This is a genomic window from Agrilactobacillus composti DSM 18527 = JCM 14202, from assembly GCF_001436375.1.
Lineage (GTDB): Bacteria > Bacillota > Bacilli > Lactobacillales > Lactobacillaceae > Agrilactobacillus > Agrilactobacillus composti.
Map to the genome: position 1 here is coordinate 152806 of NZ_AZGA01000088.1, position 57671 is coordinate 210476.

General features: G+C 46.3%; 53 protein-coding genes and 1 riboswitch (2 of these 54 only partly in view). Of the genes, 36 read left to right on the top strand and 17 right to left on the bottom strand.

All coding sequences use genetic code 11. The features are described from left to right. Together FC83_RS15860 and FC83_RS15865 are read left to right on the top strand one after the other, a co-directional pair. Positions 1–1138, top strand: partial view of an RNA-guided endonuclease InsQ/TnpB family protein gene (locus FC83_RS15860; protein ID WP_052004505.1) — the 3' portion only. It extends 65 nt beyond the left edge of the window; 1138 of the gene's 1203 nt are visible here — the last part of the coding sequence; its start codon lies beyond the left edge, outside the window; its stop codon occupies positions 1136–1138. A gap of 173 nt (positions 1139–1311) precedes the next feature. Next, positions 1312–2151, top strand: coding sequence for a putative ABC transporter permease (locus FC83_RS15865; RefSeq protein WP_052004506.1), 840 nt, complete (start codon positions 1312–1314; stop codon positions 2149–2151). A 159-nt stretch (positions 2152–2310) separates the two neighbouring features. Here FC83_RS15865 and FC83_RS15870 read toward each other — a convergent pair whose 3' ends face one another. Further along, positions 2311–3102 (bottom strand): alpha/beta hydrolase fold domain-containing protein, encoded by a 792-nt coding sequence (locus tag FC83_RS15870; RefSeq protein WP_057003005.1) that lies wholly within the window; start codon positions 3100–3102, stop codon positions 2311–2313. A 166-nt stretch (positions 3103–3268) separates the two neighbouring features. Here FC83_RS15870 and dat point away from each other — a divergent pair, with 166 nt between their 5' ends. Both dat and FC83_RS15880 read left to right on the top strand, forming a co-directional pair. After that, entirely contained in the window at positions 3269–4120 is an 852-nt protein-coding gene (gene dat, locus FC83_RS15875) for a D-amino-acid transaminase (protein ID WP_035450729.1), read from the top strand. Positions 4121–4132: 12 nt separating this feature from the next. Further along, positions 4133–4573, top strand: coding sequence for a universal stress protein (locus FC83_RS15880; RefSeq protein WP_035450727.1), 441 nt, complete (start codon positions 4133–4135; stop codon positions 4571–4573). A gap of 36 nt (positions 4574–4609) precedes the next feature. On the opposite strand, the gene FC83_RS15885 is transcribed toward FC83_RS15880, so the two are convergent. After that, positions 4610–4891: a hypothetical protein gene (locus FC83_RS15885; protein ID WP_035450726.1), complete on the bottom strand. Its 282-nt coding sequence runs from the start codon at positions 4889–4891 to the stop codon at positions 4610–4612. A gap of 422 nt (positions 4892–5313) precedes the next feature. Between FC83_RS15885 and FC83_RS15890 the strand changes: the two genes are divergently transcribed. Further along, on the top strand, positions 5314–7101 hold the full coding sequence (locus FC83_RS15890) for a phosphatase PAP2 family protein (protein ID WP_057003006.1): 1788 nt from the start codon (positions 5314–5316) through the stop codon (positions 7099–7101). A gap of 133 nt (positions 7102–7234) precedes the next feature. Here the strand turns inward: FC83_RS15890 and FC83_RS15895 are convergent, their stop codons facing one another. After that, entirely contained in the window at positions 7235–10240 is a 3006-nt protein-coding gene (locus FC83_RS15895) for an MMPL family transporter (protein ID WP_035450724.1), read from the bottom strand. Between the two features lie 171 nt (positions 10241–10411). Here FC83_RS15895 and FC83_RS15900 point away from each other — a divergent pair, with 171 nt between their 5' ends. Beyond that, positions 10412–10981, top strand: coding sequence for a TetR/AcrR family transcriptional regulator (locus FC83_RS15900; RefSeq protein WP_035450723.1), 570 nt, complete (start codon positions 10412–10414; stop codon positions 10979–10981). 1 nt (position 10982) lies between these two features. On the opposite strand, the gene FC83_RS15905 is transcribed toward FC83_RS15900, so the two are convergent. Continuing rightward, a complete protein-coding gene (locus FC83_RS15905) occupies positions 10983–12887 on the bottom strand; it encodes a cation:proton antiporter (protein ID WP_057003007.1) in 1905 nt (634 codons plus the stop codon). A 205-nt stretch (positions 12888–13092) separates the two neighbouring features. Between FC83_RS15905 and FC83_RS15910 the strand changes: the two genes are divergently transcribed. The 6 genes from FC83_RS15910 (at position 13093) to FC83_RS15935 (ending at position 19173) form a co-directional block, all read left to right on the top strand. Further along, positions 13093–14202 carry a glycerol dehydrogenase gene (locus FC83_RS15910; RefSeq protein WP_057003008.1) on the top strand — a complete coding sequence of 370 codons (1110 nt, stop codon included), beginning with the start codon at positions 13093–13095 and terminating at the stop codon, positions 14200–14202. Between the two features lie 174 nt (positions 14203–14376). Continuing rightward, positions 14377–15027: a hypothetical protein gene (locus FC83_RS15915; RefSeq protein ID WP_035450718.1), complete on the top strand. Its 651-nt coding sequence runs from the start codon at positions 14377–14379 to the stop codon at positions 15025–15027. Between the two features lie 83 nt (positions 15028–15110). Then, on the top strand, positions 15111–15686 hold the full coding sequence (gene lepB, locus FC83_RS15920; protein WP_035450717.1) for a signal peptidase I: 576 nt from the start codon (positions 15111–15113) through the stop codon (positions 15684–15686). 124 nt (positions 15687–15810) lie between these two features. Continuing rightward, positions 15811–15855: riboswitch (PreQ1 riboswitch) on the top strand. A 19-nt stretch (positions 15856–15874) separates the two neighbouring features. Then, positions 15875–16858 (top strand): nucleoside hydrolase, encoded by a 984-nt coding sequence (locus FC83_RS15925; protein WP_035450715.1) that lies wholly within the window; start codon positions 15875–15877, stop codon positions 16856–16858. Further along, a complete protein-coding gene (locus tag FC83_RS15930) occupies positions 16855–17403 on the top strand; it encodes an ECF transporter S component (protein ID WP_057003009.1) in 549 nt (182 codons plus the stop codon). Before FC83_RS15925 ends, FC83_RS15930 begins: the two co-directional genes overlap by 4 nt. Positions 17404–17472: 69 nt before the next feature. After that, the gene (locus FC83_RS15935) at positions 17473–19173 is read left to right on the top strand and encodes a glycosyltransferase family protein (protein ID WP_057003010.1); all 1701 of its coding nucleotides are present in this window, start codon (positions 17473–17475) and stop codon (positions 19171–19173) included. Here FC83_RS15935 and FC83_RS15940 read toward each other — a convergent pair. Beyond that, entirely contained in the window at positions 19146–19805 is a 660-nt protein-coding gene (locus FC83_RS15940; protein ID WP_057003011.1) for an HD domain-containing protein, read from the bottom strand. The two genes, FC83_RS15935 and FC83_RS15940, sit on opposite strands and share 28 nt — an antisense overlap. A 232-nt stretch (positions 19806–20037) precedes the next feature. Here FC83_RS15940 and FC83_RS15945 point away from each other — a divergent pair, with 232 nt between their 5' ends. From FC83_RS15945 to FC83_RS15955, 3 genes are all read left to right on the top strand, one after another. Continuing rightward, entirely contained in the window at positions 20038–21099 is a 1062-nt protein-coding gene (locus FC83_RS15945) for an FtsX-like permease family protein (protein ID WP_035450712.1), read from the top strand. A gap of 1 nt (position 21100) precedes the next feature. After that, the gene (locus tag FC83_RS15950; RefSeq protein ID WP_035450711.1) at positions 21101–21772 is read left to right on the top strand and encodes an ABC transporter ATP-binding protein; all 672 of its coding nucleotides are present in this window, start codon (positions 21101–21103) and stop codon (positions 21770–21772) included. A gap of 264 nt (positions 21773–22036) precedes the next feature. Continuing rightward, positions 22037–22663, top strand: a complete 627-nt coding sequence (locus FC83_RS15955; protein ID WP_035450710.1) for a cation diffusion facilitator family transporter — start codon at positions 22037–22039, stop codon at positions 22661–22663. Between the two features lie 175 nt (positions 22664–22838). Here FC83_RS15955 and FC83_RS15960 read toward each other — a convergent pair whose 3' ends face one another. Further along, a complete protein-coding gene (locus FC83_RS15960) occupies positions 22839–23324 on the bottom strand; it encodes a YbaK/EbsC family protein (RefSeq protein ID WP_035450708.1) in 486 nt (161 codons plus the stop codon). Positions 23325–23660: 336 nt separating this feature from the next. Here FC83_RS15960 and FC83_RS15965 point away from each other — a divergent pair, with 336 nt between their 5' ends. The 3 genes from FC83_RS15965 to FC83_RS15975 are packed head-to-tail and all read left to right on the top strand — an operon-like array spanning position 23661 to position 27162. Further along, positions 23661–25772 (top strand): NAD(P)/FAD-dependent oxidoreductase, encoded by a 2112-nt coding sequence (locus tag FC83_RS15965; protein ID WP_035450707.1) that lies wholly within the window; start codon positions 23661–23663, stop codon positions 25770–25772. 17 nt (positions 25773–25789) lie between these two features. Then, entirely contained in the window at positions 25790–26548 is a 759-nt protein-coding gene (locus tag FC83_RS15970) for an SDR family NAD(P)-dependent oxidoreductase (RefSeq protein WP_035450706.1), read from the top strand. Positions 26549–26589: 41 nt separating this feature from the next. After that, the gene (locus FC83_RS15975; protein ID WP_052004427.1) at positions 26590–27162 is read left to right on the top strand and encodes a TetR/AcrR family transcriptional regulator; all 573 of its coding nucleotides are present in this window, start codon (positions 26590–26592) and stop codon (positions 27160–27162) included. 67 nt (positions 27163–27229) lie between these two features. Here the strand turns inward: FC83_RS15975 and FC83_RS15980 are convergent, their stop codons facing one another. Further along, positions 27230–28396, bottom strand: a complete 1167-nt coding sequence (locus FC83_RS15980; protein WP_035450705.1) for a hypothetical protein — start codon at positions 28394–28396, stop codon at positions 27230–27232. Positions 28397–28424: 28 nt separating this feature from the next. Next, positions 28425–29165, bottom strand: coding sequence for a TerC family protein (locus FC83_RS15985; protein WP_035450703.1), 741 nt, complete (start codon positions 29163–29165; stop codon positions 28425–28427). A 237-nt stretch (positions 29166–29402) separates the two neighbouring features. Between FC83_RS15985 and FC83_RS15990 the strand changes: the two genes are divergently transcribed. Next, positions 29403–31481: a DNA topoisomerase 3 gene (locus FC83_RS15990; RefSeq protein WP_035450702.1), complete on the top strand. Its 2079-nt coding sequence runs from the start codon at positions 29403–29405 to the stop codon at positions 31479–31481. Between the two features lie 76 nt (positions 31482–31557). Here the strand turns inward: FC83_RS15990 and FC83_RS15995 are convergent, their stop codons facing one another. Genes FC83_RS15995 through FC83_RS16010 form a run of 4 tightly spaced genes read right to left on the bottom strand, consistent with a single transcriptional unit; the run spans position 31558 to position 34223 of the window. Then, entirely contained in the window at positions 31558–31968 is a 411-nt protein-coding gene (locus FC83_RS15995) for a DUF3021 domain-containing protein (RefSeq protein WP_035450701.1), read from the bottom strand. Between the two features lie 9 nt (positions 31969–31977). Continuing rightward, positions 31978–32430, bottom strand: a complete 453-nt coding sequence (locus FC83_RS16000) for a LytTR family DNA-binding domain-containing protein (RefSeq protein ID WP_035450700.1) — start codon at positions 32428–32430, stop codon at positions 31978–31980. 33 nt (positions 32431–32463) lie between these two features. Beyond that, positions 32464–33330: an ABC transporter permease gene (locus FC83_RS16005; RefSeq protein ID WP_057003012.1), complete on the bottom strand. Its 867-nt coding sequence runs from the start codon at positions 33328–33330 to the stop codon at positions 32464–32466. Further along, positions 33330–34223: an ABC transporter ATP-binding protein gene (locus tag FC83_RS16010; RefSeq protein WP_035450699.1), complete on the bottom strand. Its 894-nt coding sequence runs from the start codon at positions 34221–34223 to the stop codon at positions 33330–33332. The genes FC83_RS16005 and FC83_RS16010 overlap by 1 nt, the downstream gene beginning before the upstream one ends. 192 nt (positions 34224–34415) lie before the next feature. On the opposite strand from FC83_RS16010, the gene FC83_RS16015 reads away from it, so the two are divergent. Continuing rightward, positions 34416–35045, top strand: a complete 630-nt coding sequence (locus tag FC83_RS16015) for a LysE/ArgO family amino acid transporter (RefSeq protein ID WP_057003013.1) — start codon at positions 34416–34418, stop codon at positions 35043–35045. Between the two features lie 16 nt (positions 35046–35061). Continuing rightward, entirely contained in the window at positions 35062–35913 is an 852-nt protein-coding gene (locus tag FC83_RS16020) for a YitT family protein (RefSeq protein ID WP_035450698.1), read from the top strand. A 37-nt stretch (positions 35914–35950) separates the two neighbouring features. Here the strand turns inward: FC83_RS16020 and FC83_RS16025 are convergent, their stop codons facing one another. The 3 genes from FC83_RS16025 to FC83_RS16035 form a co-directional block, all read right to left on the bottom strand. Beyond that, entirely contained in the window at positions 35951–37339 is a 1389-nt protein-coding gene (locus FC83_RS16025) for an amino acid permease (protein WP_420805640.1), read from the bottom strand. 91 nt (positions 37340–37430) lie between these two features. Further along, positions 37431–38558, bottom strand: coding sequence for an alanine dehydrogenase (gene ald / locus FC83_RS16030; RefSeq protein ID WP_057003014.1), 1128 nt, complete (start codon positions 38556–38558; stop codon positions 37431–37433). 204 nt (positions 38559–38762) lie between these two features. Next, positions 38763–39758, bottom strand: coding sequence for an NAD(P)/FAD-dependent oxidoreductase (locus FC83_RS16035; protein ID WP_035450696.1), 996 nt, complete (start codon positions 39756–39758; stop codon positions 38763–38765). A gap of 159 nt (positions 39759–39917) precedes the next feature. On the opposite strand from FC83_RS16035, the gene FC83_RS16040 reads away from it, so the two are divergent. The 13 genes from FC83_RS16040 (at position 39918) to yjeM (ending at position 53992) form a co-directional block, all read left to right on the top strand. After that, positions 39918–40826, top strand: coding sequence for a LysR family transcriptional regulator (locus FC83_RS16040; protein ID WP_035450695.1), 909 nt, complete (start codon positions 39918–39920; stop codon positions 40824–40826). A gap of 430 nt (positions 40827–41256) precedes the next feature. Then, positions 41257–42309, top strand: coding sequence for a sulfate ABC transporter substrate-binding protein (locus FC83_RS16045; RefSeq protein ID WP_081762950.1), 1053 nt, complete (start codon positions 41257–41259; stop codon positions 42307–42309). 24 nt (positions 42310–42333) lie between these two features. Further along, positions 42334–43170 carry a sulfate ABC transporter permease subunit CysT gene (gene cysT / locus FC83_RS16050; protein WP_057003015.1) on the top strand — a complete coding sequence of 279 codons (837 nt, stop codon included), beginning with the start codon at positions 42334–42336 and terminating at the stop codon, positions 43168–43170. Next, complete coding sequence (locus tag FC83_RS16055) at positions 43167–43979, top strand: sulfate ABC transporter permease (protein ID WP_035450694.1); 813 nt, start codon at positions 43167–43169, stop codon at positions 43977–43979. The genes cysT and FC83_RS16055 overlap by 4 nt, the downstream gene beginning before the upstream one ends. Positions 43980–43996: 17 nt before the next feature. Further along, positions 43997–45049: an ABC transporter ATP-binding protein gene (locus FC83_RS16060; RefSeq protein ID WP_035450693.1), complete on the top strand. Its 1053-nt coding sequence runs from the start codon at positions 43997–43999 to the stop codon at positions 45047–45049. 61 nt (positions 45050–45110) lie between these two features. Beyond that, on the top strand, positions 45111–46793 hold the full coding sequence (locus tag FC83_RS16065; protein WP_035450692.1) for an adenylyl-sulfate reductase subunit alpha: 1683 nt from the start codon (positions 45111–45113) through the stop codon (positions 46791–46793). Next, positions 46777–47100, top strand: a complete 324-nt coding sequence (locus tag FC83_RS16070; RefSeq protein WP_035450691.1) for a 4Fe-4S dicluster domain-containing protein — start codon at positions 46777–46779, stop codon at positions 47098–47100. The genes FC83_RS16065 and FC83_RS16070 overlap by 17 nt, the downstream gene beginning before the upstream one ends. A gap of 16 nt (positions 47101–47116) precedes the next feature. Further along, complete coding sequence (gene cysD / locus FC83_RS16075; RefSeq protein ID WP_057003016.1) at positions 47117–47917, top strand: sulfate adenylyltransferase subunit CysD; 801 nt, start codon at positions 47117–47119, stop codon at positions 47915–47917. 16 nt (positions 47918–47933) lie between these two features. Then, complete coding sequence (locus tag FC83_RS16080) at positions 47934–49622, top strand: sulfate adenylyltransferase subunit 1 (protein ID WP_035450690.1); 1689 nt, start codon at positions 47934–47936, stop codon at positions 49620–49622. A 10-nt stretch (positions 49623–49632) separates the two neighbouring features. Continuing rightward, entirely contained in the window at positions 49633–51264 is a 1632-nt protein-coding gene (locus FC83_RS16085) for a nitrite/sulfite reductase (RefSeq protein WP_057003017.1), read from the top strand. Next, positions 51265–51726: a flavodoxin domain-containing protein gene (locus tag FC83_RS16090; protein ID WP_035450689.1), complete on the top strand. Its 462-nt coding sequence runs from the start codon at positions 51265–51267 to the stop codon at positions 51724–51726. Between the two features lie 9 nt (positions 51727–51735). After that, complete coding sequence (locus tag FC83_RS16095) at positions 51736–52422, top strand: sirohydrochlorin chelatase (RefSeq protein WP_035450688.1); 687 nt, start codon at positions 51736–51738, stop codon at positions 52420–52422. Positions 52423–52501: 79 nt separating this feature from the next. Further along, positions 52502–53992 (top strand): glutamate/gamma-aminobutyrate family transporter YjeM, encoded by a 1491-nt coding sequence (gene yjeM, locus FC83_RS16100; RefSeq protein ID WP_057003018.1) that lies wholly within the window; start codon positions 52502–52504, stop codon positions 53990–53992. Between the two features lies 1 nt (position 53993). On the opposite strand, the gene FC83_RS16105 is transcribed toward yjeM, so the two are convergent. Both FC83_RS16105 and FC83_RS16110 read right to left on the bottom strand, forming a co-directional pair. Then, positions 53994–54872 carry an AEC family transporter gene (locus tag FC83_RS16105; protein ID WP_057003019.1) on the bottom strand — a complete coding sequence of 293 codons (879 nt, stop codon included), beginning with the start codon at positions 54870–54872 and terminating at the stop codon, positions 53994–53996. 102 nt (positions 54873–54974) lie between these two features. Next, positions 54975–55199 (bottom strand): hypothetical protein, encoded by a 225-nt coding sequence (locus FC83_RS16110; protein WP_035450687.1) that lies wholly within the window; start codon positions 55197–55199, stop codon positions 54975–54977. Between the two features lie 341 nt (positions 55200–55540). Here FC83_RS16110 and FC83_RS16115 point away from each other — a divergent pair, with 341 nt between their 5' ends. Further along, positions 55541–57202 (top strand): hypothetical protein, encoded by a 1662-nt coding sequence (locus FC83_RS16115; protein ID WP_057003020.1) that lies wholly within the window; start codon positions 55541–55543, stop codon positions 57200–57202. Between the two features lie 102 nt (positions 57203–57304). Beyond that, positions 57305–57671, top strand: the 5' end (the start) of a protein-coding gene (locus FC83_RS16120; protein WP_057003021.1) for a C69 family dipeptidase. 1076 nt of this gene lie beyond the right edge of the window; only the first 367 of its 1443 coding nucleotides appear in the window; the start codon lies at positions 57305–57307; its stop codon lies beyond the right edge, outside the window.

Below are 57671 nucleotides of genomic sequence, written 5' to 3' on the forward strand. Positions count from 1 at the left end.
GCTGATGGACTACAACCGTTTCTGTTGGAACCAGGGCTTAACAACATGGAATGACATGTATGAAGCGTCTCTTATTATGGACGATAAGAAACTGCGGCCCAGTGAGCGTAAAGTGCGCAATGAGCTAGTATTAGATAAAGCTGACTGGCAATATCAGCGCTCACCTCGTGTGCTCCAAACCGCTATCCATCGTTTGCATCAGGCCTGGCGGAATTTCTTTAATCCCAACATGCCAGATGCCCACAAGCCTAAGTTTCACAGTAAGCGGGATCCGAAGCAAAGCTTTACAACGGATCGGGCAACTGTTCGTGGTAAGTTTCTGAGACTGGACCGACCCCGTGAAAGCAAGCATCACTTCACCGACATCAAACTGGCTGAGGGTTTACGTTTTTCTGGCGCCATCAAAACCGTGACGATAATCAAGCACGGTAACAAGTTCTACGCCAGTATCAACGTTTCAGTTGCAGATACACCACGGCCGGCTTTTTATGAAAGTTGGGATATCGGCGGTATTGATCTCAATGTGGGCCATATTAGCTGGAATGGTGGCGAAGTAAGTACCTTCACGCCACAGATGGCTTTTTTACATCAGCGGGTCAAGGTCTATCAAAAACGTCTGGCGCGAAAACGGCGAGAGAATCCCAAGCATTTCCGGTCCAAGAACTATCAACAAACACAGACTAAGCTGAGCCAGACTTATCAAAAGATTAATGCTTTACAGAATGACCTGATCCACAAGTTCAGCCACCGAATTACCAAAGTCTTTGCCGTTCTCTGTTTAGAGGGCCTCGACGTTCGTGGTATGCAAATGGCCAAGAACAAGGTCAAAAACCTACAGCGCAGTCTCTTTCGCCGCTTACGCACGGCGATTGAGTACAAAGCTGCTTGGCAGCATCAGCACGTGGTGATCGCGGACCGTTTCTTTCCGTCCACCCAACGCTGTTCAAACTGTGGCTTCATCAAAACCGCCGACAGTTATGGCGGTAAGATGACGCTTCGAGGCGACAGCATCTATCATCAGCATGACGTGTACCGCTGTTATGAATGTGGTTTGGTCATGAATCGTGATGAGAATGCGGTTCAAAATTTAATTGCGTATGCGGCGGGGCTTCCGCCGGAATGGGAAATCGTTCATTGATGATTCTCCAGTCGGTCACTGTCCCAACTGACTTATTCAGACGGGGGAATATCGGCGTTTACGAAATCAACTAAAAACGTAGCTTAATGGTCTAAAATATGAAGTAATACCATAGACCGGATGTAATCACACTTGATCACATTTGTATACGTTTTAGAGAGCAGGCATCATTTATGACACATGCACAGCAGTTGCTTCAAGCGGAGCAATACTTCAGTAACTGGGTCTTATTCTTTTTTGCATATGGTTTCTTGGGTTGGCTTTGGGAGAGTGCTTATGTTTCCGTGACCCAAAAGCGCTGGATCAACTCCGGCTTTCTCTTGGGCCCGGTGATTCCGGTTTATGGGTTCAGCATGACCGCCGTCTTAGCGATTGTTGAACCTTTTGAGCATAATATTGTAGTCCTCTACATAGCCAGTGCCCTATTGATCACCATCATTGAGTTTTTTACCAGTTGGCTTATGGAAAAATTGTTCCACGCCCGTTGGTGGGATTACAGCAAGATACCTTTGAATTTAAATGGGCGGGTGGCCTTACCTATTTCAGCATTTTGGGGGTTAGGTGTGGTAGCTATTATTAAACTGATCCATCCCTTGGTTGTCCAGTGGGTGGCCCATATCTCTATTCGCTATGGCACCTTTGCCGCCATTATTTTGATCGCATTGATCATGTTTGACTTTGGGTACACCTTAGCCAATCTCCCCGCCTTTCAACAAACTACCCAAAAAATTGGGGCCGACATCGATGCCCGCAAGCAAAAACTTCATGCTGATCTGGCCCAAGCCAGTGCGGATTTAGCGCAACAGCGTGCTTTGTTGGACGCTTATCGCCATGATGAAACAGCCAAAAATCTCTTTCCAAAAACTAGTTATGTTCAACGCCGCTTACTGCGAAGTTTTCCGACATTGCGCTTAAACAATACGAAAACTAAACCCCAAGATATTAGTCAAGTCATCGATATTTTGCGGGATAAACAAAAGCAATCTAAACGGCAAGATAAAACAAATCAATAATTTAACAGCGGCTCGATCAGCGATAATGACAACGTTATCTCTGATTGAGTTTTTTTGGGGGTTGATGGGTTTTGTTTTTGCTGATATATTGAATGCTACAATTTGAGAAAGGTTATCCAAAAAAAACAACCTGCTATCTAGCAGGTCGTCAGTTGTTAATTAAATATGTTGTGCCAAAAAATTCATGGTGTCGTCCAAAACATCCCCCAAATAGCCCTTGGCATGGCGACTACCCGTTAACATGCGCGCCGTAAAGGGGATATTATGAGCAGTTAGCGTTTGGGCCAGTTGTAAAACGCCACTGGTTGGTACAAATTCATTCAAAGAATTGGCCAAATACATGGGCCCCGTTTGATCGGTCACCCGGTGATAGGGGGTAGCAGCTTCATATTGATCGGTACGACCATTAAAATAATTGGTGACAAACCATTTATAAAAAGCATCATTGGCCCCATCTTGATTGATCTCAGCACTGGCTTTGCTGTTAAAGTCCGCCGTTTGACCTTCAGCAGCCACCACATCTTGGTGGGTGGCTAACCACTGATCAATATCTAAAATACCGGATAAAGATACAATGGGAATACCATATTTAATGGCCAGTTCCACGGTCATATTCCCCCCGGCCGAAGAGCCAACCGCTGCAATATGGGCATGATCAAAGTCATAGTCACTGGCTTTTAGCCACTGGTATAAGGTATCCATATCGGCCAAAGGCGCGGGATAATAAGCTTGGGGGGTAAACCGATAGTTGGGCACCACCACAAAATAACCTTGGCCCACCAAGGCTTCAGCCCAGTCACTGTCTTTAGCTTTGTCGCCTCTAAACCAGCCACCACCATGAATATCAATGATACCACCTTTGGCAGTCCCAGTTTCTGGATAATAAATATCCGTCTTTAAATCTAATGTTTTATCATAAACAACATCTTTTTTTGTCTGTACAGCACTCACGACAATACCTCCTGTAATTATGATCCTGATTAATTACCTCTAAAGTACCTTTAAAGCCCGTCCAGTGCAAATTATCTGTCCGATAAACTGAATTTTGCGCGAAATAAATTGTAACCACCGGCAAAATTTGGTACCGTATACATATATACGAAGGACGGTGGCAAACGTGAAAGTTTTATGGAATGATCAAATTGTGGCACGAGAAGCAGTAAAATTGGATATTGAAGATCGGGGCTATCAATTTGGCGATGGTCTCTACGAAGCAGTGCGGGTTTATAAGGGCGATATGTTTATGTTTGATGAACATTTTGACCGTTTAGAACGGTGTGCCAAAAAAATCCGGCTCACGCTCCCCTTCACCCGAATTGAACTGCAAACCCAGTTGTATCGCCTGATATCTGCAGAACAAATTTCAAATGGTGCAGTCTATTTCCAAGTGACCCGGGGCATTGATTCCCCTAGAGATCATCGTATTCCCGACTTTAGCGCTGTTAAGCCAGTGGTCACAGGTAATGTCAGTGCTTATGAACGGCCGCAAGCCATGCAACAAGACGGCCTGAGCGCAACAGTGATCCCGGATGAACGCTGGTTGCATTGTGATATCAAATCCCTTAGTCTTTTGGGCAATGTCTTATCCCTAGATGCGGCTATGCAAAAGGGTTATGGAGATGCCCTCTTGGTGCGGGACGGCTATTTTACCGAAGCTTCTGCTTCTAATTTATGGTTTGTTTTTGGAGATACTTATTACACCCATCCCGATGGCAATCTGGTTTTACCCGGTGTCACCAAGTTACATCTATTAAACTTAATGCGCCAAAATGGCCTGAAGATTAAAGAAGAAGCAGTCCCAGCCGAAAAACTGGCGACAGCGGATGAAATTTTTATTTCCAACTCTATTTGGGAAGTCGTCCCTATTGTCAACGTCGACGGCAACCCAGTGGGCGCTGGTAAAATTGGTCCATTGACCAAGCTGATCCAAGACAAATATATTGCATCAACTAAGTCAAAACTCGGTTAAGGAGGTGCATTTATGGCAATTAAGGCACCCTATCAAAATATTCTTGTGGCAACAGATGGCTCTAAAGAAGCGGTTGCCGCTTTTGATCATGCTGTTGCCTTAGCGCAGTTTTGTCAAGCTAAACTTTATGTGGCTTCTGTAGTCATCCCCCCTTATTTCACCTCCCGCAGCGAAACTGGTGGGGCGGTGTTACGGGATATGATCACCCAATCCAAGGCCCATTTAGCTGTTTTAAAGACCCGGGCCCAAGCCGCCGGGTTTACCAATTTAGAACTAATTCAAGAACAAGGCAGTCCCAGAGACATCATCTCAAAAACCTTACCCGAACGCTTTAACATTGACTTAATCGTTTTGGGAGCCACGGGCCAAACTCGGACCGAGCGACTATTCTTAGGTTCTGTCTCAGAATATGTGACCCGCCATGCTGAAACCAAAGTCCTCATTGTTCGCTAAAAAAGTCACTGTCAATTTTTGGCAGTGACTTTTTTATTAGTCTTTGATCAACGTAATACAAACCTCAGCGTCTTGAAGCGCCTTACCGTTAATATAATGCTCCCCAGCAAAACCTAAGACACTACCGGCGTGGAGATGATGCACTTCGTCATCATCTAAAAAAATGTCAATTTGGCCCTGGGTACAAATAAAGACAACTTGGTTGCCGGGATGATGATGTTTGGGGATGGTATCCCCAGTTGCAACGGCTTTTTTAATCGTTTGAAAACGGTCGTTATTTAAAACGACCCCTAATTGATCACTTTCAGTTCCAATCATCTAAACATCTACTTTCTTTAAGATACTTCTATTATATCCCATTAAAAAAACGCTTCATAGGTAAAAATATAATCATTTTTTGATAAAAAGACACGAACTTTTATAAAAAAGTCTTAAGCACTGCTGATATTGTGGACGCACAAGCCCAGTATGTTAGTATAATTATAATATGCTTAATATTGATACCAGACCAGGGCGAGTTGCGTACGGACGAACCTTGGAATATAAGCATATGGAATAAGTCCTTCGGGGCTTATTTCTTTTGGCCTCATATACGCAGCTTGCGGCATGCCTGCAAAGGCCGCTTAAAAATGTTTGACCTTTTACCATAATTTTACACGTTGTTGGCGGGCTATTTACAAATTTCCGTTACCCTAGAGCTTGTATATTAGTTTTTCAAGTTCATGGGAGGGATTTTATAAATGAAGACCAAGCAGCATACTTTATTTAAAGTTGTTTTAAAATGTTCATTAGCGCTGACCATTGCCAGTACAACACTAGGGGGTACCTTTGCCAATACCCTAGTACCTGCCAGTGCTGCCACGACCACCAGTGTCTTGGCGCCCAGCCACAATGATACTTTAACCCCAGTACCAGCCTCATATGGCTACTTCATTGAACATTATAAAGATAATATTAAGACCAATACATCCCCGCAAACCAATCCAGCCATCGCTATCTTTAACAATACCTTCTTAAGTTATTGGTCCGCACCCGACAGCCTGGCTAAAAATAGCGGCGTATTACAAGAAAATTTGAATAAAGCTATTGCCATCACTAATTCCGCCAATCAAACAGAAATCGACCGCTCTTATCTCACTGACCGGCGAGATTTGCGGTATAACTTGATCAGTGGCTTAGGGCCTTATGCCCCAGCCTTCATTAAGGCTGCCAATGCCAAAACAGACTTTAACAATGTTCCCAAAGCGGCCTTACCAGCCGATGCCCCCTACAGTTCTATGAAGTGGGCGGATGAAGATGCCAAACTGGGGTCCGTGGTGCAATTGGTGGACTTAACAGAGGGTTCGGCTTGGTCAGGGACCGGCACACCTAAGGCTTACATTAAATTCACTCGACCTTATCGGCAAAGTGATCAAGTCAAAGTCAATCCTTACTTAACCAACGTCATGGCCGCTGCCCCACAAAATGACTATGACTTTCCTAGTGGCCATACCACGGCAGCCTTTGAAACCGGGGAAACTTTAGCCTATGTCTTCCCACAACGTTTCCAAGAATTGATCACCCGTTCGTCAGAAGTAGGCTATGATCGGGTCTTGGCCGGCCGGCATTCACCTTTGGCCGTCATGGGGGGTCGAGTTTTGGGGACAGCCATGACCGCAGCCACCTTAAATGACCCTGCTAATCAGGCACTAATCACTTCAGCTTATCAAAATGCGCAAAACACCTTGAGTCAAGCCAGTGATGCCAGTGCCCCAGATACCTTCGCCGATTATCAACAAAACCTCAAAGACTACACAGATCGTTTGACCTATGGCTTTGCACCCATTGGCGTCACCACCAATCCCATGGTGGTCCCTAAGGGTGCTGAAGTCTTATTGAAGACCAGACAACCGTACCTATCCGATGACCAACGCCGGGCCGTCCTGGCTAGTACGGGCTTACCTTCTGGCTACCCTATGTTAGATGACGCCGAAGGCTGGGGTCGCTTGAACCTCTTTGCGGCCGCCAACGGTTATGGCAGTTTCACCGATGCCACTGAAGTGACCATGGATGCTGCCAAAGGTGGTTTTAACGCCAATGATACTTGGAAAAATAATATTTCTGGGACCGGTAGCTTTACCAAAGCCGGCACTGGTGCTTTGACCCTGCTAGGGGCTAACAGTTACACGGGCGGGACCGCCTTGAATGGTGGGACGCTGACAGCTGCCAATCAAACGGCTTTAGGGACCGGCAACGTCACAACCACCAATGGGACCCTGGCTGTGAACACCGATACCTTGAATGTAAACGGCGACTATACTCAAAAGGCCAGCAGCACGTTGCAACTGGATAACAACAGTGCCCTCAATATTAACGGTACGGCCAACTTAGGGGGAACGTTAGTGGTCAATGGTACCAAAGGTGCGCAAAAGACCACGATTTTGACTTACAAACAGCATAGTGGTGAATTCACCAATGTAGTGCTCAAAGGCTTCAGTCAAAACGCCCGGGTGGTTTATAACGCCAACAATGTCCAAATTGAACAATAAACCAGCTGTTGTTTCAAAAATAAGTCCTGCGGGGCTTATTTTTTTTGGCACAAGAAAAGCCCCAGTGAATTCAACGCCGGGGGCAGCGTTATCGAACAACTCACTGGGACTTCATGAAAGGTTTTAAATCAACCTATTTTTTGGTTTTTGCTTGTGGTTTAATGGCCGCATTTTTAACATCTTGAACCTTTTGATACATCTTATCTTTAACATAAGGATAGGTCCATTTGACCATGGCTGACATGACAATTGGTAAGGCAAATACTAGAATCAATAAGCCCACCATCACCACCATGGCGACTTGAATCAAGGTGATCACCCCAGATGGAATCAACGCAGCGAAAGTCCCGCCTAAAATGATGGCGGCGGAGATCACCACCGCACCGATCACGGTAGCTGCACTTAAAATCCGTTGCCGCACATCTGGAATGGCACTGGCATCCCCCCGATATCGCGTCATAAGGAAGATACTGTAATCCACCCCTAGGGCGACTAACATGATAAACCCGAAGAATGGCGTGTTCCAAGTCAACATATCCCGACCTAAGATCAAGCTAGATAACCACCGGGTAATATTTAAAGCACTGACATAAGTCACGATCAACGTCCCAATAATGGTCAAATCTTGAATCACGGAGCGGGTCACGAAGAGTAACGCCACACTGATCCCAATCAACATGATGGCCGCTGTCCGAACAAAATCCCCGTTAGACAAATCTTGCAAATCTGCCGTTTGTGAGGTTTGCCCTCCCATGGCGACTTTGGCGTCTTGTAAGCTGGTATTCTTCAGCTTCGCTTTAATATCCCGCTTAATGGTCCGCATTTGATCAGCAGAAGCCGTGGTGCTGGGATCGCCTTTTAAGACCACCATAATATTGGCAATTTTACGGTCCTTAGACATATAAGTATCTAAAGCTGGTTTAAAGGTCTTACTTTGAATATTGTCTTTAGGGATATAGAAGGTATCCCCCATATAAGAGCCACCCATGCCTTGCAGGTACTGTTTGATAGTCCCAGTCCCATTGTCGATTTGACCCAGGGCGTTGGTGGCATTGGTCAAGCCACTTTGTAATTGGGTCACTTGGGTCCCTAAAGCCTGCATCTTGGTATTCATGGCCTGCACGCCACTATTGACTTGGGCACTGCCATTGGCAACTTGACTGCCACCGCTGACTAGGTTGCTACTGTTATTGTTTAGTTGTTGGGCACCAGAATTTAATTGGGCCACGCCACTGTTTAAACCAGGTAATTGTCCTTGCAGTTGGCCGATGCCGCTACTTAAGGCGTTGGTGCCACTGGCCAATTGATTAATACCCCCACCAAGGGCGGTCAAACCGCTGGCGGCACTGCTCATTTGCGCCGCTTGTAACTGTTGGGCTAAAGCGGACAAGCTGCTAGCCTGTTGTTGCAATTGGGCCATCCCGCTGGCCAGTTGTTGACTGCTGGCGTTTAATTGATTCACGCCGCTGGTCAATGCTGGTGTGCTGGCACTCAACTGATTGGTACCACTGGCTAACTGAGAGACACCAGCTGTATAGGTATTGATCCCTTGGCTAAGATTTTGAGCGCCACTTTGTAAAGTGCTGGTGCCACTGGCTAATTGTTGCACTTGGGCGGTACTGCCAGCAACATTAGCCGCGCTGAGTTGACTATTAGCCTGATTCAACCCGGTTTGCACTTGTTTTAAGCCCGTGCTAGCTTGATTCAAACCAGCCACCAATGTATTTAACTGGCTCTTCAAATACAATTGCTTAATTTCTGTTCCCCCAGGTTGGGTCGCTGAGGAAACTGTCTTAACACCCTTTTCTTGTTTCAAATAATTGGTTAAATCGTCAATTGCTGCTAAATCCTTTTGTGTATTTAAAGCATGTTTGCTTTGAATATAAAGCGTTGATGGTCCAGACATCCCTGCTGGGAAATGTTCTTGAATCACTTCATAACCCTTTTTAGATTGCACGCTGCTGGGCAGCTCATCGGCATCGTTAAAGTTCAAGTTATGTTGAGGTATCAGTAAAATTGGAATGGCCAAAACGGCAATAATCCCAATCATGACGTAGGTATGTTTCAAAGTTGTCTTGGATAACCAGTGCCAAAGCTTGCTAGAACTGCTACCGTCCATGTTGGTACTGGGCCAAAACATATTGGGCCCTAAAGTACTCATGAAGAACATGTTCAAGGTCAATAAAACCAAGAGCAAGACGGCTACACCTACGGCGACGCCCACCCCAGAACGGTACAAGGAGAACTTCGCCAAAGCTAAGACGGTAAAGCCGATCAACACGGAAGTGCCACTGTATAATATCGTCCGGCCGGCGGAGCGTCTCGCCGCTTTTGCCGCCACGGAAGTCTCGGCACCGCTGGATAACTCTTCTTTGAAACGATCATAGAGCAATATATTGTAATCTGTCCCAATCCCAAAGAGCACCACCACTAAAAAGACTTGGGTGAAGTTAGAAATTGGGAAGTTCATGGTCTCCGCTAAATTCATGACAATATTCAAGGAGATCAAGAAGGCCACGGCCACTGTACTGATGGAAATCAAGGGCACAATTGGCGAGCGGAAAACTACGATCAACACGAAGAAAATGAAGATAGCCGCAATCACTTCGGTTTTCTTCAAACCTTCTTGGGTCACGGTGGAAAAGTCATCATTTAAAATATCATTCCCCGTAACGTAAGTCCTCAGGCCGGGGGTTTTAATGGCCTTTAAAATGGTGTCGGTTTGTTTACGGACCGACCCTTGACTCTTCAAGGTGATCATCGCCATCTTAGTGGTACCATCTTTAGAAGTTAATTTCTTCTTAGTGGTGGCATTATCCCCTGGTGCCGTAATGCTTTGGATCTGTATATTTTTATCTTGGCGCAAGTCCTTGATACGATCGTTGATTTGTTCGGTGTCAACACTAGAAATCTTGCCGTCCTTATTGTTGAACACGGCAATCAGTGAGCGAACCTTTTTACCATCGGCAGCTTTCTTTTCAATGGTTTGAGCCACCTGGCTTTGCACGTCTTTAGGCAGTGTGATGCCACTATGGGCCCGGGTAACTGCCGAGACATCTGGTAAGGTAAAAATGGCGATGAGGATCAATACGATCCAAACGATCAAAGGCAAAATATGCTTCTGTCTGAATTTTTCCATTGGGATTCCCCTTTAATAAATTTTTGGTATAATGTGTACAGTTGAATAAAATTGGACACTTGTATATAACATCTATAAATGTTAATCTTTTTCTGAAAACATGCAACCCTGTAATATTTTAAATATGTCCAAATTTAGACATATCCCAAAAATTGTAAAGGACAGTGAATCATGAAATACGATTTGAACCAAAAAATCACCCGGGGCGCCCAACGAACGCTGAGTGCATTTACCCAAAGTATGTTTACCTTATTAGCTAAGGAATCCTTTGAAAAAATCAAAGTCAATGAGCTTTGTGAACTCAGTAACTTTCCCAGAGCAACCTTTTACAATTATTTTCAAGACAAATATGATTTGTTAAATTATTGCTGGCATGTCTTAGCCGACCAAATTGACGTGGCTGAATTGACCAGTCTAAACCATGAAGAAATCCCCATCCAGTTTTTTGACCGTGCCTATGATTTGCTTTCAGAAAACAAAGTTATTTTCGACCAAATCATGGCCCATAATGATGTGGATGGTACCCTGATCAACAGCTTTTCCAGCTACATGAAAACCGTCACCAGAGACTACCTCACCCAATACTTCAAACAAACAGCCTCTAATCTTCCCATTGAATTACTTGTGAATCATTTTAGCAATACCATTTTAATGCTGATCGAATGGATCTTTTTGACCAATCACCCAGTCACAAAAGAACAGGGCCACCAATATTTACGGGCCCTGTTGGGTAATTTATAGATTATTGACCTTGGACGTAGACCATTTCATCATAGGAAATTTGTTCCCGCAATTGTTGCGCCACTGCGCTAGACATCTTTTTAGCTTCAACTTCACTCTTCACATATTGGTATTCTAACTGGAATACGGTGATGTATAGATCTTGCAGGGCATCTTCAGACGTTTCATTGCGATTTAGGCGATCATAGCGCTGTTGGTAACGTAACTGCACTTGGGTCACTTCTGTAGATGGTGCCTGTTGGGCCAACCAGGCCATGACAGCTTTGTGAACAATTTCTTCAGCCTTTTGCAGGGCCAAGCGCCCATCTTCAAATTTCTGTTGATCAATGCGATTAGCGGCCATTAACTGTTGGGCCTGACGCCGTTTGCGGCGGCCAATAATTGAAATAACGATTTTTAAATAAATCGCTTTAAAAATATTACGGTGTTCATTGGCCTGGCGCCGTTGAATGAAATTTAAATAGCGGGTGGCCATCAAAGGTGATAATTCACCGCTTTGCCCAGCTTGGGTAATGGCTTCTTGCTCCTGGGCTTCAGCACCAGCTTGAATAGCTTTATACTTCACCATGTCAAAGCTGTCCCGCGTGACATGTTGGTTACGCAAATCGTTTAAGACTTTCAGCTTTTCTGGAGAATTGGGAACTTGCCGTTCAAAATTTGCAATGACTTCTTGCAGCATCTGACTGCGGGCCTTTTGAAAATCTGGACCTTGGGGCTCCGGTTCCGGCGGGAGAATAAAGGGCCCTAAAACCGTCGGGACGATCAAACTCATTAAGATCACTAAAGCCGCTAGTTCGATCACCGTAGCTCGTCTGGGAAAGGTGATGGGTAGCGCTAAGGCCAAGGCTAAGGTGACAGCACCATGACTGCCAAAAACCGTCATCAGCGTCGCTTCTCGGCTTCTGGGTAAATGCAGCGGCAAGTCCACTAAGAACCGGATAAATAACCAGCGGACCCCAGTCATGGCGAGATACAAAACCACGGCCCCAAATAAATAAGGTCCTAGATTATCAGTGTCCCGGACCACCCCGGGTAAAACTAACCCCAGCATGACAAAGACTTCCCCGTTTAACAGATCAGCCACTACGCGCCAAACGGTACTGGTGACTACCTGTAAGCGACTGGAAGTTAGCCGCAGGCGATCCTTTTCAAGGCCATGGATCATGCCAGCGGCGACCACGGCTAAAATCCCAGAAACACCCAGGGCTTCCCCAGCTAAATACACCACAAAGGGCGTGGCCAATTGAATGGGCACCATGATACTACTTTGGTCCATCCCCACCCGTTGTAAACTGATCCGGGCCACCACAAAGAGATAGCCTAAACCCACCCCTAACAAAATACCGCCAAAGAACTCCAGTAAAAATTCGCCCACCCCTTGGCTGATAGGGAGCTTGCCAAAAGTCAAACTGGCAATCCCAAAGTTAAATAAGACGATCCCGGTGGCATCGTTAAATAAGGATTCCCCTTCTAACATGTGCATCAAGCCACTGGGAATCTTCATTTTTTCTGTCAATCCAGAAACTGCCGTGGCATCGGTGGGACTCATTAAAGCCACCAGGACGAAGACTGGCCAGAACCCATAAATCGGCCGCCACCAATTGACCCCAAAGGCCACTAAAATTGCCGTGGCGGTCACTAACACCACTGAAAGCATTAGAATACTCATCAAGTTATGGCCTAAAGCCCGACGATTAGTATTTTGACCATCATTAAACATTAACGGCGCGATGATACCCATGAGAAAAATTTCCGGATTAAATTCAAACTTCGCCGCTGTAGGCAGCAAAGCTAAAATCACCCCCAGTCCAATTTCCAATAAAGGCACTGGTACCTGTGGTATAAAATGATTGATCACCTGGGCAACCACCACCGCTGCCACCATTGCTAAAATAAATATTGCCATAATTGACCCACCCCATCATTTAAACTCTGGTCTATATTTTAACGCTAATTAACTACCAAAGGATTCAAACCTTAGCAGTATCTTAACCGAAATCAGATTTAACGCCAAAAATGTTGGCTTGCGTATTTATTCTCAAGCTAAATCGTTGACTTACAATTTGTAAGCGCATACACTGACGGTAAAATCTAGGTTAGGAGTGATTTTCATGACTACTGCGTTTGCCAGTCCTTCTACTTATGTTCAAGGCAAAAATTTATTGGATCATGCCGCTGAGTATATCAAACCTTACGGCGACCACGGTCTTTTATTAACTGATAATAATGTTTGGAACTTATTAGGGGAAAAATTTTATAATACCTTGAACCAAGATGGCCTAAAGATAGAACATGTTGAATTCAACGGGGAAAGTTCGCCGGAAGAAATTGCCCGGATCCAAACCATTGGTGAACAAAGCGATGCCAAATTCATCATTGCCTTAGGTGGCGGTAAAACCAATGACACCACCAAAGCTGTGGGCGATCAATTAAAAATTCCGGTGGTCATTGCGCCCACCCTGGCTTCCAATGATTCCCCTTGTACCCGCTTGAGCGTGATTTATTCTGAAAATGGGGAATTTTTAAAATATATGTTTTATGATAAGAATCCCGATTTGGTCTTAGTGGATACCAGCGTCATTGCCGGTGCCCCAGTCCGCTTTTTGATCGACGGGATTGCTGATGCCCTTTCCACCAATGTGGAAGCCCAAACCATTGCCCGGGCCCGGACCACTACCTTATTGCCGTTAAAGACACAACAAACCCAAGCCGGCTTAGCCCTGGCAGAAAAATGTGAAGCCCTCCTCTTTCAATATACCGACGCAGCTGTGGCCACGGCCAAGGCCCGGATGGTTACCCCGGCATTAGATCACATTATCGAGGCCAACATCCTCCTCAGTGGCGTTGGCGCTGAATCCTCTGGTTTAGCAGCGGCCCATAGTTTCCAAAATGGCTTGACCGCCCTCACTGGGGATGTGCACAAGTTGACCCATGGCCAAAAAGTTGCCTTTGGGACCCTGGTGAATTTGGTATTAGAAGGGGCTTCTGATGAACGATTGACCAAGTACTTGAAATTTGAAGTGGATCTGGGCTTACCCACAACTTTACGGGACCTCCACCTGGAAAACGCCAGCAATGCTGATTTGATGAAAGTGGCGGAATTAACCACCCAAACCGGTGAGACCATCCATAACATGGGCTTTGCCGTCACTGCCGATGATGTCTTCCAAGCCATTAAAGCCGTAGATGCCTTTTCTAGAACTTACCAAGGTTTAGCTTAACACCTATCACAAGCGCATAATTTGGCCAATCAGCTATTGATAGCCATCGATTGTGTGCTTTTTGTTTTTCACCGATCTAGGCGTTATCAATCAGTCAATTCTCAGCTAATTCTGAGATAATTATCAAAAATTCCCAAGACTCGGTATAATTAGGGTATGAAGGGAGTTTTGAAAATGAAATTGAAACAGAAAGTTTTATTATTCGTTGGCCTTTTAGGAGGATTGGTTTTAGCTTTAGGGACACTTCAAGCTAAGCCGGTCCAAGCCGCAGAACAAGTGGCCGTTCCCACCCAAGATGTGAACTTATTGACCATCAACAACTATGACAGCACCTTGACCAGTATTTCCGGCAATGGCTTAAATGCCACCGCCCAAACCGTACCTGGCTTATCCGTTTGGCAGATCACCAAAGTCATGCCCGTGATGCCCACCATGTTATTTGGGGCACCCTATTATAAATATGCCCATAATGGCTACCAAGTGGGCACTAATCTTTGGCTAGATGATATCAAAACCATGGTCTTACCCGTGGGCACTGCTGCCAAAATGCCCGTTAATGCTGGCGATGTGAATGGCTTTAACCAACCGCTAGTGGCCACCGTGGCCAATGCCAAGGTCGTGGGGATCTGGCGGGATCACGCCTTCAAGACTGCGGTTCAAACCGTGGCTGCCGGGGACAAATACGCCATCACCGGTTACTACTATGATTCAAGCAATGGCTTATGGTTTGATTTAGGCGACAATCAATGGATCCCTAGTTACTATGTCAGCACCAGTTTACAAACCCAAAAGGCCTATACGGACTGGCTGGCCACTCAAAAATAAATCAAAATCAGCATGATTAATAGCCACAATTTGATTTCTAGCTTATAATGATTTATCTGAATAAATTGCCGTGAGGTGCAACTGTGGCTAACAATAATCACACGAAAGATTCTGAAGTATCACTAAAAAGGTTCTTTTTTGAATGTTTACTGGTTTTTTTAGTGGTCTTCGGAACAGGTCTATTTTTGAATCGGCATGTCTTTGCTTTAGAACAAGTCGCCGGTCCTTCCATGCAGCCCGCTTTTGAAACCGGGGACCGGGTAGTAGCTGTGCGCAACGCCCAGATTCATCGGGGCGATATCGTCATCTTAGATGCCCCTGATCAGCCTGGTGCCCTATACATCAAAAGGGTCATCGGCTTGCCAGGTAATACCGTATCTTCCAATAACGATATCACGTATATCAATGGTAAATCCCTGAAGGAGACTTATCTCACCCAATTCAAGCGGCGCTTACCAAATGGGGACCAATATACCCAAGATTTCACCTTATCTTCCCTAAGCTTAGCGGCCAAAGTCCCCAAGAATAGTTACTTTGTCATGGGTGATCATCGTGACGTGTCCAGTGACAGTCGCCGCTTTGGTTATGTGAAAAAGAGTGCCATCGTTGGCGTGGTGAAAATGAAGTTTTGGCCCGTCAGCGCTTTCAAATTTTATTAATTTCAAATAAATCACGGTATCCTGAGTTATTGGGCGACCGTGATTTTTTTTAGGAAAATCTTTTTACTTATGCATTTTTTTCAGTTAAAATAAGTTTTGCATTAGAAGCGAAGCCGTAGCGTGCTTCGGACTGGTTCGCAAACTTCCCAGGATAAAAAACCAAGTACTTCAGAAAGAGGTTGGAAATAGTGCAAAAAGTTATTATTGATTGTGACCCGGAGATCGACGATGTGCTGGCTTTAATGCTGGCTGTCCAAACTCCCAACCTAGACGTGGTGGCCATCACCGTGGTCAGCGGCAATGTGCCGGCAGACCTGGGTGTGCAAAATGTCATCAAGTGTTTAGAATTTTGTGATCGGTTGGACATCCCTATTTATAAAGGGGCTAATGGGCCCTTAAAGCGAGCTTACGTCTCCGCCCAAGATACCCACGGCCAAGATGGGTTAGGCGAATCCCATATTAAGGTGACCAGCAATAAGCAAGCTGAGCGTTTGGATGCGGCCACTTTTTTGGCCCAGACCTTTCAGACGCCTCAGTCCATTGGCGTGATTGCCTTAGGACCTTTGACAAATATTGCCCAGGCCCTCATAGCTAACCAAAATATTGGCCAAAATCTCAACCGCTTCGTGTCCATGGGCGGCACCTATCAAGCGGCTGGCAATTGTTCGCCAGTGGCTGAATACAACTACTGGTGTGACCCGGATGCGGCCCAATATGTCTACGCCCACCTAGACCACCGTATTGAAATGATTGGTCTAGATGTCACCCGGCAAATCGTCTTATCACCGGATATCTTGACTTACTGTCAGTATATGAATGCCCAGGTGGGACAGTTCATCGGCGCCATCACCCATTTTTACTTTGACTTTCACTGGCAACAAGAACGCATCTTAGGTTGTGTCATCAATGATCCCTTAGCCGTGGCCTATTTCAGCGATCCTACGCTTTGCAGCGGCTTTAGTACTTATGTGGACGTGGCCACCACCGGTATTGCTCTGGGGCAGACCCTGGTAGATGTAAATAACTTCTATCAACGCGACGCTAATGCCCGGGTATTGACCCAGGTCAATGCCCCCGCCTTCTTTGAACAATTCTTGACCACCGTCTTGCACTTGGAACCAGCTCAAGTCAGCAGCGATGTGCAACGGTTTGCCATGGGGGCTTCAAAATGAAAAAAACAACAACGAAAGTTATCAGTATCGTTGCCCTTTGTGTCGCTTTAAACTATGTCGGGGGCAACTTGGCTTTGCTATTAAAATTACCCATTTATCTGGATAGCATTGGCACTATTTTTTCAGCCGCTTTATTGGGCCCTTGGGTGGGGATGTTAACCGGGACTTTAAGTGGGCTCTTAAGTGGGGTCACCACGGATTTGTTTTCCCTGTACTACATCCCGGTACAAATCTTGACCGGGTTAATGGCCGGGTTGATTTTACACCGGGCTAATAAATTGCGCTGGCTGCCCCTACAAAGCTTGGCGATTTCTTTGCCAGGCACCGTGGTATCTTCAGCCATCACCGCATACTTATTTCATGGCATCACTTCTTCCGGTTCGAGCTTGTTAGTCCAAGTCCTGGCCGGATTAGGATTGTCCAAATTCGCCAGCGTGTTGATCATCCAAGTGGTGACCGATTATGCTGACCGCCTAATTTCTGTGGGTTTGGTGGCAGCAGTCATCACTGTTTTAATAAAACGTAAAGTTGTAACTTTTAAATAATTTAAGTCATTATAGTTGGGAGGACTGTGCCTATTTGGTACGGCCCTCTTTTTGCAAAGGAGCAGTCCTATGAATTACCTTAAGTTGCATGCCAAATCCTTCACTTGGTTCACGTTGATTATCGCTGTTGCCTTAAGTCCGTTATTCATGAATCATTTATATGGCAGCTTTGACCTCACCTTCCACATGGCTCGGATCAGCACCTTAGCCCAAAATCTGCAGGCTGGTCACTTCCCCAACGGCATCCATAATGGTTACATGAGCGGCTTGGGTTATGGCATTGGTTTCTTTTATGGTGATTTTTTCTTGTATCCCCTGGCCATTCTGGTGATCTTGGGACTACCCGTCTATACTGTCATTCGACTATTCTTGGCCCTCATTATTATCGGGGCTATTTTGTCCATGAGCTACGTGACCCAACAAATCTGCCAGAATACCCGGGCCAGCTTGCTGGCGGCTGGACTTTATGGCCTGACCAACTATGTGCTATTTGCCGTCTACGCCAGAGGTGCTCTGGGTGAAAGTCTGGCATTGATTTGGGTACCCTGGATCTTATTGGGCCTTTATGACATCTTTTTTCAAGACAAAACTAAATGGTGGCTACTGGCTTTTGGTTTTAGTGCCTTATTAGTCAGCCATATTATTAGCTTTGTGTTGATGCTGGGCTTGGCCCTAGTCTTAACCATATTGAATCTCAAGCGCTTGACCCAAACAAAGCGTTGGCTGGCCTTGCTCAAAGCCGCTGGTTTAGCATTAGGTTTGACCGCCGCTTTTTGGGGCCCCTTTGTCCAACAATATGCGGCCCAAGCTTTTACCGATACCGCCTATAATCCTAAAACCGGTTGGCCTTTGATCATCACCACCGGCTTACAGGCCCTTGGAGAACTCAATCCTTGGGGCGTCAACTCCTTTGGCTATGTGGGTCCCTTATTGATCCTGATACCATTGGTGAGTTTGGGCTATCACTTACTTTTCAACCGGCGCCACTTAACGGGTAATCCTTTTTTAACACAATTATTCTGGTTAGCTGCCCTGGCCGCACTGATAGTGGTGAGTCAAAGTGCGTTAAACCTCACTTTAAAACTTCTGCCCGGGCTGCGGGTGATCCAGGTCATTTGGCGGTTTAACATCTTCATTGTCCCTATTTTAGTGCTTATTTCGGCCAATAGTCTGGCCCAGTTGCTGGCCCGCTTTCAAGCGCCAAAACTTAGCCAGCGCCTCATGGGGGTCATTTTGATCCTCTTGGTGGCTAATGCGGCCATTCTCCTACAACAAACCCACGCTTTTTTGCGGGATCAAAGTAAACATCTGACCCAAAGCCAAGCCACCAATTGGTATACGGTAAGTCAGGGCGAATATCTGCCCGTTAATTTCAAAAAATATTACGATCCTAATACTGTGAATCAATGGACTTTAAGTAGCCGGCAAGCTGGTGTGCGTCTAATTTCTAATAACCCTAATCAAACCACGTTGACCACCACCGCCGCTGCCGCAGGCCGGCCCATTACCATCCCCAAAACTTATTATCTCGGCTATCGATACAAGCTGTATCAAAAAAACCAGCTCATCAAAGCTGGTTCCGTAACTTTAAACTATGATGGTTTGGGCAAAGTGACCCTGCCGCCAAACTTCAGGGGTCGTATCCAAATCACTTACCACATCACGACCCTGGCTAAAATCGCCGGGGGCATCAGTCTATTAACTTGGCTGGGTCTATTGGTCGTTAGCCTTAAACGCTGGCATCAGCGCAGGCCGGCCCATTCGGCGTGAAATTCGGCTAGAAAATCTTGCATATATTGGGTCCGTGCCCGGGCCAACCGCTTTCCGGCGGTGGTATTCATGGTTTTTTCCAGGTTCAGCAGCTTTTCATAAAAATGATTCACACTGGTGGTGGGGTGCTGGCGGTATTGGTCATGGCTTTTCAGCGTCACCACCGGAATGTCTGGGTCATAGATGGCATGTCCGGCATGGCCACCATAAGCAAATGTCCGGGCGATGCCAATGGCTCCCAGGGCGTCCAGGCGATCGGCATCTTGCACATATTGCCCCACCGCCGACAAAACATAATGGTGTTGCAGGTTTTTGGAATAGGACATATGTTGCATCGTGTCTAAAATATCCGCCTGTTCTGTGGCCGTAAAACCAACGCTGGTTAGCAACGCGTTAATTTGAGCCAAAGTCACGGGAATATGATCGTTTAGTTTCTCGTCAATGGTGTCATGGAGCCAACATGCCGCTAAAACGGCCGCCAGCTGGCGGTTATTTCCGGTGGCATCTGGCTGGTCTAACTTAAATAAACGTTGTCCTAAGGCAGCTACCCGGGCCACATGCCAATAGTCGTGGCCGCTGGTATCCTTTGCAAGTTGTGCCTGGGCAAAGTGCTCGATTGAAGTTAAATCCATTGTTATATTCTCCTCTACATGATGTGCTAAAAATAACGGTTGTTTACTGATTGGCAATGGGTCAATCAATAACAGCCGTTTTCCTATTTTTGACTGGTTAAAAATCTGCTGTTTAAGCTTATCATGCCCGCCCCACCAGTACAAATTCGCAAAATACGCTATTTTTCTGTGCTTTATTTGCACCCCTTTTCCTTGAACGTGGTATTCTAAGCGTTGAAGGAGGGTATGGCTTATGTTTCTAGCAACGAAAGAAATTTGGCATAACAAAATGCGCTATGGCCTCATTATTGTGACTATTTTTTTAACCGCTTATTTGATTTTCTTCCTGACGGGTTTAGCTGTTGGCCTAGGTCGTAATAACCGTACCGCCATTGATCAATGGCCTGCCCAACAAATCGTCTTGTCCAATTACGCCAATCAAAGTTTAGTGGCCTCTACCATTACGCCCCAACAAGTACAAGCCGCTGGACTGACTCAAAAAGGGACGCCCATGGGGCAGACGTCGGTGGTGGTGAAAGCTCAAGGTAAATCTGCCAAAATCGATGGCACTTTATTTGGTATTCGCTGGAACAGCTTTATTGCCCCCAAGCTCACTGCTGGCCGCTTACCCCGCCAGACCAATGAAGTGGTGGTAGACGATGGTCTGCTAGCCGCAGAAATCAGCCGTGGGGATAAAATCACCTTAAATGGCAGTAAGACCCTTTATAAAATCGTGGGCGTGACCCACGACAATCGTTTTTATACCGTGCCGGTTATTTTTACAAATCTGTCGACGTTTAGACAGCAGCGCTATGGTAGCGACAATGTCAATAATATCAGTGCTATTGTCTTGCGCCATAAGACAACGCTCAAAGGCGATGACTTGGTTCAAGTTTCTAAAGCCGCTTTAATCAATCATATCCCTGGCTATACCGCCCAAGTCGCCACCTTTGGTTTGATGATCGGCGCCATGATTTTGATCATCTTCTTAACCATTGGCATCTTTATGTATATCCTAACCATTCAAAAAATCAGTCTATATGGTATCATGCGTGCCCAAGGCATTGGCAACCGTACCATTGTGGGCGCCCTCTTCAGCCAAATCCTACTGGTCAGCTTATTAGGGGTTGTCCTGGCCGTTTTAGCCCTAGGGCTCACCCACGCGGTGATGCCCGCCAAAGTGCCTTTTTATAGTAATTGGTGGCTCACCTTAATCCTAGGGGCATTAAATGTCTTAATTGCCCTTTTGGGGGGCGCCATTTCCCTACCTAAGATTTTGAAAGTGGATCCCTTAGCGGCTATTGGAGGTGATTAAGATGGCTTTGATTGAATTGCACCAAGTTACCAAAACGTATGGGCAAGGGCACAAGGCCGTACAAGCCTTAAAACCCACTAATTTCAAATTAATGCCCTCGGAATTTTTAGCCATCACTGGACCTTCCGGGTCGGGTAAAACCACTTTGTTAACCATCATTGGCCACTTACAGCAAGCCAGCAGCGGTAGTATTCAAGTTAATGGCCAAGATACCAGTACCTATTCGACAAAACAGCTGACAAAGTTACGTTTTAACGAATTTGGCTTTATCCTGCAAGCTTCTAATTTGATCCCTTTTTTAACCGTCAGTGACCAATTCAAATTAGTGGACCGCTTGACCACTAAAGGTAAGCTATCCCAAACACCGACGGCCTTGTTAGACCTGTTAGGCATTGGGGATTTAAAGGATAAATTCCCCAATCAACTCTCCGGCGGTGAACGCCAGCGGGTGGCCATCGCTAGGGCGTTATATAATGATCCCGATATTATTTTAGCCGATGAACCCACAGCCAGCCTAGACACCAGCCGGGCTTTACAAACCGTGGGGATCCTCGCCCAAGTGGCCCACGACTTACATCGCGGTGTGATTATGATCACCCATGACACCAAGCTCCTGGGTGATACCGATGGGGTCTATGACATGCGTGATGGGCAATTGACCCAAATAAAATAAAAATCCTGGCACCAAATTTAGCCCTAATTTCAGCATTGATTGGGCTAAGTTTGGTGCTTTTTTCATGTGCAGTTTCTAATATTTTGGGCCAAACCACTTGGGTAAGCGCTTAACTAAAAAATAAAAGCTTAATATGTTGACATCAACATATGTTGGTAATATCATATAGCTGTTCGATGGGATTCAGTAATGATGGCTTGGTCATTACCCCACCTTGGTACGCTGGTTTTAGCAATGGCTCAAAGAACAGATGGGAGACTTTTGATGAAAAGTAATACTGCATCAGCACGATTAGTCACAAATAGTTTACACACGGAATATTTTTCCACGGGTTGGATGGCTTTTGAATTTTTAGTTGGCTTATATTCTGGCTTAAAAGCTGGTTCCATCCTGCTAATTGCCTTTGGGTTGGATAGTTTTTTAGAAATTATTTCTGGTAGTACCTTAATTTGGCGCTTGCGCAAGGAAGCTAACGGTGCGCCTAGTGCTGAAATCAAGCGCTCGGAACAACGCTCTTCTTTGATCGTCGGGACGATCTTATTATTATTGGCCGTTTATGTGGTCTTCGTTTCCGTTACTAATTTAGTAACCCATCAAGCTGCCGATGCCAGCACCTCCGGGATTGCCATCGCCATTGCCTCAGTGATCTTGATGCCAATCTTAATGTTGCGTAAACGCGCATTGGGCAAAGCCCTGCACTCCCCGGCGCTGATCGAGGATGGCATGTGTAACATCACCTGTGCCTACATGGCCGGCACCGTCTTAGTGGGGGCCTTATTGACCGCCCTATTCGGCTGGTGGTGGGCTGATTCCATAGCTGCCTTGGTGTTGGTTTACTTCATTGCCAGTGAAGGCTGGGAAGCTTTTCAAACCGGTCGTGGCAAGGATTAATGGTTCACTAATATAAAAATCAATAACCTTATAATTGAAAAATCACACAAAAGCACCAATTTCAAAACTAGCTGGTCATCTAAATTAGGATAACTAGCTCGCTGAAATTGGTGCTTTTATTAACTTAATAGTTGACCGCGCAAATATGGCACAACGCCAGGCGTGTTTTAATCTACTAGTCATCGGCCACTGGTTGCCAGCCTTTGCCCACATTTACCCAATCCAGGAAATGGGTATATTTAGCTAACTCAGGAATAGATAGCCCAATGGTGCTGTTGGTGCTGCCACCAGCAGTGTAGACGGTTTCAAATCGTTTTAAGGAGTCATCCAAGTAAATTGCCACGTCGTCTTTCACCGCAAAAGGGCAAACTGCACCAGGTTCATGACCAATGATAGCGGCCACTTCATCTCCCGGAATCATTTTAGCCTTTGTGGCAAAGGCTTGTTTATATTTTTTATTATCCACCTTGGCATCCCCGGCCATCACGATCAAGACAGGTTGGTCGTGGACCAAAAACGTCATTGATTTGGCAATCTCAGCGGGTTGACAATGCAATAATTGAGCAGCATGGGCCACGGTATCGCCAATCGCTGCATGTTCCACGACCCGACCTGGGAGATGCAATTGTTTAAAGTAAGCTTTCACATTTTCAACAGACATTCAATCCGACCTTTCGTAAATTAGATTGTTAAATTAGTATACGATGAGAATTATGAAATGTGAAGCCTTATTTTATTATTTTTCAAATTATGTTTTCATTTATCGGGAAATCTCCTCCTGAATCTTTGCTGATTTATGGCGGTTTCATTGGGTATAAACAGTTTTCGAATAATACTTTTTGAGATAAATATGACAATATCACCAATCTGTGCCATTTTTGACAGTTGCCACATTTCTGTCTCTTGTTTTAGACCAGCCTTAAAGTTTATGATAAAGCTAGATTATGACACTTGTCCATAATTTGACAGGTGTTCTTAGATTGAACGGAGGTTAGTCATGGATTATCCAAAACTATTAGCACCAGGCAAAATTAATCACCTAGAACTTAAAAACCGGGTCGTGATGACCGCCATGGGGGTCGGCTTAGCCAACCATGACGGTACCGCCAGTGCGAAAACCCTACAATATTTCAAGGAACGGGCCGAGGGCGGCGTTGGTTTAATCATTACTGAATATACGCGGATCAACGAAAAAGATGCCATTGTGTCCGGCGAACAATTGGCCATGTCCCAGCCCAAACATGTGCAAGCTTTTCAAAAGGTGGTGAAAGCTGTTCATCAAGCCGGTGCCAAAATTTTTGTGCAGCTCCATCATCCTGGTCGGGAGAATGTCCCCTTGTTTCCAGCAGTCTGGCCCACCAGTAACCGGTTAGCTAAAATCATCCCCGGCTATTGGCGCTTTTTTGGCAAAGTCATGGGCAATAATGATCGCAGTTCTTTAACGGATCCCCGTTATTACCAGTTTATGAATCGCTTTATGAAACCATTACGAGCCCCCAGCGATGTACCAGCAGGCTTAGGCTTTTCCCCTTTTGGTAATTTCAAAATAAAACCTTTGACCATTGCCGAGATTCACGACATCGAGACTCAATTTGTTGCCGCCGCCAAACGGGTCCAGGCATCTGGCGCCGATGGCGTGGAACTTCATGCCGGGCATGGTTATTTATTAAATCAGTTTTTAAGCCCCTATACTAATATTCGAACGGATGATTATGGGGGCAACACTGAAAATCGGGCCCGTATCGTCAAAGAAATCATCGCCGGTATTCGCCAGCATTTGGGTCCAAACTTTCCAATTTCAGTACGCTTAACAGTTAACGAATTTTACGACAAAATTGGCTACCCGGGCCAAGGTATCACCCTTGCTGAAGGGGTCAAACTGGCTAAATTGATAGAAGCATATGGTGCGGATGCGTTAAATGTTACCATTGCCAATTCCGATACCCAAGTGCTCATCAGCGAACCGGTCAGCTATCCCTTAGGCTGGCGGCAACCCTTGGTCAAGGCCATCAAGGCTGCGGTTAAGATTCCGGTCATTGCGGTGGGGGTCATTCGCACACCCCAGCAGGCCGAAGAAATTTTGAAATCGGGTAATCAAGATTTCATTGGTTTAGCGCGGCCCTTACTAGCCGATCCCTTGTGGGTAAAAAAGGCTGAAGCCAACACGCCCCAGTTAATTAACCGCTGTATCGGCTGTTTAGTTTGTCAGGAAAGTTACGAAGCCGGCATGTTAAGCGGTGAGCCGGCAATTTGTACTGTCAATCCCCGAGCAGGGCACGAAACTGAGATCCCCATCAACGCCGTTAAAGATGGTCAAAAGCGGCCGGTGGTCATCATTGGTGCCGGGCCGGCGGGTTTAACCGCCGCCAGAGAACTGGCCCTACGCGACTTTGAGGTAACCATATTAGAACAATCTGCTAGTACTGGCGGTCAGGTCAAATTAGCGGAACGGCCACCCCACAAAGAAAAAATTGCCTGGTCGTATCTTGATTTAGAAGCCCAAGCTAGACAAGCTGGTGTCAAGATTCGGTTGAATACTGCTGCCTCTTCTGAATTGTTGAAAAGCTATCATCCCTACGCTGTACTGATTGCCACTGGGGGATCTGCTTTTAAGCCTAATATTCCCGGCGCTACCCAAGATTTTGTGTATACTACCACCCCAATTTTACAAGGTAAGGTGACCTTTCATAATCAAAAAATCGTCGTTGTGGGTTCTGGGATGACTGGCTTAGAAACTTCAGAACTATTAGTTCAACAACATAATCAGGTAACCATTGTGGAAATGGCTGACCAAATTGCCCCTGGTGTTTTTGCCCCTAACGTTTGGGATGTCACCGAGCGCTTGAAGGCCGGCAATGTTCGCTACCTAACTGGTCGCAAATTGGTTGCTATTAACGACCATACTGTGACCTTGATCCAGCAAAATCATGTTCGTGAGCTTTTACAAGCAGATGCGGTGGTCCTGTCCTTAGGTGTCCGCCATAATGTGCCCTTGGCAAAAAGTTGGGCCGGCTTAGTCAGTAAATTGGTGGTCATTGGCGACGCCAATCGGATCGGGCGAATCAAAGATGCCATCCACGCTGGCTTTAAAGCTGCCCGCAATTTATAAGAAAGCAGGTTTTATATATGACAGTAGCTGTTATTAGTGGCACCACTTCAGGTTTAGGTCGGCAATACGTTGACGCCATCATGACCGAATGTCCCGAAGTTGATGAAATTTGGATGATTGCGCGGCGGGAAACTCGCCTCAAACAAATCGCCGCGACCTATCCCACCATGCACTTTAAATTAATTACCATGGACTTAGCCGTTCCAGAAAATTATGTCACCTTACAGGCATTCTTTCAGACCCACCAGCCAACTATTTCGGCATTGATCAGTAATGCCGGTGTGGCGTTTAACGGGGATGTCATTGACACACCTTTGAGCCAATTGTTAACCATGATCAATTTGAATGTGGCTGGTTCTACAGCTTTGACCAAAATTGCTCTGCCATACGTGCAAAGTGGCGGCTTCATTTTACAAGTGGCTTCCGTATCATCCTTTGTCCCTAATCCCCATCAGGCGGTCTACAGCTCTACCAAAGCCTACATTGCCAGTTTTGCTTTGAGTTTACGTCAGGAATTAAAAGGCCGAAATATCAATGTTTGTGCGGCAATGCCCGGTCGGATGAAAACTGAAATGGATGACATGCTAAACAAAACTGGCCGTGAAGGTGTTTTTGAACTCGTCCCCAGTTTAAATATCCCTAAATTTGCCCACCGGACTATTCAAGCCGCTAAACGGGGGCAAAGTAGTTACACCATGAATTGGTTCTATAAAACTTTCCGCGTCGTAGCAAAACTAGTGCCCCATTCATTTTTAGTTCGCTTTACCGGCGTGTGAAGTATACTAGGTGTTAAGGTCCAAGCTTAAGGGGGTATCCCATGAAAATTGATCTAGATAAGCCACTTACCCGGGGGGCAACCCGCACTCTCAAAGCTTTTCAAAGTGGGTTCTTTTTAGAGCTATCCAAACAATCCTTTGAAAAGCTCACCGTCAATGCTGTTTGTGTGGCCAGCGACTATCCCCGGGGAACGTTTTACAATTACTTTGATGATAAATTCGATCTTTGTCGCTATTGCTGGTGGACAATTTATCAAATTATTCGGCAAGATCTACCCGACGATATCGCCAGTGCGCAACGGCCGATATATTTATTTAAGCGCTTATTCAGCTTTTTTAAAGCCAATCATACATTGGTCAGCGCCATCCTAGCTAAAAATGAACGGGGTGGTCAGCTTTGGCAAAGTGCTGCCACTTATATGCGGGAAGAAGCAAATGCCATCGTGTTAGCCTATTGTCAGCCAATTGCTGCTGATGGCGTACCCCCGCAACTCACAGCGCGCTTTTATAGTGATCTGATCATCGCTGTCCTGGAATGGTGTTTATTTGCAGAACCGGACATCGCTGAATCAACAGCAGTGCAGTACTTTAAAACGCTGCTACAATCAAGTTAATAGCGCCATAAATACAAAAATCCTGCTGACAAAGATTGATTTCTTTGTCAGCAGGATATTTTTTGACTTATGCTTTTGTTGGCGGGGTCAATTGACTTAACTTTTCAAAAGCCCGATAAAATGCCTTTTCCACATAACGAGAGCCCCCGATTTTACCTAATTCTCCCGGCGCCATCCCCCGACCAAAACGAAAATCACTACCTTCATTTTCCACCTGTTGCACTTGGGGATATTGGCTGCCAGCCCCAAAAATTGGCTGTCCTAACAGATATGGCATGTGGAAATCAAAATTAGTCGCAGTGGTGCCCACCTTGACATGAAAAAGACTGTAGTAGTCCTTTTGGTGGACCACTTCACATTTAGGACAGCTGGTAATCAGTTGTTGGTGGTCCTCATAATAATCAACCACCCGCTGATCAAAATAATACCGAGCTGCACGGAATTCTTCCAGGTGGTGGCCGCATAGTTGAATCCATAATTTATCCGGATTGTCTGGCCGATAAAATTGAACAATCACCAGCGGATTTTTAGTCTGGTGGAACAGCTTAAGGGCCTTGGCTTTTTCCTCGTAATAATCCGGGGCATCTGGGCGCTGGGGTTTAGTTTTGGCCAAATGATTCAGTTGAACGGTCCAAAAAGCTAAATCGATGATCGCCCGCTCCAGGGGGTCGGCAAAACTAGCCACCAACTGCTGATAGTCGGTTCGAAATTGTTGCTGTTCTGTTTTTTTAGCTTGTTTTTTGGCAATTTCTGCTGGGGTTTGCCGCTGCAAACTCCGGAGATACTTTAGTAAAGCTGGAAACTGGGCTTGATGGGCCACAAGGTTAAAATAATCAAAATAATTATAAACTGGCACATCTAAAGAGCGCCCATAACAATCGAATTTGTAGTAATAAGCCACCCGCAGATAGCCATGCTGGGTCAATAAACGGCGCTGACGATAATTAAGCTTGGGGAAAACTAATTTCAAGTCGTTAGTTGAGGCCCCAATTTGGCTATTGTCCAAATAGGTCAAAATTAGTTGATAGCGAGCGGGGGAATTAATTTGGGCAATTAAAAAATCAAATAAGACATCCCGATGAATCTTCGGCTTGGCCTGGGGTAATTCTAAAGCTAATAGGTCACAAATATACAGCAACTTCTTTTTGGTACTGTGGGCCAGTAATGTGGCTTTATGCTGGGCAATCATGTCCAGACAAGTGGTCGTTGTTGGTTTCGCAAATGGTGCTCCCATTTGTGGCTCACCTCATATTATCAATGTATCATTTCGTTTTCTTAAGTTGACCTTCCCGATAAAAATGAATGCCTAAGGTGATCAATATCAAAGCAATGACCACGATTACAAAGACCCCTGAGGGAATTTCGATATCGATTTGGGGGATGGTCAAGAACAGTTTCACGGCGATAAAGGCAATCAAGCAATAAGCCATAGGTTCTAGCTCGGGAATGCGCGCCATCAAATTCACGATGATTTCAGCCACGCCCCGCATCACCAAAATACCCACCAAGCCCCCAATCAACACAATGATCGGGTTCACGGAAACGGCCAAGGCTGCCAGAATGGAGTCCACCGAAAAAATGGCGTCCATGAAGACCATTTGCACCACCACTGACCAAAATGTGCCCTGTTTCGTCTTTTTTTTAGCCTGGGTGGTATCCGGATGATGGTACTTCCGGAAAAAATCCACCACTAAGTACATTAAATACATAGCCCCCAGCAATTTGACTTCCCACATATGGATCATGAAAGTCCCCAGGCCTATCATGATAAAGCGCAGAATATATGACCCCCAAAGACCCCATAAAAGTGCGCCTTCTTGTTGGCGTTTGGTGGGTAGGGTTTGGGTTTGCGCCGCTAGGACCACGGCATTATCTACCGACAATAAACACTCCAGGATAATGATGGACAAAATAATTGACCAATCTTCAGCTGAATCAAGTACGTTCACCCAATTTTGTAAGCTAAAAAACGGTCCATATAGTTCTTGAACGAACTGGATCACGAATCAAGTGCCCCCTTCAAAAGTTTTCTCACAGGTAAGTATACCTTACTTGCCCCAACTATTGGAAAGACGATTGAAAATTTCATGGAAATATCAACTTGGTTGAAAACGAAATAACCAATTTTAAATTACGCCAAAGTGTCCGCAAGTTGTGTGATCGGCAATATTTTTATTTTTCCAAAAACTCTGATAGAATGAATGCCAGACACAATCCCGGTCACCTATAAAGGAGCACACATGAGTAAAACATTAGTATTAGCTGAAAAACCTAGTGTCGCCAAGGATATCGCTAAAATCATTGGCGCCAATGACAAACATAAAACTTATTTCGAAGGCCCTAAATATATCGTCACTTGGGCCTTTGGACACTTATTGACCTTAAAAATGCCTGAAGACATTAAACCAGACTGGCAGCAATGGCAAATGGCCACCCTGCCCATGATGCCCCAAGACATCGGTATCAAACCCCTGCCAAAAACCCGGGGACAATTAAAAGCCATTGGGCAATTGGCCAAACGCCCCGATGTCAGCCAAGGGGTCATTGCCACGGACTCTGGCCGGGCTGGGGAATTATTAGCCCGCTGGATTTTTCAGTGGATCCGGTTTAATAAACCCTTAAAACGATTATGGATCTCGTCCCAAACCGTGAAATCCGTCAAAGACGGCTTCAATAATTTAGCCCCGGCTAAAAAATATGACCTGTTGTATGAATCCGAATTAGCTCGCACGAAGGCGGACTGGTTGATCGGCTTAAATGTTACCCGGGCCCTCACGGTGAAATATTCAGATAATTTAAATGCCGGGCGGGTGCAAACCCCAACGTTGAACTTGGTCCTACAAGCCCAACAAAAAGCTGAAACTTTTGTCCCCACCACTTACTATTCAATTGACCTCAACTATCAAAATGAATCTGGTAGTTTGGTGACCAAGCACCCTATGCAATTTACCGATCACCAAAAAGCCGAAGCCTTCATTCAACAACTTAATGGCCAAAGCGGCAGTGTCATCAGTGTGACTACCAAAGAAAAAGCCACACCGGCCCCCCTGCCCTATGATTTAACTGACATTCAACTGGTGGCCAGCAATCGCTATCACTTCTCTGCCAAAAAGACCCTGTCTTTGATTCAAGGTCTCTATGAAGTCCATAAAGTCGTCAGCTACCCCCGGACCGATTCCAAATATTTGCCCCAAGATGTGGCCAGCACCATGAAGGACCGCCTGCAAGCCGTCGCTAAGTTTGACAAACGGGCCCAAGCCTATATCCAAACCGGCGCTAAGATCACCAAACCCGGTGTCTTTAATGATGCCAAGGTGACCGATCACTACGCGTTGATTCCCACGGAAGAATGGCCTAATTTTGACCGCATGGATAGCGATGAAGTTAAAATTTATGATTTGATCGTGGACCGTTTCTTAGGCCTCTTTGCCCAAAAACATGTGACCCAAACCACCACGGCCACCGTGGCCTTTGGTCAGACTCAGTTTAATTTTAAACAAACCACCGTCAAGCAAGCCGGCTGGCAAGCTGAAGGTGACACCAACAAAGCTGGGGTAGATTGGTCACACATTAAACAAGTGAAGGGCAATTTCCAGATCAAAAAGCAATTGACCAGTGCCCCCAGCTTGTTAAATGATGGGACTTTATTGGCCCAGATGGAGAAAAGTAACTTAGGGACGCCCGCCACCCGGGCTGAAATCATTGAAAAACTCATTAAATCTGAGTTAATGGAACGCCGGGGCCATGTGTTGGCCGTTACCCCTAAAGGCAAACAATTGCTGGAACTGGTGAATCCGTCGCTACGGACCCCAGAATTAACCGCCAACTGGGAACAACAATTAGAAGCCATTGCCAAGGGCCAACAGCAACCCCAAATATTCCTGAAGGGTATCGCCAAGGACACTCGACGTTTGGTCAATGAAATCAAGGATTCCAAAGCCGAATATAAAGATTTCTCGATCACCACGAAGATTTGTCCTGAATGTGGCTCTAAACTGCGGGAACGCAATACCCGGGACGGTAAGATCTATGTCTGCAGTAATCCGGAATGCAGCTACCGCCGTCGCAAGGATCCCAAAGTTTCCAACCACCGTTGCCCGCAATGTCATCGCAAAATGGAAATTATCGATGGCAAGAACGGCTCTTACTTCCGGTGTAAGTATGATGGTACCACTGAAAAAATGATGGATAGAAAAGAACGGCATAAAAAAGTTTCCAAACAAGAAGCCCGTCGCTTGATGCAAAAGGTCAATCAAGATGACGAACCTATGGAAAGTCCCTTGGCGGCAGCATTAAAAGCCGCAATGAAAAATCAATAAAAATAAGGTCAGCACGATCCCCCAGGGTAATTCCCCCAGGATCGCGTTGACCTTTTTTTTGACAATTAGCGAACTATTATTTGTTTGACTTATTACGTTTCCGAATCTTCACATTCAGCGCCTGGACGGTCATCAGGCTATACAAACGCCAACCGATCCAAATCACCGCATAAATCAGGATAAAAATCAGCCAAAAGCGGCCAGTGCTACCAGCTAAGAATTCCCAATCAAACAGATAACTAGCCCCCAGGACAATTAAAACCGTCAAGATACAATGGATCCCAAAAAGAGTGGTAAAAGAAAACTGCTCGATCTCAAATAACTGACTCAACAGGCCAATCAAGCCAGCAGTGACCAGTAAAGCAGCGGCGTTTTTAGCCGTGGCTGGAAAAAGTTTAAAGTGCAAAGCCAGCGCGCCAAAGTAGACCGTGGCCCCCACCATGATGCCAAAGAGAACATCGTGAATCACGTGTTTCAAATGTGTCATAGAACCACCTCACATTCCTAAACGCTGTTTTAAATCGCCTAAATATTTGCGACTCACTGTCAATTTCAAGCCGTTTTGCATTCGCGCCGTCATATTGCCCGAAAATTCAGCTTCCAGGGCGGTAATTTTATCCAGATTCAAAATACTATTGCGGCTGATTTGAATAAAATTGTTATTATCCAGCTTCTCTATCATCGTCTTTAATTGTCCCCGCACGGTGTAATCTTTAGTTTGGCTATGAATGGTGAGTTGATCTCCAAACACTTCGACGGCCACAATGTCATCAAAGGCCAATAAAACCACTGTGTCATCCACGGTAACGGGTAAGGTCTGCCGCCGATTCTCCAGCTGACCTAAAGTTGTCAATAAAGTCGTGACATCAGAAGATAGCTGAGCTGCTCGGACCAAGACTTCAATTTCATTGGGTTTTAGCGTCGCGTCTTGTTCAAAGGAAATCTTCACGGTCACAACCTCTTTTCCTAAATAATACATTAATTATACTCGGGAGATAGCAGCCAGTCGACTATGTTTGCTAAAGATCAGGGCAAAAATCACAAATACCACTAAAAATCCCATCATCACACCCACCACTTGCCAGCTGGCTAAGTCCTGATTAAGGGAAATGGTCACCCCTAAATGCTGGGCCAACGTTGCCCGGGCTTGGCTCAAGTGACCTGAAAATTTCTGATCCAACACTGGATCCATTAATAGCTGACGAAATAAGGCCGAATTGTAAGGTGCTGGGGTGAATTTACTAATCGTCTGGGCAAAAGCTGGCATACTGCCAATGGGAATATAGACCCCTGCAAAAAAACCGGCGGCAGTACCTACAATGGTACTCAGTTGACTGGCCGTGGTGGTCTTTTCCACAAAACTGAAAACCAATAGATTAAAAGCTGTCCACACGCCACTGCTCAATAAAGCTGTTAATAACACTTGCGGCAACAGTGTCCAAGGTAAAATAATACCGTCTGCCAGGACAAAATAACCATACATGATGAAAAATACTAGAATTTGCATCAAGAAACTGATCAAAATGGCCCCCATAAGATAAGCCCCTTGGATTTGCCAGTAGGGTGTCCCCGTCATGACAAAATCGGCTAACCGGCCTTGTTGGCGGTCCATAATCATTTGACTTAAGGCGATTTGACTGGTAGTAATGGCCACGATGGTCAGCGTGCCACCAACGATCCAAGGATCTAAGACCGCGCTGATATTGTTAATAGGGATGCTATTGATCACCGTATTGCGTAAAAATACCAAGTAAAGGATAAAGGCGATCAACGCCCCTAAAATTGAGAAGAAGACCGTGGCCCGATTACCAAAATATAGGGTTAAATTGCGTTTCGTAAATGCTAACATTAGTGGACCGCCTTTCCTGTTAAAGCAATAAAGATATCATTCATATCCCCGGGCCGACACTCAAAGTCCGTCAACAAGGACTGGCAGTTGTTTAAAACTGCCAAAGCTGCTTGAGCTGTTGGAACCGCCACTGAAATTGTCTGATGATCTGACTTAGCTTTTAGTCCTTGGGCTTGTAGTTGCTGCAACAACTTGGGAGCATCTACAGGGGTTAGTTTCAGTTGATAAGCGGCATAGTCCCGGGTTAGGTTAGCCACGGTATCGGCAGCGATAATGGTGCCCTGATCGATGATATAGACAAAGTCAGCGGATTGGGCTTCTTCCAGATAATGGGTGGTTAAAATAACGGTTAGCCCCGTATCCCGGCGCAATTCCGCCAGTGTTTCCCAAATAATCCGCCGGGTTTGAATGTCTAAACCCGTTGATGGTTCATCTAGAATTAAGATCGCCGGTTGGTGTAACAAAGCCCGGACAATATCCACCCGCCGCCGTTGTCCGCCGGAAAGCGTGCCGTATTTTTGAGTCACGAAGGCCGTTAACCCGAAATGGGCAATCAATTGTTGCTGCCAGGCGGGATCAATGTGAGCATACATTTGCGCCCGCAGTTTTAAATTAGCTGCCACTGATAAATCCCGATCCAACACACTATCTTGAAAAACAACGCCTAATTTGGCCCGATAGCTGGTGGCATCAATGGCCAAGTTTCCTAAGCTGATTTGGCCGCTGGTGGGGGCAACTAAACCACAGACCATCCCCACCGTGGTGGACTTGCCAGCACCATTAGGCCCTAGAAAAGCCACAAAACTCCCCGCTTTAATAGTCATACTTATATGATTCACCGCAATTTTAGCACCATAGGTTTTCGTTAAGTTTTGAATTTTTAAATCTGCCATATTGCCAGCTCCTTTTAAATGATACCCCTAGTTTAGCCATAAAAGCCCCGGCTGTCTTAGGTTTTGCCATGAGTCGTTCAAAAATGGGGATGAGTGGTTCAATAAAACGGATAAAACGCTTCAAACCCTCAGAGATTTCAAGTATAATGAAATGTATTGCATTTTTATCAATTTCTTGAAACGGGTGAACTTATGTTAGCAGTTTTTCTTCGCGGATTTATTCTCTGCATCGCCTCAGTTTCGTCAATTGGGATGCAAAATTTATTCGTATTTAACAATGCCTTAAGCAATCGGTTAAAGCGGGCTTTGGGATACGCCACTTTTGTTTGGGTAGCGGATACATCCCTGGTATTGGTGGCTTTCTTTGGGATGGGCGCAATTTTAGCCAAAAGTGATCTGTTGCGTTTAGCGGTTATGTTGGCCGGGGGCTTAGTGGTTTTACTCATGGGCTGGCAGACGATCCGTGCTGCCCACGCCACGCAGCTGAATCCCACCACCAGTGGGTCCCAAACAACTAAAAAAGTTTTCTTAAGTGCTTGGATGGTGACTTGGGGCAACCCCCAGGCCTTAATTGACACTAGTTTGATGTTTGGCGCTTTACGGGCAACACTGCAAAACAACGAAGTCTGGTTTTTCATCGCCGGTATTTTACTGGCATCGGCCACTTGGTTTTATGGCATCTCTGCGGTCTTAAGTGTGGTCCGACAGCGTCTTCCCCGTAAATTCATGTTATGGGTCAACATCATTTCTGGGGGTATCATCATGGTTTACGGCGCTTATTTATTACTGGCGGCCAGTCGGCTATTATTCAAACTCATTTAACTTGGGAGGTAAGCACATGCATCTAAACAAGCAACACCAAACGATCCTGAAAAATGGCTTATTGATCGTCTTAGGGGCCATCTTTTATGCGTTGGCCATCAATTACTTTTTAATTCCCCATAAAATCGGCGAAGGGGGCGTCACCGGGATCATGAACGTCTTGTACTATACCCTGGGTATTTCGCCAGCGCTGACCAACTTGGTTTTAAACGGCTTATTGTTGATCGTGGGCTTTCGTTACCTAGGTTCTAAAACCATTTGGTACACCGTCTGGGCAGTTTTATGTATTTCTTTTTTCCTGAGATTGCCGGTGTTATACCACTATCACACCAACCAAACCATTATTCCCGCCTTAGTGGGCGGGGTGTTGATGGGGATCTCCATGGGCATCATTTTTAGAGCCGATGGCACCGTCGCCGGCAGTACCATTTTAGCTAAAATTTTAAATCGCTATTTTGGGTTATCCAACGGCACCGGTACGTTAATTTTCGATTTGGCTGTGGCCATTCCTTCGGTAGTCGTCATTGGCTTTGAAAACACCATTTTGACCGTCATTGAGCTCTATACTTCAGCCGTGGTAGTCAATCGCTTCTTAGACCGTTTTGGCGCTAAAAAATCCGTCACGATTATCACTGAAGAAACCAGTGCCGTGACGGAAAAAATATCCAATACGTTAAAACAAGGTATCACTGTGGTTCAGGCTCGGGGCTATTACAGCAAAACCGAGCGTTTAATGCTTTATCTGGTTTGTTCCCAAAAACAACTGGCTCAACTCGTTCCCCTAGTGTCAGAAGTGGACCCCAACGCCTTAGTTATTGTGGAACAAGTCCGCAGTGTGAAAGGTCATATGTTAGAAAAAATTCTATAGCACCACCTCAGCCTTGGCCATGTGCGCAAGGCTTTTTTTAATCGGTTTCTAACCTATTTTCCCGTTTTAATTTTTGCGTGTGCCGCATTCCCAGTAAAAACATTAACCCGAGCCACATAAAGGTGGCAATTGTGGCAGGAATAGTTTCAACATTTGAAACTAAAACAATCAAAACCATTAATAAAAAGGCCAATACCAAATAGTCTGAAATTGGATAAAGCGGGGCCTTAAATTTACTTTGAAGTGCCAATTGGGTGTGTTTGTAACGCAAATGGGTCACAATAATGCTGCCCCAAATGAACAAAAAACTAGTGGTGGCAATACTGGTGATCAATACAAAAACAGAATCCGGGATAAAGATATTTAACAACACGGCCAGTGCAATCACTAAGGCAGAAAAATTCAAAGCCGCCCCGGGTACATGATGTTTCGTCAATTTACTCAATGGGGCTAATAAATTAGATTGGGTATCGTGCATTAATGAGTAAAGCATGCGACCGGTACTAAAAATCGAACTGTTACAAGCTGAAGCTGCAGCGGTAATGACCACTAGATTGATGATATCAGCGGCGGCACGAATCCCAACATTTTCAAAAACCATCACAAAAGGACTGCGATCCGGCAAAACCCGGTTCCATGGAAAAATGGCAATGATCACAAAAAGTGCGCCCACGTAAAACAAAATAATTCGAATAGGGATATTGTTGATAGCTTCAGGTAAAACCTTATCAGGATCTTTGGTTTCCGAAGCCATGATCCCTACCAATTCAATCCCTACAAAACTGAAAACAACCATCTGAAAAGAATAGAAAAAACCTTGAGCGCCCTTTGGAAAGATACCGCCATAATTGATTAAGTTTCCAAAGCTAGCATGCCCCGCACTGGTTTTAAAATTGGAAATGACCATATATAACCCGACGACAATAAGTAATACAATGGCCACAATTTTGATTAATGCAAACCAAAACTCAGCTTCACCAAAGGCTTCAACGGTAATCAGATTCATGACCAGCAATAAACCTAATAAGAACAACCCTGGAATCCATTGGGGAATATTTGGAAACCAAAACTTGATATATAACCCCACTGCGGTGACTTCGGACATGGCGATTACCACCCAGCAAAACCAATAGGTCCACCCGGCCACAAAACCCCAAGTTTCACCCAGGTAATGGCGAATAAATTCCACGTAAGAGCGATAATTTAAATTTGAAAGTAATAATTCTCCTAAAGCCCGCATCAAGAAAAAGATCACTAAGCCGGTGATCAAATAAGCCAGGATAATAGATGGCCCGGCATAACTGATGGACTTGCCGGCCCCTAGAAATAACCCGGTGCCAATGGTGCCGCCAATGGCGATCAACTGCACATGGCGATTCTTCAGACTTCGCTGTAAGGTTTGATCACTGCCTGAATCAGCCATCATAGCAACTCCTTTCATCAAAAACAAAAGCCCCCCATTGCAAATTTTTAGTCGGCAATAGCAGGCTTATTTATTATTTTCACGCGATGTCAGTTTAGGCGTTGTGTTGTAAGGCACTATCTAGATCGTGAAAGGGTACATAAGTTAATCCTTCACTGGTGGCCACCGCTTCATTAGTCACTTGACCAGCATAGGTGTTGATGCCGGTTAGAATGGTGGGATTATTAGCAGCAGCTTGAATACCTTGGGTAGCAATTTGGCTGGCATAGGGGATGGTTACACTGGTCAAGGCATCTGTAGCCGTTTGCGGCACCGCCCCTGGAATATTAGCCACAGCATAATGCAAGACCCCATGTTTCACATAAACGGGATCATCAAAGGTGCTGGCATGGTCCGTGGTTTCAAAAATACCCCCTTGATCAATGGGAATATCAATGATCACTGACCCCGGATCCATGCTGGCGATCATGTCTTCAGTCACCAGCGTAGGTGCCGTGGCGCCGGGGATCAAAACCGCTCCCACCACCACATCAGCATTTTGAACTTGAGCCGCAATATTGCCATGGTTGGAGAATAAAGTCTTGATGCGCCCGTCAAATAAGTTGTCAATATTGGCTAAAACTTTAGGATTAATATCTAAAATGGTCACATCTGCGCCCATCCCTAGCGCCGTTTTGGCCGAATTAAACCCAACCGTTCCCCCGCCAATTACCGTCACCTTGGCGGAGCGCACGCCGGGTACCCCGGGTAATAACAGGCCCTTGCCACCATATTGTTCCTGTAAAAATTGCGAACCGATGATCATGGACATTCGCCCAGCCACTTCACTCATGGGGGCTAACGCCGGTAGGCCACCATCAGGCCCCACCATGGTTTCATAGCCAACGGCCGTGACATGGGCAGCCAATAAAGCTTGGGTCAATTCTGGATTAGGTGCCAAATGCAAGTAGGTATAGATAATCAACCCTGGTCTGAAGTAGTGGTACTCTGAAGCCAGTGGTTCTTTGACTTTGATCACCAGCTCAGCTGCCCAAGCTTGGTCGGCAGACACTAATTGCGCCCCCGCATCCAGATAGGCTTGGTCCAAGTATCCGGCCTTGGTGCCGGCATCTTTTTCCACCAGGACAGTTTGCCCCACCTTGACGAGATTCATCACACCAGTTGGGGTAATACCCACCCGGTTCTCATTATTTTTGATTTCTTTAGGAATACCAATTTTCATAATCATTATCCTCCTTTGATAATTCTTAGAAAATAGCGCTCATAAAGCTAGTGGTTAACCGCCTTCATTATAAGGTAGCGCTTACAATACAATCAATTATTTCGTCTCATTCCTCATGATTATTTTGGCGGGCCCCAAAAAATTAGCCTGTTTGATGGCAAAAAAATAGACCTTAACCGGTGTCGTTAAAGTCTAAATAGTTGCTTAAGCGCTGATGGAAGTGCTGTGTAATGGTTGTTTCCGCTCAGGATAAAGTTCCGTGGCCAAATGATTGATGGCACTAGGGGCTTCACCAAAACCAGCGGCAATCAACTTCACCTTGCCCGGATAGGTCACCGCATCCCCGATGCCATAAATACCTGGAATCTCGGTCTCCATATTGGCATCCACAATTAAGGCCCGACGTTCTAAAGGTAAGCCCCAAGCTTTGAGCAAAGAGTTGTCGGAGACAAACCCATAATTCACTAGGAGCGTATCCACGGCTAATTGACGTTGGTCTTCGCCTTTAGCCACCTGTAAATCGATGCGTAACCCACTATCATGGGCAGCGACTCTGGTGATATTATAAGGTGTTTCTAAAACCACTGAAGAAGCTTGCAATTGGGCCACGCTGGACTCTAAGCCCCGGAATTGTTGACGGCGATGAATCAAATGAACTTCAGCCGCCACGGGTTCTAAGGCCAAGGCCCAATCCACCGCGGAATCCCCGCCGCCAGCAATGGCCACAGTCTTACCGGCAAAGTCTTGGAGATCTTTGACAAAATAACGGATTTGCTGTCCTTCTAAGGCCTTGTCATAATCCACTGCCAAGGGTCGGGGGGCAAAGGCACCGCCGCCAATGGCCACCACAATACTGCGGGTATGAGTTTGGCGTTTGGTGGTGGTCAACATAAAGGTGCCATCATCCAGCCGTTTTAAGCCAGTGACCGCTTCGCCACAAGCCAGGTACAGACCATCCGAAAACTGGTCCAGTTGACTTTGCAGATTGGCGATCAAAGCCGCTCCAGTGACGGCGCCCGTACCGGCTACATCGTTGATAATCTTTTCCGGGTACAAGGCCGCCACTTGCCCGCCTAATTCCGGCAGGCTTTCAATAATCTGAACATCTAAATTGCGCATCCGCGCATAAAAGGCGGCAAACATGCCGGTGGGACCCCCACCGATTACTGTTAAGTCGTATAAATGAGTTTCTTGTTGCATATTCAGCCCCCTAATCTTTTAAAATGAGTTGTGATTAAAAATATCATCATCATTTTCTAATGTCAAGTCAAACAACTTTTTTAGTAAACTTGACACGCAACGGAAAATTCCCCTATGCTAGCTAAAATGACAAATTAAAAACATACGAGGTCAATGCCCATGAACCTACAACAAATGCGTTATGTCCTAGCCGTGGTGGATAATCAAAGCTTTCGGGCCGCAGCTAAAAAGTTATATATCACCCAACCCACCCTCTCCCACAGCATCTCAGAGTTGGAGAAGGAATTAAACACCGAATTATTTAAGCGCACCACCCAGGGTAACTTTTTGACCCCCGCCGGCACGGAGTTTGTCCAGCAGGCCCGGCGCATCCTCCAGGCCGTCAGCGGCCTCAGTAATACCTTTACCAACAAAGCCGAGCAGGACCGCCATTTCTCTATTGCCGGCCAACACTACGACTTTATTGCCGCGGCTTTGACCCGAATTTTACCAAAATATCCCGATTACCAGTACCTGCGGGTCTTTGAAAGCACCACCTTAAATGCCATTCGGGACGTGGCCCAATATCGTAGTGAAATTGGTATTTTATTCATCAATGACGGTAATCAGTCCCGCTTATTGATGTTATTTGATCAAAATAAATTGATTTTTGAAGAACTGGGGACCTTTGAGACCCATATCTTCCTCAGCACCCACCATCCCCTGGCGGAAAAAGAAGCCCTGACTTTGGAAGACTTAGCTCCCTATCCCCAGGTCCGCTTTACCCAAGATACGGCTTATTCAGAAATTGCTGAAGATCCCTTGGATCCTCCCACCACCGGGGCGGTGATTGCCACCAGTGATCGGGCCACTTTAAGTAAAATCGTCAGTCAAACCGATGCCTACGGTTCCGGTTCTGGTATTTTAACGGATCCGGAAAAACAAGGCTTGACCCTGCGACCCCTGATACCCGCCACCAAAAATCGCATGATTTTACTGAAACATCCCGACCAAGGCTTATCTCCCATCGCCACAGACTTCGTGACGGCCTTAAAAACCTTCTTTCCTAAGTCACCTGATAGAAAATAACTATCTGCCCCAAATCCTTTAAGACCAGTACTTTTAAACCTTGCTTTTTGATGATAAAACAATGAGAAACACCTCTCATGATAAAAAATAACTATTGGTTTTACCTTGTATCTCAGTCTAATACCCGTTAGTATGCATATTAAATTACATACTTAATTTGACATTGAAAAGATGAGTAGCGTTTTAAAACTGGCTAGAGAACCTCGGGAAGCTGAAAAGAGGCACAGTGGTAAATGTGAAGATGGTCTTTAGAGTCATTTGACTGTGAGCCTTTGTTAAACAGTCAACGTACACGCGTTACTGTGATCATAAGGAATCGGTTCGCACTTGAATCGATTCAAATTAAGGTGGTACCGTGCACAAGCGCCCTTTCGAATATGAAAGGGCGCTTTTTTCGCACATTTTTCAAATCTAAAAAGGAGGTGGCCCCATGGCCCAGCCCAAAAAGCGCCCACTGAAAAAAATTCTCGGCATTACAATCACGGTGATCCTTGTCTGTAGTTACTGGCTCTTTTACCGGCATCAAGAACGCCAGGCCCAGGCCACCAGCAACACCGTGACCATCACCAATGTGTCCTATGATCCCACCCGGGAGTTCTACTTGCAATTTGACCAAGCCTTTCAAAAATACTGGCAGGCTAAAACTGGGCAAAAAGTCAACGTGGATCTGTCCAATGGCGGCAGCGGTAAACAAGCCAATTCCGTCATCGAGGGCAACCAAGCCGACGTGGTGACTTTGGCCTTAGACCCAGATATCACCAGTATTCAAAATGCCGGCTTGATTCAAGCCGGGTGGCAAAAGAAATTCCCGGATAACGCCGCGCCTTACACCTCCACCATCGTCTTACTGGTGCGCAAGGACAATCCTAAAAACATCAAAGACTGGGACGATTTAGTCCGCCCCGGCATGCAAGTCATTTCCCCCAATCCAAAAACCTCTGGGGGCGCCCGCTGGAATTACCTAGCAGCTTGGGCTTATGCCGATAAAAAATTTAATCATGATACCACGCAAATTAAACAATTTATGAAACAGCTTTATCAAAATGTCACCGTATTAGATTCTGGCACCCGCGATGCCACCACCACTTTTGTGCAAAATAAACAAGGCGATGTGTTAGTTGCCTGGGAAAATGAAGCCCTATTAACTTTGAAACAACATCCCGGCCAGTACCAAATCGTTACCCCTAGCATCAGTATGAAAGCTGAACCATCCGTGGCGGTGGTGGATAAAACCGTGGACCAGCGGGGAACCCGCAAAGTCGCCACCGGCTACATCAATTACCTCTACACCAAAACCGGGCAACGCTTGGCCGCTGAGAACTTTTATCGCCCTACGGATCCGGCCATCGCTAAAGATTTCCAAAAACAATTCCCTAAATTAAATTTGATCACCATCAACGATCCCTTATTTGGGGGTTGGGCCAAAACCACGGCTAAACACTTTGCCGATGGCGGGACCTTTGATCAAATTTATCACAAATAACCGACAACATAAGGAGGTCAACCCATGGAACAACGTGCTGTGAATCGCTTGATTCCAGGCTATCGTTTAGGTTTAAGTATTACCCTTACCGGGCTCAGTTTAATCGTCGTGATCCCATTTTGTTCGTTGTTAATCAGCGGTATCCAAATGGGTTGGCAGCCCTTTATCCACACCATCACCGACAGCCGGGTGGTGGCCAGCTACTTAGTCAGTCTTAAAGGGGCCTTTTCAGCGGCCTTGATCAACGTGATCTTAGGATTGGTCTTAGCCTGGGTCTTGACCTTCTACGAGTTTCCCGGCAAAAAGCTCTTAGATGCCCTGTTGGATCTACCCTTTGCCCTACCCACGGCCGTGGCGGGAATTGCCTTGGCGTTTTTATTCTCCACCAAAGGCTGGTTAGGCCAATTCGCCGCCCAATTCAACCTGAAAATCGCCTATACCTTCAGCGGCATCGTCATTGCCATGGTCTTTGTGACCATCCCCTTCGTGGTCCGCGAAGTCCAGCCCGTATTAGCTCAGCTGGATGAAACTTACCAAGAAGCGGCTTTGACCCTAGGGGCCAAACCCAATTTGATTTTCCGCAAGGTTATTTTCCCGGAAATCCTACCTGCCTTGATCGCCGGGTTCGGCCTGGCCTTTGCCCGCAGTATCGGCGAATACGGCAGTATCATCTTCATCGCCGGCAACCAACCCTTTAAAACTGAAATCACGCCTTTGACCATCATGTTTAAACTGGAAGCCCATGACTACAACGGGGCCACCGCCATTGCCTGTGTGATGTTACTATTCTCCTTTGTCTTTATTTACGTCATCCACAGCTTGCAACGTCATTTTGAAAACAAAAGGTTGGGTAAAAAATGAAACAATTCCAAAGTAAACGTATTAAACTACCCCTGATCATTATCGCCTGGGGCTTCATGGCCTTATTACTGATCCTCCCCATTATCCTGGTGATCAGCCAAGCGGCCAGTCATGGTCTAGGGCATTACCTGCAATTGCTGGCCAACTTAAACACGCTGCGGGCGTTCAATTTAACCGTGGCCGCCACCGTAATTTCCGTGGGGGTCAACTTGATCCTGGGCCTCAGTGCCGCTTGGATCATCGCCTTTCATGATTTCCCCGGCAAACGCTTATTGAACACCTTGATCGACTTACCCTTGTCGGTTTCCCCGGTCATTGTGGGTCTAATCTTCGTGTTGACCTTTGGCCGCACCGGCTGGTTGGCCCCGCTGGTGGCCCACTTCAACCTGCAAATCATCTTCGCCCCACCGGCCATCTTCCTGGTAACGATTTTTGTAACTTTCCCCTTTGTCACCCGGGAATTGGTTCCGGTATTGATTGCCCGCGGCCGGGAAGAAGAACAGACCGCCGCCTTTTTAGGAGCGAACTTCTGGCAGATTTTCACCCAGATCACTTTGCCGGCCATCAAAACCCCCCTGGCCGGGGGCTTGGTTTTAGCCAGCGCCCGGGCCATGGGGGAATTTGGGGCCGTGGCCGTGGTTTCTGGCAACATCGTGGGCAAGACCTTGACCCTGCCGTTATTGGTCCAATCCCTATACAACCAATTTAAATTTGAAGATGCCTTTGGGGTGGCGACGATTTTATTAGCCAGTACCTTTGCCATCATTTATCTGAAACGTATCCTGTTAAAAAACAGTCCCACATTCTAGAAAGGAGTGCTTAGCTTATGTATATTGATATTCGTCATATTTCCAAAGCCTTCAACGGCCAAAGTGCCTTAAATGATATTAATTTTGGGGTTCAAGAAGGTAAACTCACCGCCTTATTGGGTCCCAGCGGCTGCGGCAAGACCACTTTATTGCGGGTCTTGGCCGGTTTAGAAACCGCCGGGTCTGGTCAGGTGGCCATCGCCGGGCGCATTGTGGACGACATTAAGCCCCAGGAGCGGGGGATTGGCTTTGTCTTTCAAAACTATGCCCTCTTCCGGTATCTGAACGTTTATGACAACGTGGCCTTTGGCTTAAAAACGAAGCACTGGCCGGCTGCTAAAATCAAGACCCGAGTCCAAGAACTCCTGGACCTCACTGGCCTGACCGATTTGGCCCAACGTTATCCGGACCAATTATCCGGAGGCCAAAAACAGCGGGTGGCCTTCGTCCGGGCCATTGCCCCCAATCCCAAAGTCTTATTTTTAGATGAACCCTTTGCGGCTTTAGACAGCCAAATTCGCCAGGAACTGCGGATCTGGTTGAAGAACTTGATCCACCAAGTGGGCATCACCAGTATTTTCGTCACCCATGACCATGAGGAAGCCATTGAAACCGCCGATGAGATCGTGGTGATGAATCAAGGCCAAATCCAACAGGTAGGCACCCCCTTAGAAATTTATTACCAACCACAAAACGAATTCGTCGCCAACTTTATCGGCCACTCCAGCCTGTTAAAAAATCCCGATTTAAACGGGTACGACTTACCAAGTACGGCTTGCCAAGTGCAGATTCGCCCGGAGCATGTCCATATCCATAAACTCAGTAAGAAAGTCACCAGTTTTGGCCAAAGTGCCACGGTCACGGCCGTGCAATTCAAAGGCTTGACCACCAACGTGGCTTTAGACGTCCAAGGTCAAAAACTGTTAGCGTATTGGGATGCTGGCGCCACGCCGTTAGGCATTGGGGAACAAGTCCAAATTACCATTGAGCGTTTAGTGGTTTTCCAAAATAACCAGAGCCAAATCTTGAAGGCCCAAAGTACGGCCCAACGACAAATTCAAGTCCTATAAGACTTTCTAAAAACATCAACTTAAACTTTTTAAAACTAACTATACGAGGAGGCCGTTTCAATTGGAAACCAAGATTATCACCGCCGACTTATTGATCATTGGCGGTGGGGCGGCTGGCTGTTACGCCGCCAAACAAGCCGCCTTACGAAATCCCCAGTTAAAGATCGTCATCGCTGAAAAAGCCGACGTCCGCCGCAGTGGCTGTCTAGCCGCTGGGGTCAATGCCTTAAACGCCTATATCACCAAGGGCAAAACCCCCGACTTCTATGTGGACTATGCCAAAAACGATGCCAATGGCATTGTCCGAGAAGACCTGCTGTTGACTTTGAGCCAACGGTTGAATCAGGTCACCGCCGATTTGGAAAAAATGGGCCTGGTGATTTTAAAGGATGAAAACGGCGACTATGTCCCCCGGGGCAATCGCAATATTAAAATTAACGGGGAAAACATCAAAGAAATTCTCGCCAAGGGCGCTCGCAGACAGCGCCATGTGAAAATTGTCAATCACGTGAACATCACCGATTTCTTAGTCCAAGACCAGCAAATTTATGGGGCCGTGGGCTTTAGCCCCAAAGACCAAGTGGCCTACACCTTTTACGCCAAGGCGGTCCTAGTGGCCACCGGTGGGGCGTCGGGGCTTTATCGGCCCAACAATCCCGGCTTTTCCAAACACAAAATGTGGTATCCCCCCTTTAATACCGGGGCCGGTTATGCCATGGGCATCCGCGCTGGGGCGGAAATGACCACCTTTGAAATGCGTTTTATCGCCCTGCGTTGTAAAGACACCATTGCCCCCACTGGCACCATTGCCCAAGGCGTTGGGGCCAAGCAAATTAATCAGCTCGGTGAGGTTTATGAAACCAAATATGGCCTGAAAACCTCCGAACGGGTTTATGGCACCGTCCAAGAAAATAAAGCTGGCCGTGGGCCTTGTTATTTAAAGACCACCGACATTACGGACCAACAAGAACAAGATTTATACCATGCCTATTTGAATATGAACCCCGCCCAAACCCTGCGCTGGCTGGAAAATGGTGGCCCTAAAACCCACAACGTGGAAATCGAAGGCACCGAACCTTATATCGTGGGGGGCCACTGTGCCAGCGGCTATTGGGTCAGTACCGATCGCCAAACCACCATCCACGGGCTCTTCGCCGCGGGGGATGTGGCCGGCGGTGCACCCCAAAAATATGTCACCGGGGCTTTAGCTGAAGGCGATATCGCCGCTGAAGCCATTGTCGCCCAATTGCAAACTAATTACCCGCCACAACCCGCCACCATTGCCCAACAAGCTGACGCCTTGATTCAACGGGGCTTAGCTTATTTTGAAAATGACCCCAACAACTCTAGTATCGCTACCGTGGAACAAAGCATGCAGGCCGTGATGGACCAATACGCCGGGGGGATTTCCCAATATTATGGCTATACGGAGGCCGGTTTAAAGATCGCTGCCAACAAGATCAAACAGCTCCAACAGACCATTGAACAAGCACCGGTGACCAATATGCATGCATTAATGAGCTTATACGAGGTCAAGGAACGCTTAGTGGTTTGTCTGTGTGTCATCGCCCATTTAGCAGCCCGAAAAGAAACCCGCTGGCATAGCTTTGCGGAGAATCTGGACTTTCCAGAAACCGATGCCCAATTTAACAAATATGTGAATTCCATCTACAAAGATGGGGACATTCAAATAATCTATCGAGATTTTGTAAAGCGAGATGACGTGTATGAGCATTCGAATTGACCCGGCAAAATGCAATGGTTGCGGCCGCTGTGCCGAGATTTGCCCCGGCAATCTGATTCAAATGGTGGGGAGCGGCAAAGACCGCAAAGCCCAAATGGCTTACCCCGACGAATGTTGGGGTTGCATGTCCTGTGTCAAGGTCTGCCCGGTCCAAGCCATTGAATTTTATATTGGCTCAGACATTGGTGGCCAAGGCGCCAGTTTGACCGCCGCCGTCAGCAAAAAAGAAATCGACTGGACCGCCTGCAAAGATGGCTGTATCCTGCAACAAATTATCACAGAACGGCAAAAAGCCAATAAGTATTAATTGAAAGGAAGTTATTATGGATCATTTGGATGAACTAGAAGCAGAAAGCATCTACATTCTGCGGGAAGCTTATAAGAATTTAGGGAAATTAGGATTATTGTGGTCCATCGGTAAAGACTCCACGGTTTTATTGTGGCTGGTGAAAAAGGCTTTTTACGGCCACACCCCCTTCCCTTTTATTCACGTGGATACCAGCTTTGAAATGCCGGAAGTTATCGAATACCGGGATAAAACGGCGAAGGAACTGAATCTTGATCTGATCGTCTATACCAATGAACAGGCCGTTAAAGATGGGATGAACCCTAAATTGGGCCGTTTAATGTGCTGTGGCGCTTTAAAAACCGTCGCCTTAAATCAAGTTGTGAAAAAGTATGGCTTTGATGGCCTGATCGTGGGGGTCCGGCAAGATGAAGAAGGCTCCCGGTCAAAAGAGCGGATCTTCTCGGAACGAGACCAAAAGGATAAATGGGATTACACCAACCAACCTCCCGAATTATGGGACGAATTTAAAACCGATTTTCCAAAGGGCCACCATATCCGCGTCCATCCTTTGCTGCACTGGACGGAGTTAGATATTTGGGAATATATCCAACGGGAAAATGTGCCCATCATCGACTTGTATTTTGCGAAAAATCACCGCCGCTATCGGAGTTTAGGTTGCGCCCCTTGTACCGGTTCCGTGCCTTCTGATGCCAAGAATGTCAGTGAAATCATTGCCGAACTAAAAGGCACCAACGTCAGCGAACGGGCTGGTCGGGCGCAAGATAAAGAAGACGCCTACGCCATGCAAAAACTCCGGCAAGCCGGTTACATGTAGAAAGGAAGATCAATTTATGAACGATCCAGCATTGCATATTGTCATGGTAGGCCACGTGGACCACGGAAAGTCCACGGTCATTGGCCGCCTCTTATATAGCACCCATGCCTTACCTGAAGGCACCATCGATAAGGTGAAGCATATCGCCAAAGAAACCGGCAAACCCTTTGAATACGCCTATTTATTGGACGCCTTTGAAGAGGAACAAAAACAAGGCATTACGATTGATACCACCCAATTACAATTTCAATCTAAAAAAAGAGATTATGTGATCATCGATGCCCCCGGCCATTCCGAATTTTTGAAAAATATGATTTCCGGGGCATCTAACGCCGAAGTGGCCTTCTTAATTGTGGACGCTTCCCGGGGCGTGGAGGAACAGACGAAGCGCCATGCTTATATTCTTCACTTATTAGGTATCGAAAAAATTTATGTACTGATCAACAAAATGGACTTGGTGAATTATGAGCAGGCCCAATTTGAAGCGGTGAAAGCCCAAGTGGGGGACTTCTTAAAGACCTTAAATGTCACCCCCAGCGGTTATTTACCCCTGTCCGCCTACTATGGGGAAAACCTCTTAAGTGTGTCCAAAGAAATGCCTTGGTATCATGGTCAAAGCTTTATTGATACCTTAGATGGCATTCAACCCAAAGATGATTTAGATCAACGGCCCCTACGCCTGCCCATTCAAGATGTCTTCAAATTCGACGATCAACGCATTATTGCCGGGCGCATTGAAGCCGGCACCCTGGCCAAGGGGGACCAAGTGACCATCTATCCCAGTGGCCGCCAAACGGAAGTCGCCGGCTTTGCCCACTGGGCGCCCAAAGATGCCAAAACCAAAGCCACTGCCGGCCAATCCGTGGGGGTTTTGTTAAAAGATGAGTTCTTTAATCAACGGGGTGAAATCATCACCAAGACTGCTGAAACCCAGCGGCCCAAGGTGACCACAGTCTTACAAACCAATTTATTTTGGATGGGGTCAGCACCATTGGAAACTGGTAAGACCTACCGCTTGAAAATTGCCACCCAACAAGTGGCCGCCAAAGTCTTAAAAATTTTAAAAGTCACCGATGCCGGCACCTTAAAAGCTCAGGCTAAGCCTACCAATGTCCAGCTCAATGACGTGGCCGAAGTGGTCTTCCAATTGGAACATCCCTTGGTTTACGACTTTTTCAGCCAACAACCCGCCACTGGTCGCTTTGTGATCGTGGACGGCTATGATGTGGCTGGCGGCGGGACGGTCACCGAAGCTTACGCTGGGGCTGAAGTTCCTGAAGGCACGGTCTTTGCCGCAGATAAACACCTATATCCCGTGAACTTATTTGCCACTTACCGCTTGAGTGTGGGCAGTAAAATCACTGCTACGACGCCCCAAGCCCAATTCCAACTCCACGATGCCCTGCCGGTGGCCGGCCCGGGTTACCATTACCCCACAGATTTCCATATCCTGCTACCGGATTCTAATCGTATCTTAACTATTCGCAGCGGCCACTTTGAAGCTTCTGTTGACCTGGAACAAGACCTGGACTGGTCCTTGCCACTGGTGAATCAACTGGGGGCCCAACTGCATGTTCATAACCCCCAGGAGTTGCGAACTTTCTTAGATGAGCAAGAAAGCTTAAACGATAAAACAAAATCCGAATTTTACCAAAAATGGCTGGACTTTAATGTTTATCATAGTATTCTAATAGAAGAGCTATAAGGAGGCCATTATGAGTTACAGCGTAACCTGGGCGGCAGAGCGCCTGAACAAAAATGAACAAAATAAACTACAAGAAGATGGCTTAGACGTCTTCAAAGATTTACCTGAGCTAATTAAAAAGCCCTTCTCAGAAATCGATAAGAGCTATTATATGTATTTCAAATATGCCGGTTTAACGGTGCAAAAACCCCAGGATAAAGGTTTATTCATGATGCGGGTGAAAATCCCCGGTGGGGTGATCACCGTGGCCCAAGGGGATCACTTGGCCCAAATTGGCCGGGATTACGGTCATGGCGACATTGACCTGACCACCCGCCAAGCGGTGCAATATCACTGGATCCCCTTTGAAAAACTGGTGGACATTTTCGCCGGTATCGAAGCCGTGGGTCTGACCACGGCTGGGGCTGAGGGGGATATTACCAGAAACGTCATCGATAATCCCTTGGCTGGCATCGATCCTAATGAACTCTTTGATACCCGGCCAACGGTCTTAGCCGTGAACCAGCGTTTCCAAGGTAATCGGGATTATTCTAACCTGCCCCGGAAGATGAAAATTTCCATCAATACGAATATTTTTAACGCCGGCAATGCCGAGATCAATGACCTAGCCCTGATCCCTGCCGTTAAGACAATCGACGGCCAAGCAGTCCAAGGCTTTAATGTGAAAATTGGCGGCGGCCTAGGAATGAAACCTTATTTGGGACTAGCCAGCAATATTTTTGTCACGGCTGATCAAGTCCCAGATTTAGCCGAGGTGGTGGTCCAGTTATATCGGGACAATGGCTATCGTCGTTCCCGGGGCAAAGCCCGCTTAAAATTCCTGATCCAGGATTGGGGTATTGCCAAATTTGAAGCTAAAATTCGCGAACAGCTGCCAGATTTACAGACCGCTGGTCAAAGTTTGGTGAAAGGCTGGACCAACGGCACTGCCCTGGGCTTGCATCCCCAAAAACAAGCCGGCTACTATTACGTGGGGGTCAGCATCCCCGCTGGCCGCTTAAAAGCGGATCAGTTCCAAGCCTTCGTGGACCTGGCCCGGCAATATGGCCGCGATGAATTGCGCTTTGACCACAGTCAAAACCTAATTATTCCTTGGATCAAAGCCGTTGATCTACCGGCAGTCAAAGCGGCGGCCATTTTTAAAGACTTCTCCTACCAGCCGCAAAAATTAATTGATTTTGGCACGACTTGTACCGGGGCTGAGTATTGTAACTTGGCCAATGCCCATACCAAAGAGATTTTCAAACCTCTTTTGGCCCAATTAGATGCCAAGTTCCAATTTGAACAGCCACCCCACATCACCCTCACCGGTTGTGGCAACGGCTGTGCTCATCGGAGCATTGCCGACATTGGCATTGAAGGTATTCACGCCAAAACCGCTGCGGGTGACCGGGTGGAAGCCTATAAGCTCTCTGTGGGGGGCAGTTTATTAAAGGGCGGCCACTTCAACGAGTTATTAAAGGGCAAATTTACCAAGGACCAACTGCCTGGTGCCGTGGGAGCCATCTTACAAGACTATCAAGCCCACCAGGCGGCTGGCGAAACCTTTTATACCTATTTTTCCCGGCTAGATTTAGCCCATTTTCAAACCCTATTAGATGACCATTTGGCGTCGTTAAATCCTGAGGAGGTTATTGTATAAATGCAAGTCAAAATATTATATACTAGCTTGACAGGCAATACCCAAGAAGCTGTGGACGTGTTAAGCGACGCTTTGGAAAATATTGATGCTGAAGTGGTGGCTTTTGACGCCGATGATGGCATCGCCGCGGATGAATTCTTCAGTGATGGGGATGCCTATGTCCTGGCCAGCTATACCGACGGCGAAGGCGAATTACCCGATGGCATGTTAGATTTAGCCGACGATTTGGCTGACATTGATTTAAATGGGTTACCTGTGGCAGTTTTAGGCACTGGGGATACCAGTTACGAATACTTCTGTGGCGCGGTGGATGAGTTAGAAAAGCTGGTACAACAAGCCGGTGGCCAGCTCATCGCCCCCAGTGTCAAGATTGAAATGGCCCCAGATGATGCGGCTTGTGCAGCAATCGCCCAGTTCGCCCAAACCCTTGTGACCCAGGCTCAAAATTTATCTGAAAATTGAGGTGCACCAATGACCACCGGATTTTTGTTTGCCCTCCATGGGCGCCGGGGGAAAATATCCCAGGCTAATTTAGCCCTAATTGAATCTTTGAAAAATACTTATGATCAACCCCAAGCCACTGGCTTTTTAGAGGGCGACCAACATACCTTAGAAGATGGGGTCGCGGCTTTAGGGGACCAAGTGGATGAATTAATCGTGATCCCAGTTCTTTTATTTGCGGCCACCCACGTTTTATGGGACTTACCCAAGCGCATCAATGCCAGCAAGCGTCCCGGCCTAAAAGTCACTTTTTTAGAGCCTTTAGGGACGACCCAAGCAGTCTATGCCTTTTTATACCACCAATTAAAGCGTGCCGTGGCTGAGCATCCTAATCAGCCTATTTTACTAGTAGCCCACGGGACTGGCCATTTTGACACACCCCTGGCACAATTTGAAGCCATCGGTCATCAGCTCTCCCAAGCGTTACAAACCCCGGTGGCCTTTGCCAATTATGTGGGCCAATTAAAGGTTCAAGACGTATTGGCCACCAGTACCCAGCCCTGGCTGGTACAACCCTTATTTTTGACCCAGGGCCGCATTGTAAAAAATGTGGAAAAATTGATCAAAGCCGCCCAACCAGCTAGTATTTTCTTACCCACTTTAGAGAATCAGCCGGCTTTACGGCAAGCTATTATCGAACGCATTGATCAGCAATAAAATAACCAATCAGGTTCATTTTTCCTAGAAGATGACCCCGATTGGTTTTTATTTGAAATTATAGATTGGAGTCACACCTATGCCAAAAACTGCCGTCGAACTATCCTTTAGCAAGCTTGTCTTGATCATTGCCACCACCGTCTTTTCCTTTACCAGTATGTCCAATGCCTACTATTTGATGTCTTATGGCGCGATCCCCTGGTACATTTTAGCCGCGGTGATTTTCTTTGTGCCCTATGCGTTGATCGTGTCAGAATTCACCGGGAATCTGGGCCAATATAGCGGCGGTTTATACAGTTGGGTGGGCCAAAGCCTGTCCCAAAAAACCGCCTTTCTCACCACTTTTCTATGGTATAGCAGCTACACCATTTGGCTGGCCAGTCTGTTCATGAAGGTCTGGATCCCCCTATCGATTTTAAGCTTTGGCCAGGATCTTACCACGGCCAAGGCCAGCTTTTTAAATATTCCCCAGGTCTATTGGCTGGGGCTCGGCTCTTGTTTATTGGTCTTTTTGGTGATGTATTTGATCAGTCGGGGTTTTTTGACCATTTCTAGATTCATGTTATTAGGGGGTAGCTTGATCGCCCTGCTATTCTTGGTGGCCACTGTCAGTAACATTACCCTGCTGATCACCAATCACGGCCACTTTGCTCAACCCCTTCAGGCTAGTGCGCTACTGCATTCTCCCAATCCTCAATATCAGGGCTTGTTCGGCAATTTAAGCTTCCTCATCTTTGGCATCACCGCCTTTGGAGGCCTAGATACCGTGGCCAGCTTGGTGGACCGGGTGGGTAAAAACCGCCGTAAGTTTCCCCTGGCTATTTTAGTGGCCGCCGGTTTGATCATGGGCACTTATTTGCTGGGTATCTTCTTTTGGGGGGCCAGTGCCAACTGGCAAGCCATCTTTGCCAACCACCAAGTCAGTCTAGGCAATGCCATGTATTTCTTAATGTTTAATCTGGGTCATGAATTAGGTGGCGCGCTAGGTTTAAGTGCCGCCGGGGCCACGATTTTAGGCCAAGTCTTCCTGCGCCTCACGGGCCTCGTACTCTTTTGGGCTTACATTGGCTTAATCATGACCATTGCCTATGCCCCGTTGAAATCCATCATCACCGGCACGCCCACCAATTTCTGGCCAGCCTTTTTGTCAAAAGAGAATAAATTCGGCGTGGCCAGTAAAGCGGTCTTTGGCCAAGGTATTTTAATTTGTTTACTCATTGGTGTGGTGGTCTTTTCCAGTGCCCATGCGGTGAACTTGTATAACAATCTCACCCTCATGACCAATGTATCCCGCTCCATTCCTTATCTGATCGTGGCCTTAGCCTTTTACCGCTACCGCCAACAACAAAAACAAGCCTACCTGCTGATTGAACAGCGATATGTAGGCTGGGCCAGTGGCTTGGTCTGTGTCAGTATTTTATTGGGGATCGGCTTTGCCATCTTCGAGCCTTTGTTACAGGCCCATTATCTGGACGCCACCTTGTTATTCATCGGGCCGTTATGCTTTAGCTTGATTGCTCTGGGGCTATACCGCTACTTTGGCGGCCGAACAACCAGTAAGCAGCCTTAACTCACAGCAAGTTTAAAACGAAGGTCAATGAAAAGATACTGGCCAAGGTGGTGACTAAGGTAGCACTGGATACAAATTGGGGCTCAGCTTCAAATTCAATGGCATAAAGGGTGGTATTGGCCGCACTGGGCATGGCTGCCATCACCACGATGACATTGCGCAACAGCGGGTCAATGGGGAACATTAGACAGATGGCATAGGCCAAAATTGGGGAAATCACCAATCTTAAAATAGAGGCCAAGCCCACTCGGCGCCAGTTGATATGCTGCCCCACCACATTGGCTAATTGCATCCCCAAGATCAACATGATCAAAGGAATGGCAATGTTACTGACCAGGTCAATGCTTTTCATGAAATTCGCGGGAATAGTCACATGATAATGTTGCATTAAAATCCCGGGGATGATCACATAGTTCATGGGTTGCTTTAAAACTGATTGTAGGGGCTTTTTAAAGCCGCCGGCACTATCACCGTTGGCGGCGATGTAAATCCCCACCACACCCATTAAAATCGTATGAAAAACCATTAGGGGCATGGCGTAAGCCAGCCCCTTTTGGCCGTAAGCAAATAAAACGATGGGCACCCCATAATTGCCACTATTGGGAAAAACCGTGGCTAATAAAAACCCATTCACCTGTTTCTTAGGATAATGGCGCCATTTGCTCAACAACCAGCCAATGAGGATCAATCCAGCTAAAATCAGCAACGAGGTGACCACAATATACAAGAAGCTGGCGTCTAAGGGTTGCTTATAGAACGTCTGAAATACTAAAAAAGGTAATAATAAATACATGGCCATGGTGGATAGAGGTCGAATATCCAACATGAAGACCCGTTGGAAAATGAAACCCGTTAAAAAGATCAATAAGACCGGTAACATGACCTGTTCGAAAATTGCGATGACTAAAACCTTCCTCCATTAAAAATGAAAAACACCTAGGCCAAACAACCATCGGTCTAAGTGTCCACAACAATTGAAACACTAACGATACATCACAAAAGCTGAAATAATACAGCCAATGCCTAAAACCAAAGCCACGCCACCACTGACCCAGGGGTTACTGGCACCATTTTGGCCTTGATCCTTGGGGTGGACCATCAAACGAGTCCACTTACCGCGGCCCCACTGAATGCCCACAATCATAAATGCGATGCCCACAAAAAAAGCGATCAAAAAATTGGTGTTGCCTAATAATTGCTTGAACATAAAATGTCTCCCAAATAAAGCTGAATTTATTGGCTGACCGCTACCTGGATAAAGTCGATCAGAATACGCAACTTTCTAACCGTACAGGGTCGTCGGCAGCCTGTCAAACCTTAAGTTAAGCATACGGAGATTCGTCTATTAATTCAAGCGCTTTCAATTTTAAATTATAATCAATTTAAGAGCTGATTGAAGTAACAAATCATCAGATTTTGATAGCGATTGCGTAACAAAATAACTGCAATCTAAAAGCTGACTGGGTATAATAAAACAAAAAATTAAATTTTCTATCTTTGACACCAGTATGGCTGATTTGTTTTCCCGGAAAAAGCAGATATAGGGGTGTGATTGTCATCGTTAAGTTAACGCATCAATCTAAGTGGCTGCTAGGGCTCATCGCCCTGGTTTTTATCATCTATACTTGGGCATTGTTTTTCAAGCTGAGTAGCATTCCCGGCCTGTTCATTGATGAGAGTGCCTATGCCAACGAAGTTAAAAGCTTGGCTAATTTTGGCGTAGATACCCATGGTTATCTGCGGCCGGTATACTTTCAAGGCCCTTACGGTGGCCAGTCTGTGCTTTATAGTTGGCTCAGCGTCCCGGTGGTGAAGTTGTGGGGCTTTTCCTTGTTGACCTTTAGAGCCCATTTTGCCCTGCTCAACCTGCTCATGTTGATTGGCATCACCCTCCTGGTCAGCCACCTGGCCAAAAACTTAATGTTGGGTTTATGTATGACCCTGGCATTAACCGCCAACGCCTGGCTATTTATCCCCGCTCGCTGGATCTTAGATTGCAATATTGCTCCGATTATCTTTTTAGGAGCGCTTTGTGTACTTACCTTGGGACTGAAGCGACAACTCGGTACCACCGGACGCATCCTGTTATTAGAAACCGCTTGTGGCCTGTTAGCCCTGACCTTATATGGCTATATCGTCGCTTGGCTTTATATCCCGTTAGTTGTCCTGATCTTAGGTGGGTATCTGCATCATAGACAACTGCTGAGTCTTCAGGAAATAATTATAGGTTGTTTGCTGATTGGCTTATTAGCTTTGCCGCTAATGGTCTTTGCAGTTCACGTCAATGTCTTACATAGCCCCATAGCCCACCAATTTTTGTGGTGGACTTTACCACCTTTACCCAATAATCGCTTGGATTCTTTGATTGACCTGCAACCCACTGCCGTTTTTCAAACCATGACTACAAATGCCGCCACCGGCGTGATCCAATATGTCACTGGTAACGACGGTTTACCCTGGAATAGTTTACCAATGCCTAGTGTACTGCCCATATTGACCCTAAGCCTAGCTATTGGTGGCATGGTGGCACCACTCAACGGCCAAAACGTCATCTTGAGCCAATTTAGAAACTTGTTAAATATCAGCTTAATCGCCTTTAGCCCGCTGTTATTGATTGTCCGCCCAAATTTCAACCATTGGAATTTCCTCAATTGGCCCTTAGCCATTTTGGCGGGTTTAGGTTTATGGGCATTATACCAATGGCTTAATCCTGCTTTTTTCAAAGCTTTACTCCTAGTTGCGCCATTGATTGCAGCAATTAGCCTGTGGCACAGTTATTTCAGCCCTACGTCCGGGAATTATTTTACCCAAGGCCTACCGGATAATCCCATCACCTTGACAACAACTAGTGTCTATCCTTTACATCAACTTTTATTAAGTCATCCCCAACAGCGGCTCTATTTAGCTAACCTGCCCAGTGTGTATCCCCATTTTAAATTACTAAAAACTGTTTCACCCGACCAAGATGGTCGCCTTAGTGATACCGGTGTGGGCATGCCCCCACGATGGCGTTATGGCCAATTGGTGGATGCCAGCCAAGCAAAGGTTATGCGTTTAGGTGACTTTTTACTGATTTCTAAAAAGGCTTGTGTTCCCCGCAAACAAGGCGCAGCAGTGACAGTCAAAACGTTGCCCGTTTTCAAATTCAAACAAGTTAAAACTCTGTATTTCCAAGCTAGCCCCCATGTTTTACTCCAGCGGATTCAATGAAGTTGACGGTCAAATTTTCCACGTAAATCCCCTCTAAAATTGAGACTTACTTTGCGTTATAATGATAAAAGTATTTATTTTGAAGGGAAATGACCGAATATCATGATTGCTAAGCTAAACCAGTCCAGCTGTACCGCCGTATTGGTGGGCAAAAAGGCCACGGTGGATGGGTCTACACTGATCGCCAGAAATGAAGATGCCGCCGGGGGTATTAATCCCAAGCGCTTTATTGTTATGCAGCCAGCAGACCAACCTCAAGAATTTGTATCTACCTTTAATGGCTTCCACACTAAATTACCCGACAATCCCCTGCGTTACACCGCCACCCCAGTCGCTGATACCAGCGATGGGGAATGGGGTGAATCTGGGATCAATACAGATAATGTGGCTATGAGTTCAACTGAAACGGAGTTTACCAATACCACGATGCTAGGCTTAGACCCCTTAGTCCCTGATGGCATTGGCGAAG

What these genes read in the sequence shown, in the direction of transcription:
- FC83_RS15980 (WP_035450705.1), bottom strand. Translation starts at nt 28,396, where the DNA reads ATGGGAGCACCATTTGCGAAACCAACAACGACCACTTGTCTGGACATG.
- cysD (WP_057003016.1), top strand. Translation starts at nt 47,117, where the DNA reads ATGGATCATTTGGATGAACTAGAAGCAGAAAGCATCTACATTCTGCGG.
- FC83_RS16035 (WP_035450696.1), bottom strand. Translation starts at nt 39,758, where the DNA reads ATGCAACAAGAAACTCATTTATACGACTTAACAGTAATCGGTGGGGGT.
- FC83_RS15950 (WP_035450711.1), top strand. Translation starts at nt 21,101, where the DNA reads ATGGCTTTGATTGAATTGCACCAAGTTACCAAAACGTATGGGCAAGGG.
- ald (WP_057003014.1), bottom strand. Translation starts at nt 38,558, where the DNA reads ATGAAAATTGGTATTCCTAAAGAAATCAAAAATAATGAGAACCGGGTG.
- FC83_RS16045 (WP_081762950.1), top strand. Translation starts at nt 41,257, where the DNA reads ATGGCCCAGCCCAAAAAGCGCCCACTGAAAAAAATTCTCGGCATTACA.
- FC83_RS16055 (WP_035450694.1), top strand. Translation starts at nt 43,167, where the DNA reads ATGAAACAATTCCAAAGTAAACGTATTAAACTACCCCTGATCATTATC.
- FC83_RS15995 (WP_035450701.1), bottom strand. Translation starts at nt 31,968, where the DNA reads ATGACACATTTGAAACACGTGATTCACGATGTTCTCTTTGGCATCATG.
- FC83_RS15885 (WP_035450726.1), bottom strand. Translation starts at nt 4,891, where the DNA reads ATGATTGGAACTGAAAGTGATCAATTAGGGGTCGTTTTAAATAACGAC.
- FC83_RS15880 (WP_035450727.1), top strand. Translation starts at nt 4,133, where the DNA reads ATGGCAATTAAGGCACCCTATCAAAATATTCTTGTGGCAACAGATGGC.
- cysT (WP_057003015.1), top strand. Translation starts at nt 42,334, where the DNA reads ATGGAACAACGTGCTGTGAATCGCTTGATTCCAGGCTATCGTTTAGGT.
- FC83_RS15900 (WP_035450723.1), top strand. Translation starts at nt 10,412, where the DNA reads ATGAAATACGATTTGAACCAAAAAATCACCCGGGGCGCCCAACGAACG.
- yjeM (WP_057003018.1), top strand. Translation starts at nt 52,502, where the DNA reads ATGCCAAAAACTGCCGTCGAACTATCCTTTAGCAAGCTTGTCTTGATC.
- FC83_RS16060 (WP_035450693.1), top strand. Translation starts at nt 43,997, where the DNA reads ATGTATATTGATATTCGTCATATTTCCAAAGCCTTCAACGGCCAAAGT.
- FC83_RS16040 (WP_035450695.1), top strand. Translation starts at nt 39,918, where the DNA reads ATGAACCTACAACAAATGCGTTATGTCCTAGCCGTGGTGGATAATCAA.
- FC83_RS15935 (WP_057003010.1), top strand. Translation starts at nt 17,473, where the DNA reads ATGAATTACCTTAAGTTGCATGCCAAATCCTTCACTTGGTTCACGTTG.
- FC83_RS15955 (WP_035450710.1), top strand. Translation starts at nt 22,037, where the DNA reads ATGAAAAGTAATACTGCATCAGCACGATTAGTCACAAATAGTTTACAC.
- FC83_RS16010 (WP_035450699.1), bottom strand. Translation starts at nt 34,223, where the DNA reads ATGGCAGATTTAAAAATTCAAAACTTAACGAAAACCTATGGTGCTAAA.
- FC83_RS16020 (WP_035450698.1), top strand. Translation starts at nt 35,062, where the DNA reads ATGCATCTAAACAAGCAACACCAAACGATCCTGAAAAATGGCTTATTG.
- FC83_RS16110 (WP_035450687.1), bottom strand. Translation starts at nt 55,199, where the DNA reads ATGTTCAAGCAATTATTAGGCAACACCAATTTTTTGATCGCTTTTTTT.
- FC83_RS16080 (WP_035450690.1), top strand. Translation starts at nt 47,934, where the DNA reads ATGAACGATCCAGCATTGCATATTGTCATGGTAGGCCACGTGGACCAC.
- FC83_RS16005 (WP_057003012.1), bottom strand. Translation starts at nt 33,330, where the DNA reads ATGTTAGCATTTACGAAACGCAATTTAACCCTATATTTTGGTAATCGG.
- FC83_RS16090 (WP_035450689.1), top strand. Translation starts at nt 51,265, where the DNA reads ATGCAAGTCAAAATATTATATACTAGCTTGACAGGCAATACCCAAGAA.
- FC83_RS15910 (WP_057003008.1), top strand. Translation starts at nt 13,093, where the DNA reads ATGACTACTGCGTTTGCCAGTCCTTCTACTTATGTTCAAGGCAAAAAT.
- FC83_RS15865 (WP_052004506.1), top strand. Translation starts at nt 1,312, where the DNA reads ATGACACATGCACAGCAGTTGCTTCAAGCGGAGCAATACTTCAGTAAC.
- FC83_RS16015 (WP_057003013.1), top strand. Translation starts at nt 34,416, where the DNA reads ATGTTAGCAGTTTTTCTTCGCGGATTTATTCTCTGCATCGCCTCAGTT.
- FC83_RS15905 (WP_057003007.1), bottom strand. Translation starts at nt 12,887, where the DNA reads ATGGCAATATTTATTTTAGCAATGGTGGCAGCGGTGGTGGTTGCCCAG.
- FC83_RS15915 (WP_035450718.1), top strand. Translation starts at nt 14,377, where the DNA reads ATGAAATTGAAACAGAAAGTTTTATTATTCGTTGGCCTTTTAGGAGGA.
- FC83_RS15970 (WP_035450706.1), top strand. Translation starts at nt 25,790, where the DNA reads ATGACAGTAGCTGTTATTAGTGGCACCACTTCAGGTTTAGGTCGGCAA.
- FC83_RS15930 (WP_057003009.1), top strand. Translation starts at nt 16,855, where the DNA reads ATGAAAAAAACAACAACGAAAGTTATCAGTATCGTTGCCCTTTGTGTC.
- FC83_RS15960 (WP_035450708.1), bottom strand. Translation starts at nt 23,324, where the DNA reads ATGTCTGTTGAAAATGTGAAAGCTTACTTTAAACAATTGCATCTCCCA.
- FC83_RS15965 (WP_035450707.1), top strand. Translation starts at nt 23,661, where the DNA reads ATGGATTATCCAAAACTATTAGCACCAGGCAAAATTAATCACCTAGAA.
- FC83_RS15895 (WP_035450724.1), bottom strand. Translation starts at nt 10,240, where the DNA reads ATGGAAAAATTCAGACAGAAGCATATTTTGCCTTTGATCGTTTGGATC.
- FC83_RS15975 (WP_052004427.1), top strand. Translation starts at nt 26,590, where the DNA reads ATGAAAATTGATCTAGATAAGCCACTTACCCGGGGGGCAACCCGCACT.
- FC83_RS16025 (WP_420805640.1), bottom strand. Translation starts at nt 37,339, where the DNA reads ATGATGGCTGATTCAGGCAGTGATCAAACCTTACAGCGAAGTCTGAAG.
- FC83_RS15890 (WP_057003006.1), top strand. Translation starts at nt 5,314, where the DNA reads ATGAAGACCAAGCAGCATACTTTATTTAAAGTTGTTTTAAAATGTTCA.
- FC83_RS15990 (WP_035450702.1), top strand. Translation starts at nt 29,403, where the DNA reads ATGAGTAAAACATTAGTATTAGCTGAAAAACCTAGTGTCGCCAAGGAT.
- FC83_RS15945 (WP_035450712.1), top strand. Translation starts at nt 20,038, where the DNA reads ATGTTTCTAGCAACGAAAGAAATTTGGCATAACAAAATGCGCTATGGC.
- FC83_RS15940 (WP_057003011.1), bottom strand. Translation starts at nt 19,805, where the DNA reads ATGGATTTAACTTCAATCGAGCACTTTGCCCAGGCACAACTTGCAAAG.
- FC83_RS16070 (WP_035450691.1), top strand. Translation starts at nt 46,777, where the DNA reads ATGAGCATTCGAATTGACCCGGCAAAATGCAATGGTTGCGGCCGCTGT.
- FC83_RS16085 (WP_057003017.1), top strand. Translation starts at nt 49,633, where the DNA reads ATGAGTTACAGCGTAACCTGGGCGGCAGAGCGCCTGAACAAAAATGAA.
- FC83_RS16105 (WP_057003019.1), bottom strand. Translation starts at nt 54,872, where the DNA reads ATGTTACCGGTCTTATTGATCTTTTTAACGGGTTTCATTTTCCAACGG.
- FC83_RS16095 (WP_035450688.1), top strand. Translation starts at nt 51,736, where the DNA reads ATGACCACCGGATTTTTGTTTGCCCTCCATGGGCGCCGGGGGAAAATA.